53 protein-coding genes (1 of these 53 only partly in view) are annotated in these 46,142 nt (G+C 63.5%); 29 read left to right on the top strand and 24 right to left on the bottom strand.

The annotated features are described in order from the left end of the window. Window positions 1-1,607 (bottom strand): calcium-binding protein (locus tag K3152_RS14330; protein WP_282098383.1); only part of this gene is annotated, 1,607 nt, incomplete at its 3' end. 336 nt (window positions 1,608-1,943) lie between these two features. On the opposite strand from K3152_RS14330, the gene K3152_RS13800 reads away from it, so the two are divergent. Beyond that, window positions 1,944-2,723, top strand: a complete 780-nt coding sequence (locus K3152_RS13800) for a helix-turn-helix transcriptional regulator (protein ID WP_221574708.1) — start codon at window positions 1,944-1,946, stop codon at window positions 2,721-2,723. Window positions 2,724-2,748: 25 nt separating this feature from the next. Here K3152_RS13800 and K3152_RS13795 read toward each other — a convergent pair whose 3' ends face one another. Beyond that, entirely contained in the window at window positions 2,749-3,654 is a 906-nt protein-coding gene (locus tag K3152_RS13795) for an ABC transporter permease (RefSeq protein ID WP_247713451.1), read from the bottom strand. A gap of 75 nt (window positions 3,655-3,729) precedes the next feature. On the opposite strand from K3152_RS13795, the gene K3152_RS13790 reads away from it, so the two are divergent. Continuing rightward, window positions 3,730-4,413 carry a GcrA family cell cycle regulator gene (locus K3152_RS13790; RefSeq protein ID WP_221574707.1) on the top strand — a complete coding sequence of 228 codons (684 nt, stop codon included), beginning with the start codon at window positions 3,730-3,732 and terminating at the stop codon, window positions 4,411-4,413. Window positions 4,414-4,674: 261 nt separating this feature from the next. Then, the gene (locus tag K3152_RS13785) at window positions 4,675-5,862 is read left to right on the top strand and encodes a GGDEF domain-containing protein (RefSeq protein ID WP_221574706.1); all 1,188 of its coding nucleotides are present in this window, start codon (window positions 4,675-4,677) and stop codon (window positions 5,860-5,862) included. Between the two features lie 3 nt (window positions 5,863-5,865). Here the strand turns inward: K3152_RS13785 and K3152_RS13780 are convergent, their stop codons facing one another. The 8 genes from K3152_RS13780 to K3152_RS13745 all read right to left on the bottom strand — a co-directional run bounded on the left by K3152_RS13780 (window position 5,866) and on the right by K3152_RS13745 (window position 15,080). Continuing rightward, window positions 5,866-6,546 carry a polyamine aminopropyltransferase gene (locus K3152_RS13780; RefSeq protein ID WP_221574705.1) on the bottom strand — a complete coding sequence of 227 codons (681 nt, stop codon included), beginning with the start codon at window positions 6,544-6,546 and terminating at the stop codon, window positions 5,866-5,868. Window positions 6,547-6,594: 48 nt separating this feature from the next. Further along, a complete protein-coding gene (locus K3152_RS13775) occupies window positions 6,595-7,305 on the bottom strand; it encodes a DUF3142 domain-containing protein (protein WP_247713450.1) in 711 nt (236 codons plus the stop codon). A 4-nt stretch (window positions 7,306-7,309) separates the two neighbouring features. Next, entirely contained in the window at window positions 7,310-9,427 is a 2,118-nt protein-coding gene (locus K3152_RS13770) for a PA5441 family protein (RefSeq protein WP_221574704.1), read from the bottom strand. A gap of 78 nt (window positions 9,428-9,505) precedes the next feature. Next, entirely contained in the window at window positions 9,506-10,567 is a 1,062-nt protein-coding gene (locus tag K3152_RS13765) for a class I SAM-dependent methyltransferase (protein WP_221574703.1), read from the bottom strand. A 179-nt stretch (window positions 10,568-10,746) separates the two neighbouring features. After that, window positions 10,747-13,023, bottom strand: coding sequence for a polyribonucleotide nucleotidyltransferase (pnp, locus tag K3152_RS13760; protein ID WP_221574702.1), 2,277 nt, complete (start codon window positions 13,021-13,023; stop codon window positions 10,747-10,749). A gap of 175 nt (window positions 13,024-13,198) precedes the next feature. Next, window positions 13,199-13,468: a 30S ribosomal protein S15 gene (gene rpsO / locus K3152_RS13755; RefSeq protein WP_221431800.1), complete on the bottom strand. Its 270-nt coding sequence runs from the start codon at window positions 13,466-13,468 to the stop codon at window positions 13,199-13,201. 5 nt (window positions 13,469-13,473) lie between these two features. Further along, window positions 13,474-14,394, bottom strand: a complete 921-nt coding sequence (gene truB / locus K3152_RS13750) for a tRNA pseudouridine(55) synthase TruB (RefSeq protein ID WP_221574701.1) — start codon at window positions 14,392-14,394, stop codon at window positions 13,474-13,476. Then, window positions 14,391-15,080, bottom strand: a complete 690-nt coding sequence (locus K3152_RS13745; RefSeq protein ID WP_221574700.1) for a site-2 protease family protein — start codon at window positions 15,078-15,080, stop codon at window positions 14,391-14,393. Before K3152_RS13745 ends, truB begins: the two co-directional genes overlap by 4 nt. A 138-nt stretch (window positions 15,081-15,218) precedes the next feature. Between K3152_RS13745 and K3152_RS13740 the strand changes: the two genes are divergently transcribed. Then, window positions 15,219-17,042, top strand: a complete 1,824-nt coding sequence (locus K3152_RS13740; protein WP_221574699.1) for a DUF1963 domain-containing protein — start codon at window positions 15,219-15,221, stop codon at window positions 17,040-17,042. 4 nt (window positions 17,043-17,046) lie between these two features. On the opposite strand, the gene K3152_RS13735 is transcribed toward K3152_RS13740, so the two are convergent. Beyond that, window positions 17,047-17,625, bottom strand: coding sequence for a thymidine kinase (locus K3152_RS13735; RefSeq protein WP_221574698.1), 579 nt, complete (start codon window positions 17,623-17,625; stop codon window positions 17,047-17,049). 94 nt (window positions 17,626-17,719) lie between these two features. Here K3152_RS13735 and K3152_RS13730 point away from each other — a divergent pair, with 94 nt between their 5' ends. Then, window positions 17,720-19,372, top strand: a complete 1,653-nt coding sequence (locus K3152_RS13730; RefSeq protein WP_221574697.1) for an AbgT family transporter — start codon at window positions 17,720-17,722, stop codon at window positions 19,370-19,372. A 3-nt stretch (window positions 19,373-19,375) separates the two neighbouring features. Here K3152_RS13730 and rbfA read toward each other — a convergent pair whose 3' ends face one another. From rbfA to pspF, 9 genes are all read right to left on the bottom strand, one after another. Further along, window positions 19,376-19,777 carry a 30S ribosome-binding factor RbfA gene (gene rbfA, locus K3152_RS13725; protein WP_040965536.1) on the bottom strand — a complete coding sequence of 134 codons (402 nt, stop codon included), beginning with the start codon at window positions 19,775-19,777 and terminating at the stop codon, window positions 19,376-19,378. A gap of 56 nt (window positions 19,778-19,833) precedes the next feature. Then, a complete protein-coding gene (locus K3152_RS13720) occupies window positions 19,834-20,052 on the bottom strand; it encodes a hypothetical protein (protein ID WP_221574696.1) in 219 nt (72 codons plus the stop codon). A 91-nt stretch (window positions 20,053-20,143) separates the two neighbouring features. Further along, the gene (locus tag K3152_RS13715) at window positions 20,144-20,689 is read right to left on the bottom strand and encodes a DUF1697 domain-containing protein (RefSeq protein ID WP_221574695.1); all 546 of its coding nucleotides are present in this window, start codon (window positions 20,687-20,689) and stop codon (window positions 20,144-20,146) included. Further along, a complete protein-coding gene (locus K3152_RS13710; protein ID WP_345719819.1) occupies window positions 20,686-21,105 on the bottom strand; it encodes a PaaI family thioesterase in 420 nt (139 codons plus the stop codon). The genes K3152_RS13715 and K3152_RS13710 overlap by 4 nt, the downstream gene beginning before the upstream one ends. Continuing rightward, complete coding sequence (gene infB, locus K3152_RS13705; RefSeq protein ID WP_221574694.1) at window positions 21,102-23,621, bottom strand: translation initiation factor IF-2; 2,520 nt, start codon at window positions 23,619-23,621, stop codon at window positions 21,102-21,104. Before infB ends, K3152_RS13710 begins: the two co-directional genes overlap by 4 nt. A gap of 21 nt (window positions 23,622-23,642) precedes the next feature. Beyond that, the gene (locus K3152_RS13700; protein ID WP_221574693.1) at window positions 23,643-24,371 is read right to left on the bottom strand and encodes a DUF448 domain-containing protein; all 729 of its coding nucleotides are present in this window, start codon (window positions 24,369-24,371) and stop codon (window positions 23,643-23,645) included. Continuing rightward, window positions 24,352-26,013, bottom strand: coding sequence for a transcription termination factor NusA (gene nusA, locus K3152_RS13695; protein WP_221574692.1), 1,662 nt, complete (start codon window positions 26,011-26,013; stop codon window positions 24,352-24,354). Before nusA ends, K3152_RS13700 begins: the two co-directional genes overlap by 20 nt. Continuing rightward, window positions 26,013-26,570, bottom strand: coding sequence for a ribosome maturation protein RimP (gene rimP / locus K3152_RS13690; protein WP_221574691.1), 558 nt, complete (start codon window positions 26,568-26,570; stop codon window positions 26,013-26,015). Before rimP ends, nusA begins: the two co-directional genes overlap by 1 nt. A gap of 136 nt (window positions 26,571-26,706) precedes the next feature. Then, window positions 26,707-27,732, bottom strand: a complete 1,026-nt coding sequence (pspF, locus tag K3152_RS13685) for a phage shock protein operon transcriptional activator (protein WP_221574690.1) — start codon at window positions 27,730-27,732, stop codon at window positions 26,707-26,709. A gap of 157 nt (window positions 27,733-27,889) precedes the next feature. On the opposite strand from pspF, the gene K3152_RS13680 reads away from it, so the two are divergent. The 13 genes from K3152_RS13680 (at window position 27,890) to K3152_RS13620 (ending at window position 32,326) form a co-directional block, all read left to right on the top strand. Further along, window positions 27,890-28,042, top strand: a complete 153-nt coding sequence (locus K3152_RS13680) for a hypothetical protein (RefSeq protein ID WP_221574689.1) — start codon at window positions 27,890-27,892, stop codon at window positions 28,040-28,042. Between the two features lie 68 nt (window positions 28,043-28,110). Continuing rightward, window positions 28,111-28,941, top strand: coding sequence for a phage shock protein PspA (pspA, locus tag K3152_RS13675; RefSeq protein ID WP_221574688.1), 831 nt, complete (start codon window positions 28,111-28,113; stop codon window positions 28,939-28,941). Window positions 28,942-28,944: 3 nt separating this feature from the next. After that, a complete protein-coding gene (gene pspB, locus K3152_RS13670) occupies window positions 28,945-29,241 on the top strand; it encodes an envelope stress response membrane protein PspB (RefSeq protein WP_221574687.1) in 297 nt (98 codons plus the stop codon). Then, window positions 29,238-29,612 (top strand): envelope stress response membrane protein PspC, encoded by a 375-nt coding sequence (gene pspC / locus K3152_RS13665; RefSeq protein WP_221574686.1) that lies wholly within the window; start codon window positions 29,238-29,240, stop codon window positions 29,610-29,612. The genes pspB and pspC overlap by 4 nt, the downstream gene beginning before the upstream one ends. A gap of 28 nt (window positions 29,613-29,640) precedes the next feature. Beyond that, window positions 29,641-29,949: a hypothetical protein gene (locus K3152_RS13660; protein ID WP_345719818.1), complete on the top strand. Its 309-nt coding sequence runs from the start codon at window positions 29,641-29,643 to the stop codon at window positions 29,947-29,949. A gap of 47 nt (window positions 29,950-29,996) precedes the next feature. After that, window positions 29,997-30,260, top strand: a complete 264-nt coding sequence (locus tag K3152_RS13655) for a hypothetical protein (RefSeq protein WP_425594683.1) — start codon at window positions 29,997-29,999, stop codon at window positions 30,258-30,260. Then, window positions 30,260-30,571 carry a hypothetical protein gene (locus K3152_RS13650; RefSeq protein WP_221574684.1) on the top strand — a complete coding sequence of 104 codons (312 nt, stop codon included), beginning with the start codon at window positions 30,260-30,262 and terminating at the stop codon, window positions 30,569-30,571. The genes K3152_RS13655 and K3152_RS13650 overlap by 1 nt, the downstream gene beginning before the upstream one ends. Continuing rightward, window positions 30,568-30,849 (top strand): hypothetical protein, encoded by a 282-nt coding sequence (locus K3152_RS13645; protein WP_345719817.1) that lies wholly within the window; start codon window positions 30,568-30,570, stop codon window positions 30,847-30,849. Before K3152_RS13650 ends, K3152_RS13645 begins: the two co-directional genes overlap by 4 nt. Window positions 30,850-30,889: 40 nt before the next feature. Continuing rightward, window positions 30,890-31,126 (top strand): hypothetical protein, encoded by a 237-nt coding sequence (locus K3152_RS13640; protein ID WP_221574683.1) that lies wholly within the window; start codon window positions 30,890-30,892, stop codon window positions 31,124-31,126. After that, window positions 31,123-31,296, top strand: coding sequence for a hypothetical protein (locus tag K3152_RS13635; protein WP_221574682.1), 174 nt, complete (start codon window positions 31,123-31,125; stop codon window positions 31,294-31,296). Before K3152_RS13640 ends, K3152_RS13635 begins: the two co-directional genes overlap by 4 nt. Before the next feature lie 41 nt (window positions 31,297-31,337). Continuing rightward, window positions 31,338-31,745, top strand: a complete 408-nt coding sequence (locus tag K3152_RS13630; protein WP_221574681.1) for a SufE family protein — start codon at window positions 31,338-31,340, stop codon at window positions 31,743-31,745. Window position 31,746: 1 nt separating this feature from the next. Continuing rightward, window positions 31,747-32,094, top strand: a complete 348-nt coding sequence (locus K3152_RS13625) for a YbaN family protein (RefSeq protein WP_221574680.1) — start codon at window positions 31,747-31,749, stop codon at window positions 32,092-32,094. Window positions 32,095-32,167: 73 nt separating this feature from the next. Further along, a complete protein-coding gene (locus K3152_RS13620) occupies window positions 32,168-32,326 on the top strand; it encodes a YqaE/Pmp3 family membrane protein (protein WP_006833396.1) in 159 nt (52 codons plus the stop codon). A gap of 422 nt (window positions 32,327-32,748) precedes the next feature. Here K3152_RS13620 and K3152_RS13615 read toward each other — a convergent pair whose 3' ends face one another. Then, the gene (locus tag K3152_RS13615; protein WP_221574679.1) at window positions 32,749-33,267 is read right to left on the bottom strand and encodes a sterol desaturase family protein; all 519 of its coding nucleotides are present in this window, start codon (window positions 33,265-33,267) and stop codon (window positions 32,749-32,751) included. A gap of 38 nt (window positions 33,268-33,305) precedes the next feature. After that, window positions 33,306-33,725 (bottom strand): acyl-CoA thioesterase, encoded by a 420-nt coding sequence (locus tag K3152_RS13610; RefSeq protein WP_221574678.1) that lies wholly within the window; start codon window positions 33,723-33,725, stop codon window positions 33,306-33,308. A gap of 122 nt (window positions 33,726-33,847) precedes the next feature. Between K3152_RS13610 and leuC the strand changes: the two genes are divergently transcribed. The 8 genes from leuC to K3152_RS13570 all read left to right on the top strand — a co-directional run bounded on the left by leuC (window position 33,848) and on the right by K3152_RS13570 (window position 39,257). Further along, window positions 33,848-35,284 (top strand): 3-isopropylmalate dehydratase large subunit, encoded by a 1,437-nt coding sequence (leuC, locus tag K3152_RS13605; RefSeq protein ID WP_221574677.1) that lies wholly within the window; start codon window positions 33,848-33,850, stop codon window positions 35,282-35,284. 39 nt (window positions 35,285-35,323) lie between these two features. Beyond that, entirely contained in the window at window positions 35,324-35,482 is a 159-nt protein-coding gene (locus tag K3152_RS13600) for an isopropylmalate isomerase (protein ID WP_221574676.1), read from the top strand. Next, on the top strand, window positions 35,482-36,093 hold the full coding sequence (gene leuD, locus K3152_RS13595; RefSeq protein ID WP_221574675.1) for a 3-isopropylmalate dehydratase small subunit: 612 nt from the start codon (window positions 35,482-35,484) through the stop codon (window positions 36,091-36,093). The genes K3152_RS13600 and leuD overlap by 1 nt, the downstream gene beginning before the upstream one ends. Then, entirely contained in the window at window positions 36,090-37,088 is a 999-nt protein-coding gene (locus K3152_RS13590) for an NADPH:quinone oxidoreductase family protein (RefSeq protein WP_221574674.1), read from the top strand. The genes leuD and K3152_RS13590 overlap by 4 nt, the downstream gene beginning before the upstream one ends. A gap of 72 nt (window positions 37,089-37,160) precedes the next feature. After that, the gene (locus K3152_RS13585; RefSeq protein ID WP_221574673.1) at window positions 37,161-37,487 is read left to right on the top strand and encodes a DUF1476 domain-containing protein; all 327 of its coding nucleotides are present in this window, start codon (window positions 37,161-37,163) and stop codon (window positions 37,485-37,487) included. Window positions 37,488-37,492: 5 nt separating this feature from the next. Next, window positions 37,493-37,726 (top strand): BolA/IbaG family iron-sulfur metabolism protein, encoded by a 234-nt coding sequence (locus tag K3152_RS13580; RefSeq protein ID WP_221574672.1) that lies wholly within the window; start codon window positions 37,493-37,495, stop codon window positions 37,724-37,726. A 37-nt stretch (window positions 37,727-37,763) separates the two neighbouring features. Continuing rightward, window positions 37,764-38,096 carry a Grx4 family monothiol glutaredoxin gene (gene grxD / locus K3152_RS13575; protein ID WP_040965497.1) on the top strand — a complete coding sequence of 111 codons (333 nt, stop codon included), beginning with the start codon at window positions 37,764-37,766 and terminating at the stop codon, window positions 38,094-38,096. 378 nt (window positions 38,097-38,474) lie between these two features. Continuing rightward, window positions 38,475-39,257 carry an NUDIX hydrolase gene (locus K3152_RS13570; protein WP_221574671.1) on the top strand — a complete coding sequence of 261 codons (783 nt, stop codon included), beginning with the start codon at window positions 38,475-38,477 and terminating at the stop codon, window positions 39,255-39,257. A 67-nt stretch (window positions 39,258-39,324) separates the two neighbouring features. Here the strand turns inward: K3152_RS13570 and K3152_RS13565 are convergent, their stop codons facing one another. Next, complete coding sequence (locus K3152_RS13565; RefSeq protein WP_221574670.1) at window positions 39,325-41,082, bottom strand: SulP family inorganic anion transporter; 1,758 nt, start codon at window positions 41,080-41,082, stop codon at window positions 39,325-39,327. 164 nt (window positions 41,083-41,246) lie between these two features. Here K3152_RS13565 and K3152_RS13560 point away from each other — a divergent pair, with 164 nt between their 5' ends. The 3 genes from K3152_RS13560 to K3152_RS13550 are packed head-to-tail and all read left to right on the top strand — an operon-like array spanning window position 41,247 to window position 45,549. Continuing rightward, entirely contained in the window at window positions 41,247-42,032 is a 786-nt protein-coding gene (locus K3152_RS13560; protein ID WP_345719816.1) for an ABC transporter ATP-binding protein, read from the top strand. Further along, entirely contained in the window at window positions 42,029-44,392 is a 2,364-nt protein-coding gene (locus tag K3152_RS13555; RefSeq protein WP_221574669.1) for an ABC transporter permease, read from the top strand. Before K3152_RS13560 ends, K3152_RS13555 begins: the two co-directional genes overlap by 4 nt. Next, window positions 44,389-45,549: an efflux RND transporter periplasmic adaptor subunit gene (locus tag K3152_RS13550; protein ID WP_221574668.1), complete on the top strand. Its 1,161-nt coding sequence runs from the start codon at window positions 44,389-44,391 to the stop codon at window positions 45,547-45,549. Before K3152_RS13555 ends, K3152_RS13550 begins: the two co-directional genes overlap by 4 nt. A 10-nt stretch (window positions 45,550-45,559) precedes the next feature. On the opposite strand, the gene K3152_RS13545 is transcribed toward K3152_RS13550, so the two are convergent. Then, on the bottom strand, window positions 45,560-46,142 hold the final stretch of the coding sequence (locus K3152_RS13545) for a L,D-transpeptidase family protein (RefSeq protein ID WP_221574667.1). 626 nt of this gene lie beyond the right edge of the window; the window shows 583 of its 1,209 coding nt (coding positions 627-1,209); its start codon lies beyond the right edge, outside the window; it ends in the stop codon at window positions 45,560-45,562.

Raw genomic sequence — 46,142 nt, 5'->3', positions numbered from 1 at the left:
CGTGTGCTGGTGATGATATCGCTACCCGCACCGCCGCTGATAGACTGCGTGGTAGCAACGGTCGCATCGTCGTAATTATAAACGGTAATCCGGTCGTCGCCGTCACCGCCGTCGAACGTGTTGTTGCCGTAATAGTCGGTAAATGTGTCGTTGCCGCCTTCGCCGTAAAGGAAGTCGTCGCCAGCATCGCCATTGATGTTGTCCGACCCGGTGCCGCCATAGATGGTGTCGTTATCGTCACCGCCGCTCAGCGTGTCGTTGTTCGCCCCGCCATGCAGTTCGTCATCGCCCGCATCGCCCCAGAGCTGGTCGTTATCACCACCACCATAGATCGTGTCGTTGCCTTCGCCGCCATACAGCCGGTCGGTGCCGAGCCCGCCGTCCATCGTGTCGTTGCCGCCGATGCCATAGCCAGTGTTGTTGAGGTCGTTGCCGGTCCAGTTGTCTGCCCCGCCCGTGCCGCGCCAGACGACGAAATTGTCGACCAGATCGTCGACCGAGAAGCTGGTCACGCCGGTGAGGTAGATCAGCATGTCCTCTTCGGAGAACTGGCCGTCGTCATCGGCATCGACCCACAGTTCGACGCGGTTTTCGGCCGCGTTGTAGTTCCACGAGACGTCGACGAAGCCGTCGCCGACATATTCGGCCGGAAGCTGGACGCCCGAGTTTCCGCCTAGGCCCTGGAAGTCGAAATCCACCTCGTCCGCATTGAAGGCGAGCGGCAAGTTGCCGCTGATGTTGTTGAAGCTGGGCAGGTCGATGAGATCGCCGCCCGCGACCCCGGCACCTTCGAAATCGGTGATGGTGTCGATTGTGGAGGGCGAGCTTTCGGAACGCGGGATACCGAAACCGAAGACATAGGTGTCGTTGCCCGTGCCGCCCGTCATCGTGTCGCCGCCAAGGCCGCCTTCGAGCACGTCGTCGCCCGCGCCGCCGTTCAGCGTGTCGTCGCCCTCGCCAGCCGAAATCGTATCGTTGTCGTCGCCGCCCGAGAGGTTGTCGACACCGGTGCCGCCGATGATGGTGTCGTCGCCTGTCCCGCCGTCGATGGTGTTGTTGCCATTGCCGCCGTGGAGGTAATCGAGCCCGGCGCCGCCAGTGATCGTGTCGTCGCCTTCCTCGCCCCAGACGCGGTCGTTGCCCGTGCTGCCCGTGACCTGGTCGGCACCGTCGCCTGCGTAAAGGTCGATGCCGTAAGTGCTCATCTGGACGATGTCGTCATAGATGCCGAGTTCGATGACACCGGTTTCGATGCCGGTGATCGTCGTGCCGCTGCCGAAATCGACCGTGCCGCCCCCGTTCAGCACCGAGAGGTCTACATTGGCGGCCTGAACCAGCGCGCGCAGGTCGAGCAGGACCTCATCATACCCGGTGCCGCCGTCGATGGTGTCGCCAATGCCGCCATGGATGGTATCGTCGTCGGCGCCGCCGTCGAGCGAATCCGACCCTGTGCCGCCGTAGATCGTGTCGTCGCCGTCGCCGCCAGTGATGGTGTCGTCACCGCCCTCGCCGCGCAGCGTATCGTTGCCGCCGAGGCCCTCGATCGTCTCCGCATCTTCGGTTCCGGTGAAATTGTCGTTGCCTGCACCACCAGTGAAATCGGCCATTTTAGCGCCCCCGCTTGATATCTAAATCCGGCCAGATTGACCGATTTGTACAAGGCGAGCGAAAGCGCTGCGCAGATCGCGCATAAGTATACGTGTGCTACGAGTGGCCCACGCCCCCTGTGATTGCCCCTGAATAAAGTCTCGAAGAGCCTTTGGAATGTATGTTTCCGACACCCGGCAGACTTTTTCCACACTCTATCAGGACGCAGGCCCCATTTACTTCCACAGAAGCTGCCCCGGCCCAACCTTTACTAAATGCAGGAAATGACATCGAACCGCAACCTATAAGAAGTTAGGGCATGTCCACAGCGCTACAGCGCCTAGCGGGGTGGTGCGATGAGCACGGAACTTGCTGATTTCCTGACGCAGCTTCACGCCTCTCCCGAGGTCGGCCAACCCATGCCCGAAGGTGCCGACGAGCCCATCGCCCAGTTTTATCGCTACATTCATGCGCTGGGGGTGGAGCATTGCAATTTCGGCGGCTTCGAACTGGCACACGGACAGGGACAGGTGAACGAGTTCAACGGCTCGCTCCTTCCCGAACCGTTCCTCGAGGAGTTTACCGAGGAACTCGCACCCGACGATTACACGCTGCTCAAGGCCGGCGATCTCTCACCTGAAAATCCGACGACCGTGTTCAACATCGGCCTGCCTTTCCTGGACGAGATCGAAGCGTTCAATCCCGCGTCGCGCAGGGTACAGACCGAATGCGCCAGGCACGGCATCGAAGATGGCATCGCCATTATCGGACATGCGCCGATGGCGCCCGGATCGCAGCAGAGCCGCTTTTTTTGCTTCGTCTTCGCAGGCGACACGGGAGGGGCTGCGGTGGCGCGCGAAAAATTCGGCGAGTTGCAGGTCGCCGCTTTCGCATTGATGGGACGCATCCGGCCGTTGATGGACGCGACAGTCGAGGGCTTTTCCTACAACCTCACCGCGCGCGAGAAGGATGTCCTGGGCTGTCTTGCCGCCGGGCTGCAGCGACAGGAAATCGCCTTCCGCTACGGGATCGCGGTTCCGACTGTCGACATGCACCTTTCGGGGCTGCGCAAGAAGTTGCAGGCGCAAACGCTCGCGGAAGCGGTCGCCAAGGGATATCGCTACGGAATTCTCTGACGCAGTTTGCCGGCAAAACTTGCCGTCAGCTGCGGATTTTCCAGCCCGAGGCGAGGATACGGTAGACGACGAAGGCGAAGACGAGGTTGACCACGCCGAGCCCCACGGCGCTCTGGATAACTGCCGCATTGGTGTCGCCGATGTCGCTCTGCCCGAGGAAGCCGAAGCGAAAACCGCTGATCACGTAGAAGAACGGATTGAACCGGCTGATCATCTGGAACAGCGGGGCAAGGTTGTCGATGACGTAGAATGTGCCCGACAGCAGGCTGAGCGGGGCAATCACGAAATTGGTGACGGCCGCGTTGTGGTCGAACTTTTCCGCCCAGATGGAGGCGAGCAGCCCCATCAGCGCCAGCATCACCGCGCCCATCAGGCCGAACCACGCCACCGCCCACGGATGCGCGAGCGAGAGGTCCACGCCGGGATAGAACATCATTGCGAGCGCGACTGCACAGCCGACGGCGAGTGCGCGGGTCACGGCAGCCGCCACGATGCCGGTCATCAGTTCGCCGGTCGACAGCGGCGGCATCAGCAAGTCGATAATCGTGCCCTGTATCTTGCCCGAGAGCAGCGAGAAGCTCGAATTGGCAAAGGCGTTCTGCATCATGCCCATCACGATGAGCCCCGGCGCAACGAAAGTGGCGAAGTTCACCCCCAGCACCTCGCGCCCCTCGCGGCCCAGTGCGACGGTGAAAATCACGAGAAACAGCAGCGTGGTGACGGCAGGGGCCCAGATTGTCTGCGTCTGGACCTTGAGAAACCGCCGGACCTCCTTAATATAGAGGCTCCATAATCCCACGCGGTTGATGCCGGTAATCACAGGCTCTCCGCGTTTCGGGAAACTGCCCCTCCCCTTACCCGTATTATCGGTGAAAGAGGCATCATCGCTGCCGGTAGCAGGCGCGGGAGCGGGTTGGACTTGATCGGCCATGGGCGTGCGCCTAGGGCCAAGCACTTCCGCTGGCAAGACAGCCAATGGCGGAGACACGAAGGATATTTGATTCGCATGAGCTGGACCGACGAACGGATCGCGACGCTGAAGAAGATGTGGGAAGGCGGCTCGACCGCCAGCCAGATTGCCGAGGAACTGGGCGGCGTCAGCCGTAACGCGGTCATCGGCAAGGCCCACCGCCTTGGCCTCAAGTCGCGCCCCTCGCCCGTGAAGGCGGCGGAGAAGAAGAAAGCGGCTCCCAAGCCCAAGCCTGCCGCGCCGAAACCGGCTCCGAAGAAGGTCGCACCGCGCGCGGCCGCACCGGCTCCGGCACCTGCGCCCGCGCAACCGGCTGCCAAGCCTGCGATGAAGCCCGATGCGGCCATCCCGTCGCAGCCGCTTCCGGACAAGCGCCCCGACCTGCCGAAAATCGTCTCGGTCGGCCCCGGCGGCTTTCTGCGGCAGGGTCCCGGCGACCAGCAGCCGCCGATCCCGCCCGCGCCTCCGCGCCGTCTCGTGCCGGCCAAGCCCGACCCGTCGATTGCCGACAAGACCAGCCTGCTCGATTTGTCGGACAAGGTCTGCCGCTGGCCGATGGGGCACCCGGGCGAACCCGATTTCCATTTCTGCGGCGAAGCGGTGAACCCCGGCTTCCCCTATTGCGTCGAACATTGCGGACGGGCTTATCAGGCACAGCTGCCGCGCGGTGCGCGCCGCCCCCCTCCGCCCCTGCCGTTCGGCGGTCCGCGCGTGCGCTGAGGCGCCCGGCTAGCCATTCCGGATATTCAGGAAAGCCCGTCCGCTTCTCCCAAGGGAGCGGGCGGGCTTTCTGGTTCAGGGCATGAATATTTACTGTTCGGTCGCCATTCCTTAACGCGGCCAAGCTTTGGGAATCATGGGGCTTCCCAATATTTCTTATATCGCTGGTTACCAAATCGGTTGACCAGCTTGTCATGCCTTAATGCCAAACAGGGGGCACCAGGGACCGGCACGTTTTTTGCCATGGCAATGGGGCGAAAGATGGATTGGACAAGCGCCACGCTTGGCGCCTTCTTTGCGAGCGCGTTTATCTTCGGCGGCACCGCTGCGGCGCTGTTCCCGATCATACGCCAGCAATTCCTCCTCTGGATTGTCGTCCGCGTCTGCGCGCTGGCGGTAATGGTCTGGGCGCTTTCACCGCTGCTGCCCAACCTGTTGGGATTGGGCGATGCCGAGCGTCTGCTGGCCGGTGCGATAGCCACTGACATCAGCCTTGCCGTCTGCGGCCCCCTGCTCGCCACCTATATCGAGCGCCGTGTCGTCGTGCGTCAGGCACGCCGCCTCTTGCGCATGATGCTGCCGGTGAGCCTTATTCCGATCGCATTGCTTCCCGCCGTCGTCTTCGCGGGCAAGCTCGATTGGTTGCACGATATGGTCCTGCTGGGCTTTGCCTGCATGCTGGCCTGGGGACTTGCCGAAGCCATCAGGAAAGGCAGCCGTGCGGCGCTTTTCCAGGCAATTGCATGGGCGCCCGCACTCGGGGTGGGTTTCGCGGCTCTGCTGCACGAGCTTATCGTCGGCGGGATGCTGCCCTATTACCTCACCGCCATGGTTGCTGCCGTCATGCTGGAATTCGTGGTGACTGCTATGGGTGTGTCCGACGGCTTCATGCGCATTCGCGACGAGCGCGACCGTGCGCTGGCAGACATGCGCGCGGCCAAGCTGGCTACTGCGCTCGACCCGCTCACCAACATCGCCAACCGCCGCGGGCTGGAACAGCATTTCAACAGCAGCGTGAACAGGCGCCCGGATGGCATCGCCATCGTCGATTGCGACCATTTCAAGCAAATCAACGACCGCTTCGGCCACGATGTCGGCGACAAGGTTCTCGTGGCAGCTGCCAAGGGCTTGCAGGGCGACGACTTGTTCGTCGCGCGCCTCGGCGGGGAGGAATTCGTGCTGCTGGTTTATGCCGACAACTGGCAAAACGTGGCAGAGACCGCACGGCGTCGCCTGACGATCGCCATCCGCGACGCTGTTTCCGACCTGCCCTATCCGGTGACCGCCAGCGCAGGGCTTTCGGCCATGCAACCCGAAGACACGCTCCAAGCGGCCATGAAGCGGGCCGACCGCGCGCTTTATGCGGCCAAGGAAAGCGGACGGAACCGCAGCCTCACGCTGAGCGAATTCCGGCCTTCCGCGTCTCTCAGCGAAGTCGCGGCCAGCTGACCGTCAGCCCTTGCGGGCAAACCAGATGGTGTGCTGCGGGCCCTTGTTGTTGGGGCGGGCACGAACCCTGCGCTCTTCGACCTCGAAACCGGCATCCTTAAGCCTCTGGCGAAACTTGTGGTCGGGTGCGGCGGACCATACCGCCAGCACGCCGCCGGGATTGAGCGCATCGCGCGCCTTGCCGAGGCCGGTGCGCGAATAGAGCCGCTCGTTGCCGTCGCGCACGATGCCGTCGGGTCCGTTGTCGACATCGAGCAGGATGGCATCCCACTTGGCGCAGGTGCCGTCATTGGCATCGTCGATCAGCGCCGCCACATCGCACAGCACCACCTCGCCGCGCGGGTCTTTGAGCGTATCACCGGTCAGGTGCGACAGCGGCCCCTCGGCCCATTCGAGGATTTCGGGCACGACTTCGGCGACCACCACCTCGCCCTTGGCCCCGCATTTCTCCAGCGCCTTGCGAAAGGTGAAGCCCATTCCGTAGCCGCCGATGAGAACGCGCGGCGAGCTGGTGCGCAATTCTGCCAGGGTCAGTTCGGCAAGCTGTTCCTCGCTGAACTGCATGCGGGTGCCCATCAGCTCGTTGCGGCCGAGCATGATGATGAAATCCCGCCCGTGGCTGACCAGCGTCAGCGTGTCGCCTCCGGGTATCTGGGCTGTGGCTATTTCTTCGCGCGGTAACATGCGCCGCTCCCTAGGCGCTGCGGCAGCAATGGGAAAGCGCTTTGCGTGTCACTCGGGCAGCAGGAATACGACATAGCCGAGAAACTCGGGGTCGTCGGAGAGCGATGCCGGTGCCTGCCATTCGCCGCCTTCGACGAGGCCCACGCGGTAGGGCAGCGGCAGGCGTTCGAGCGAGGGCAGATAGGCTTCGTAGCCGGGAACGGTGATCCGCCCCTGATAGGTCTGCACTACGATTTCGTCGAGCACGCCGGAGAGGGCGGCAAGGTCGGCATCGGCTGCGCCATTGGTCCAGTCCATCAGGCCGGTCGCCGAGAGCTTGAGGTCGTCGGGCATCCGGCGGCGAAGGTCTTTCAGAAAACTGGCATAGGTCCCGAGCTTCAGCGTGGCGGAATCGAAATCGACCTGGATGCCGACAACGGGATTGCCCGCCGCCTGCCACCGCGTGACCTGCGCGAACAACTGCGTGTAGGCCGCTTCGCCCCAATCCAGCCGGTCTGCGCGAACCACCAGCCAGAGGTCCGGCCCCGGATTTTGCGGCACGGCGCGACGGAGCGGGAGAATATTCTCGGGGTCGTTGCGCCTTACCTCGCCCCAGTGGAGATAGACGCTCTTGGCCTCGGAGAGATAATCGGGCGGCTTCACGCCGCTCCACAGGAAAAAATCGGCATAGTCCTGCGGGTCGACCGGTCGCGGCTCGGGCGCGGGCGAGGAGCAGGCTGCCACCAGCAAGGCGAGCGCCATCGAGAGCCGCGCCTTCATCCGCCTACCAGTAATACTTGGCCTCCTTCGCCCAGCGGGTGTCACCGAACTCGCCCTTCAGGCGCCGGAACCATGCTCCCCGCTTGGCCTCGGGCACCTGCTCCCCACCGCAAGTCGAATATTTGGACGGCGCGTAGCAATGGATGGCGCGGTACAGCGCGTAGGCCTTGGCATCGCGCGGAACGCCGGGTTCGGCGATGATTGCGTCATAGATGGCGCTGCGCGGAACAGGCTTGCCCGGATAGTCGGCGTAGCTGCCGAGTGTGCCTTCGGCCTGCTCGTAGTCGAGGTAGTGGTCGTCGAAGCCGTTGAGCCGGTAGAACTCCGCGAGGCACAGGCGACCCTGCACGTCTCTGGCGCTGCGCGAAAGCCGCCCCAATGTCTCGCGCAAGGCGGGGCAGGCGTAGGCTTGCGAGAACTTGCCGGAGGTGAACAGGCCGACCGGGGTCAGGGGCTCATATGTCTTTTCGTCATAGTGATTTGTGGGCGCCCCCTTTCTCACCAGGCCCAGATCGCGCAAGGCCGATGCGTATTGGCCATGCGACAGTTCGCGGTAGAGCAGGACATAGGCCGCAAGGTCGCGCTCTTCCCCGCTCTGTGCGGTCTTGCTCGCCACCTGCCGAAGCAGTTGCGGCCCGGCGGAATACTCCAGCAGCCGCTCCCTGATCCGCGCATCGCGGATGGGGGAATTGGCGGCGAAGGCTTTCTCGACCTGCCCCGCGCGCTCCCACGCAAGCGCCAGCCCCAGTTCTGCAGTCGGGCGCTGGTATGCCGTGCCGGCCCCGACGAGCAGTTCCTGCCAGAAGCCTGCTTCGTTGCGGTCACCCAGTTTCGCCAGCGCCATCCCGCGCAGCGCCTGCCGGCTGAATTGCAGCGGCGTGTAGGACTTGCGCCGGGCATCGTCGGGCACAAGCTGGAGCACGCGCCGATAATCCTTCGCCACGTAATAGGCGTGGTTCGCCTTCAGGAAGCTGTAGAGGTCCGGCCGCTCCGCAAATGCGCTCGCCTGTGCCTCAAGGTCTTTCGCGCTCAGCAGCTTGCCACCATAGCGCGAATAGGCGCCCAAAGCATCGCCGCCGTCTTCGCTCCTACGCATCCGCAGCAGGTCGTGCGCAGCGAGCAGGAGGGGGCCGTGCATGGCCTTGGCGACATCGCTGCGCAGGAGGAACTTGTTGTCGATCTCCTCGAGCAGTTCGCGTGCTGGAACGCTGTGAGGGTCGACGCTTGCGAGCAGGCGGGCGTAGTGCTCACCCTGACGCGAGGCCTCGCCGCCTAGCCAGGTCGCGCGGCGTAGGAGGCCCCGGGCCGAATTCGCAAAACGGCCCGAAGGATAGGCCTTGAGGTAATCGGCCAGCGCCGAGCGAGCCAGCGACGCGGCTTGCAGGTCGGTCTTGTCGGCATCGAAATAGCCCCATTCGTTGACCGCGCTGTCATTCGCCATTGCCAGCGCGGTGCGGGCGACCATGTAATACGCCGCTTCGCGCACCCACGCGTCCTTTGCTTTCTTCAGCGCGGAGAACTTCGCTGCGGCCGTGCGCCAGTCCGAGGCATAGAAGGCGGAAGCGCCGATTATATAGGTCCCGAACTCCCCGGCTGCGGGGGAGATATAATTGCGCTGCACGGTCAGCCTGTCGAGTTCGCGCGTGGAGAGGTCGCCCTCACATTGCGAGACCAGCGCCACGCGTCCTTCGGCCAGCTTGAGCCGGTCCATCGGCCCTACCCGCCCGTTGCGCGTCACCGCCGCCATGAACACCTCGCCGCCCCCTTTCACACTCTGGCAGCGGGTGCCGTAGAATTGCGGGTATCCCGGCCTCGGGCTTGCGGGAAAGAGCGCATCGGCGAGCATTTGCCACTCGAAGAACGTGTTCCCGTATTCCTGGAACTCCCAGCCCCTTTGCAGCGGCGGCGCATCCGGTCTGGGCGAAGCGCTTTCGCGCATCAGAAGCAGCAGATTGACCCGCGTGTCGTTGCCGGGAGAAATGACCACGGTGCTCGCACAGTCCGTGTCAGGCGATTCCAGCGACCAGCTCGCGCCGCAGCTGTATCCGCCGCTGGCCTGCGCGGTGGCAGGCCAGAGCACCGCAGCGAACAGCACCATCGCCAAAGCCCTCAAACCGCGCATCGCCTTGCTCCCCTGCAGTGCCTTTGAGGAAAACAATTTCACGCCGTGCCTGAATATTCAATGGCCGTGCAGCCGATTTCAGGCGGTGACTTCGAGCACCATGTTGGTCGGCGTTTCCGAGGCGCGGCGGACGTTCGAAAAGCCCGCCTCGTTCAGCACTTCGGTGAGCCGCTTCTGGCCTGCCTGCGCGCCGAGCCCGAGGCCGACCTCCTGCGCAAGGCTGGCAGGCGTGCACATGAGGGTGGAGCCGGCATAGAAGATCTGGCCAAGCGCATGCATGTTTTCCGCCATGCTGTCGCCCGCCATCGGTTCGACCAGCATCAGCGTGCCGTCCTCCTTCAGCGTCTCCCGGATATGTCTGGCCGCGCCGACCGGATCGCCCATATCGTGCAAGGCATCGAAGATGCAGGCGAAGTCGAAATCACTGCCCTTGTAATCCTGTGCACGGGCGACATCGAACTTCACATTCTCGACGCCTGCATCCTTTGCCTGCTGGCGGGCTGCCTCGATCGAGGCTTCGTGGAAGTCGATGCCGTAGACAGTACAATTGGGATAGGCCTTGGCCATGAGGATGCTCGACGAGCCATGGCCGCAGCCGATGTCGACGATGCTCGCACCGTCCTTCAGCTTCTGCTCGACACCATCAAGAGAAGGGATCCATTCGTCGACCAGGTTCGCGACGTACCCTGGGCGGAAGAAGCGGTCGATGCCGCTGAAACAGCATGGCAGGTGCTGATCCCAGCCGCGTCCCTCCCCCGTCTTGAAAGTCTCGACGGCCTTCTCGTGCGCAGCGTATTGCGCGACCAGCAGTTCGATGAAGCCCTGCATGCAGGCGGGCTGCCCCTCGCGCCCCATGATGAGCGCCTGCTCGGGCGTGACTTCGAAAGTCTCGTCCTCTTCGTGGAAGGTGATGTATCCCGCGGCGCAGACAGAGCCGAGCCATTGATGGAGATATTTCGGATTGAGACCGGTCAGCGCCGCCGCCTTGTCCAGCGAGACGCGCCCCTGCCCATCGAGTTTGTCGAAGACTCCGGCCTGGTCGCCCATATAGGCCATGAACAGGCTCATTGCGCCTGCCACGTCGCCGATCACCTTGCCGGCGAGTTCTTCAACCCTGTTCATGTCAATCTGCTGGACCATTTCGCTCTCCCTCGTGCTGGACAAGCGACCCGGGCGACCGGTTTATGGTGTGCTCCGCGACTCGGCCCTTCGAAGGCTCTCCTGCGGTGGAGCAAGGCTCTAGCACAGTTTCACTCGCGCACGAAAAAGGGGCCGCAGGCGAACCCGCGGCCCCTCTTCATGTCTCGGGTCCGAAAGACTTAGTCCTTCAGGAAGTCAGGCACGTGGGCTTCACCGCCCCCGTCGTTGTTGCCGCCGCGGTCACGGCCGCCACCACGCGGACCACGACCACCGCCGCGACGGTCGCCGCCACGGCCACCGCCGCCACGCGGGCCACGGTCACCACGCGGTTCGCGCGGCGGACGGGTATCTTCCAGCTCTTCGCCGGTTTCCTGGTCGACCACGCGCATCGACAGGCGGACCTTGCCGCGCTGGTCGATTTCGAGGACCTTGACCTTCACTTCCTGGCCTTCCGACACGACGTCGGTCGGCTTTTCGACGCGCTCGTTCTTCATTTCGCTGACGTGGACGAGACCGTCCTTGCCGCCCATGAAGTTCACGAATGCGCCGAAGTCGACGATGTTGACGACTTTGCCGGTGTAGATCTTGCCGACTTCCGCCTCTTCGACAATGCCTTCGATCCACTTCTTCGCGGCTTCAATCTCGTCGGCATTGCTCGACGAAATCTTGATCACGCCTTCATCGTCGATGTCGACCTTGGCACCGGTTTCGGCGACGATCTCGCGGATCACCTTGCCGCCCGTACCGATGACGTCACGGATCTTCGACTTGTCGATCTGCATGGTCTCAATGCGCGGAGCGTGCTTCGAAACGCCGGTACGTGCCGAGCCGAGAGCCTTGGCCATCTCGCCGAGGATGTGCTGGCGACCGGCTTTCGCCTGTTCCAGCGCCTTGGCCATGATTTCCTGCGTGATGCCGGCAACCTTGATGTCCATCTGCATGGTGGTGATGCCGTTTTCCGAACCGGCAACCTTGAAGTCCATGTCGCCAAGGTGATCTTCGTCACCCAGGATGTCCGACAGGACGGCAAATTCGTCGCCTTCGAGGATCAGGCCCATGGCGATGCCGGAAACCGGACGTTCGATCGGAACGCCAGCATCCATCATCGACAGACAGCCACCGCAAACGGTCGCCATCGAGCTCGAGCCGTTGGACTCGGTGATGTCCGACAGGACGCGGATCGTGTAGGGGAAGTCCTCGTGGTCGGGCAGCACCGGGTGCAGGGCGCGCCATGCGAGCTTGCCGTGACCCGTTTCGCGGCGACCCGTGAAACCGAAGCGGCCGACTTCACCGACCGAGTACGGCGGGAAGTTATAGTGCAGCATGAAGTGGTTGTAAGAGAGACCCTCCAGACCATCGATCATCTGCTCGGCATCCTTGGTGCCCAGCGTGGTGGTGCAAATCGCCTGCGTTTCACCGCGGGTGAACAGCGCCGAACCGTGCGTACGCGGAAGCAGGCCGACCATGGCTTCGATCGGGCGAACCTGGTCGAGCTTGCGGCCGTCGATACGGGTGCCGTCCTTGATGATGGCGCCGCGAACGATTTCCGCTTCGAGCTTCTTCACCGCTTTGTTAGCGACGAGCTGAGTCTGAGCTTCTTCTTCCGCGAATGCTTCCTTGGCCTTGGCACGTGCTTCGTTGAGCGCGTCCGAGCGGGCCGACTTGTCGGTTAGCTTGTAGGCAGCGGCGATATCGTCACCGATGATGCCGCGAAGCTTTTCCTTGATCGCCGAGGTATCGTCCGAAGTGTCGATTTCCCACGGATCCTTGGCAGCCTGTTCGGCCAGATCGATGATCGCACCGATGACCTTGCGGCTTTCGTCATGCGCGAACATGACGGCGCCGAGCATTTCCTCTTCGGTCAGTTCCTTGGCTTCGGATTCGACCATCATCACCGCGTCCTGCGTTGCGGCGACGACGAGGTCGAGGCGACCTTCTTCGTCGAGCGCGGTCGCAAGGCTCGGGTTGAGTTCGTATTCGCCATTGCGGAAACCGACGCGTGCAGCGCCGATCGGGCCCATGAAGGGCACGCCCGAGATGGTCAGCGCAGCCGAAGCGGCAATCATCGCGACGATATCGGGTTCGGTCTCGCCATCAAACGAGAGAACCTGGCAGATGACGTTGATTTCGTTGTAGAAGCCTTCGGGGAAGAGCGGACGCACGGGGCGGTCGATCAGGCGCGAAGTCAGCGTTTCCTTCTCCGTGGCGCGGCCTTCGCGCTTGAAGAAGCCACCCGGGATACGGCCCGCGGCGGAGAATTTTTCCTGGTAGTGAACGGTCAGCGGGAAGAAGTCCTGGCCTTCCTTGACGCTCTTGGCGGCGGTCACGGCGCACAGCACCACGGTTTCGCCATAGGTGGCCAGCACGGCGCCGTCAGCCTGACGGGCGATCTGACCGGTTTCGAGAGTGAGGGTTTTTCCGCCCCATTCAATCGATACGGTTTTCTTGTCGAACATGTATTTTCCTTGATGACCCGCACGGCCTCATTGCGGTGCGGGGCCTACAGTGCCGGGTGTACCGTCCCGGTCCGGTTCGGGGCATTCCATCAGCCCCATTGATACTCCCGCACCGAATTGCGCAGGAGGCCAAATAGAAAGAAGGGCGACCTCTTGGCCGCCCCTCCGAGAATTCTTACTTACGAAGACCCAGCTTCGCGATCAGGGCGTTGTAACGCTCGACATCTTTCTTCTTGAGATAGGCGAGCAGGTTACGGCGCTTGTTGACCATCATGAGGAGACCACGACGCGAGTGGTTGTCCTTGTGATTGGCCTTGAAGTGATCGGTGAGGTTGCGAATACGCTCGGTCAGGATCGCGACCTGGACTTCCGGCGAACCGGTGTCGCCCTTGCCCTGTGCGTGGTCCTTCATGATTTCAGCTTTACGCTCGGTGGTAACCGACATTCATTCTACTCCGCGACATCCGGTAGGTTGAAACCCCGCACGACCTTGGCCGAGCCAGCTTCGAGTTCCATCAATGCCACCGGGGTTTTTCCCAGCTTCGCAAGGTGGAGCCCGTCGCTATGGGACAGGTCCGACAATACCCGGCCCTGGCGGACCGCCTGCGCGCTGTCGGGTTCGAGGCTGAGGACCGGGATGTCGTCCAGTCCGGCCTCTAGCGGCAGGAGAAGGTTTTCGATTGGCGCGCCCTTAGCGATTTCCTCTGCCGAGTCCAGCGAAATCGCCTGTTCCTCGGTGAAAGGGCCAGCCTTGATGCGCCTCAAGTAGGTGACGTGGCCCACGCTTCCAAGGGCCAGCGCGATGTCCCGTGCAAGCGAACGGATGTATGTGCCCTTCGTGACATGGGCGCGCAGGGTGACGGCCGCAGGTTCGCTGTCGAGGATTTCGAGCGAGTGGATGGTCGTCGCGCGCAGCTTCATCACCACCTCTTCGCCCGCCCGCGCACGGTCATAGGCCCGCTTGCCGTCGATCTTGATGGCGGAATAGGCGGGAGGGGCCTGCTCGATGGCTCCGGTGAACTGCGGCAGGATGGCCGCGATATCCTCACCGGTGGGCACGTGGTCGGAAGTGGCGACCACCTCGCCCTCGGTATCGAGCGTATCGGTCTGCGTCCCGAAGGATACGGTGAAGTCGTAGATCTTGCTCGCATCGAGCATCCGCCCGGCCAGCTTGGTCGCCTCGCCCAACGCGATGGGCAGCACGCCTTCCGCCAGCGGGTCGAGCGTGCCGCCATGCCCGACCTTGGTCTTCTTGTAGCCGCCCTGCCTCAGCACGCGCTTCACCAGCCCGACCGCCTGCGTCGAGCCAAGCTCGCGCGGCTTGTCGAGCAGCAGCCAGCCGTGCGGTGCGGGTTTGGTCCGCTCGGTCATGCGATCAGCCGCGAAACGACTTGGGATACGCCGTAGATTTGCTCGACGAGCCAGACCACCGGGCCGAAGAAAATCCGTTCGATCCAACGGGCATCGGGAAACGCCCAAGTTGCTGCGATCAGTACGAATATGAGCAACATCCCCATGGCCTGCAGCTTCTGCCAACCCTTTGCCCAGCTGCGCGGGAGCAATCCTCCCACGATATGCGAGCCGTCGAAAGGCGGGATCGGCAGCATGTTGAACAGCGCCAGAAACACATTGATGAGGATGAAATAGGCAAAGGCGTTGGACATCAATTCCGGGATCGTCCCGCCCCAATTCATGGTGAAGCCGGAAATGATGCCGAACACCACCGCCCCGATGAGCGCGAGCAGGATATTCGTCCCCGGCCCCGCGGCAGCGACCGCCATCATGCCATAGCGCGGGTTGTCGAGCCTGCGCGCATTGACCGGCACCGGCTTGGCCCAGCCGAAAATCGGCCCGCCGAACAGCGCCAGAGCGCCCGGAACGAGCAGGGTCCCGACCGGGTCGACATGCTTGATTGGGTTAAGCGTCAACCGACCCATGTCGCGCGCCGTGGTGTCGCCGAGCGCCAGCGCGGTCCAGCCATGCGCGACCTCATGGAAGACGATGGCGATGATGAGGCAGGGCACGAGTATCAGTGCCAGCGTGAGAGTCTCGAACATTACCAGACCACATGGGCATCGCACGCGCCTAGGTAAAGACGCGAGCGACAAGTCCCTGCTTAAATTGGCTTTAACCCGAATATACTATGGCGAGGTGAGCTAGTCCGGAGCCGAATGTTGATCTCACAAATCGGAAAAATGAAAGCAGGCTCTGCCGTGGCCCTGTTCTGCATCTGCCTCGCCGTGATGGTGTGGCATGTGCCTATCGAGGGAGAGGCCGCCACGGGCAAAGGCGAAATGGCGCGCGCTCTGGTCAATGCGATTTTCGTCCCGGTCGTCGATGCATTCGGACGCGAGCCGGTTGTTATCGTGCTCGGCATCATCGCATTCTTCGGCGTGCTCGTGAGGCTCGGCATAGGACTGCCGCAGTTCTCGATGCCGAGCATTCCCAAACCCAGCTTCACCTCTCCCGATCCTGTCCCCGAAGCCATTTCGCGCAAACGCGCGCTGTCGGGCGTGGCGAACCTCGAAACGGGTTCACCTCCTCCTCCTCCTCCTCCGCCTCCGCCGCCACTTCAGGACCAGCCCGACACCGGACACAGCGGCCTCCTCCTGCCACTCGAAGTCCGGCTGGGAGAGCGCCGTCCGACACAGGAAGAATTGAAACGCGCCTTCCCGGCCTTCGAGGGCGACATTCCCGACGAGCTGGTCGACCGGGCTTTCGCGATGGCAGAAGAACGCATTCGCAAGGCGACGCCTCACGGCAAGCGGGTCGATCCGATCGCCATTGTCCGAAAGGCGCGCGAGAAGGACCGAGACTGGTCGGGAGACCGCTCGCATTTCGGAGGCCTCCCGCGTCTCGGCCATGCTGAATGGCCACGCAGCGCCAAGGGCGTCCCGCTGCCATTCGTGGCGCAGATCGATCTCGCCGAAGTCGCTGCCGCCAATCCCGATACCCCGCTTCCACAATCGGGTTCCCTCGCCTTTTTCATCAACGATGGCGCGGTGATCCATGTGCCCGAAGGCGATTTCCCAATTACCCCGGCCCCGCATGATCTGCCGCCAGCCTATGCCGAGGACGATTGTCCGCTGCCGGAACATGCCTCGCATATCTCGCACCAGGCCTTTCCCTTCTGGCCGGTCGATTTGATGCGCCTCGCCCTGCCTCAGGACCTGCCCGATCCCTGCGACGATTACGAGATCATCGAAGAGATCGAGACAGCCCAGTTTGCCGCGCTCGACCGGCTGGTGCCGGGCCGCGGCTATGCCTTCACCGCAGGCAGTTACGACCAGGAAAGAACCGCAGGCCTCGACACCATGTGGTGGTATGGCGCGGACCTGTTACTGCGGCAGCTGCGCACCTCGCTCGCAGGAGTGCCCCGACGCATCCAGAGCCAGTATGACAGCATTGCCGCCAGCCGAGACTACCAGCGCCGTCTTGCCGCCGAACCGCAGCCCAGCGCCGCAAAGATCGCTTCCGCCGAGGCGACCGAGGAAAACTATCGCAGCGCAATCCCGAAAATCGAGGAAAAGGGCCGCGAATTGGCGGACTTCATCGGCCATTTCGAACAATTCGTCGAAGGTCGCGATCCCTGGAGCGAGATGAGGCCCGAGGAGACGCAAATCCTTGGAGAAGCGATGCGCGAGGTGCAGGACAACTTCAGTGAAATTTGCGGCTTCCACGTAGCTTACCGGATGGAGGACCTGCGGTCCGCAAGCATCCGACGGATGATGACTGGCAATCACGCGGCAGTCTCAGCGCTTCCGGACGAAGTGCTTGCCTACCTTAACGGTGGCTATCGCCGTCCGTCACAAGCGATGCACCAGATGTTCGGGGTGGGCGCCAGCCCGCAGGACGGCATCTACGCGCACATGAGCGATCACCTGCTACTCCAGATCACCTACGACGACCTGCCAGAATTCCGGTTTGGCGACATGGGCGTCTATCACTTCTGGATTTCGCCGGACGACCTCGCGGCCGGCAATTGGCACAAGGCGGAGCTGACCTTCGAGTGTTCCTGAGGCCTCAGCCCTCCAGCGCCTCGCTGAAATGCCTGCGGCACATGGCGACATAGCGGTCGTTGCCGCCGATTTCGGTCTGCGCACCTTCGCTTACCGCCTTGCCGTTTGCATCGACGCGCAGGTTCATCGTCGCCTTGCGCCCGCAATCGCACACGGCCTTCATCTCGACCAGCGCATCTGCGATGCCGAGCAATGCTGCCGAGCCGGGAAAGAGTTCGCCCTGGAAATCGGTGCGCAGGCCGTAGCAAAGCACGGGAATGCCCGCCTCGTCGGCCAGCCGCGCTAGCTGCCAGACTTGTTCCTTGGTCAGGAACTGCGCCTCGTCCACCAGCACGCAAGCAAGCTCGGTTTCCTTGTGCTCTTCCAGCACGCGCGCCTCGATATCGGTGTCCGCCTCGTAGCGATGCGCATCGCTGGCGAGGCCGATGCGGCTCGAAATCGCGCCGAAACCGGGCCGGTCATCCAGCGCGGCGGTCCATAGCGAGACCTTCATCCCGCGCTCGCCATAGTTGAAGGCGGTCTGGAGCAGCGTCGAGCTCTTTCCCGCATTCATGCTGGCATAATAGAAATAGAGCTTGGCCATACCGCAGGACTAGCCTCAAGCGGCAGGGCTGTTAAGCAGGGCGACAGACAGGATTGGGGAAGACGCCCCAACGGACGCATTACAGGGACGAAAGATGGCAGAAGCGCAAACCGCAGCAAGCACGCAGACCGGCATCCTCGGCTGGGTGGAAAGGACGGGCAACAAGCTGCCCGACCCGGTCTTCATCTTCTTCTACCTGATTATCGCGCTGGTGGTGATTTCGGTCATCGCATCGCTGTCGGGCGTTTCGGCGGTCCACCCCACCGCGCTTGACGAGAGCACGGGCGGCGCTCTGATTATCGAGGCGGTCAGCCTGCTGTCGCCCGAGAATATCCAGCGCCTGTGGGTCGAAATGCCCGCGACATTCACCCACTTCCACCCGCTGGGTTATGTGCTGGTGGTGATGCTGGGTGCTGGTGTTGCCGAGCGTTCGGGCTTCTTCGCTGCCGGCATGTCGAAGGCGGTCAAGGCTGCCCCGAAATCGCTCCTCACCCCGGTGGTCGCGCTGGTCGCCATGCTGGGCAACCATGCGGCGGACGCGGGTTACGTGGTCCTCATCCCGCTCGCAGGTATCTTGTTTGCAGCTGCCGGACGCCATCCGCTCGCGGGCATTGCAGCCGCATTTGCAGGCGTATCGGGCGGCTTCTCGGCCAATATCTCGCCCGGCCAGCTCGACGCGTTGCTGTTCGGGATTACCGAGGAGGCCGTGGGAGCTTCCGCGCTCGACCCGGCATGGACCGCGAACATCGCGGGCAACTGGTACTTCATTAGCGCGATGACCTTCCTGTTCCTCCCCATCATCTGGTACGTCACCGACAAGGTCATCGAGCCGCGCCTCGGCCCGTGGAAGGGCGGCGCGACCGCCGGTGTCGACGCTTCGGACACCAGCCCCGACCCGACCGATATCGACGATGCCGCAGCCTCCAAGGGCCTTCGCGCAGCAGGGCTCGCCGCGCTGGGCGTGGTCGCCCTGTGGCTGGTCATGGTCTTCGCCCCCGGCACCCCGCTGGTCGATGAGGCCGCCTGCCTTGCAGAGGACGGCTCGGCGATTGTCGATTGCTCCATCCACACCGAGCTTGCCCCGCTCTACCGCAGCCTCGTCGCCGGCTTCTTCCTGCTCTTCCTCCTGACCGGCTGGGCCTATGGCCGTGCGGCGGGCACGATCAAGGACCACCGCGACCTGGTGGACATGATGGCAGAAAGCATGAAGGACATGGGCTATTACCTCGTCCTCGCCTTCGCTGCGGCACACTTCGTCGCGATGTTCGGCTGGTCGAACCTCGGCCTCATCACCGCCGTCCATGGCGCAGCGGGCATCGAGAGCACCGGACTGCCGCTGCCACTTGTGCTCGGGCTGATGGTCCTGTTTGCGGCGCTGCTCAACCTGTTCGTCGGCTCGGCGAGCGCGAAATGGGCGCTGCTTGCCCCCATCCTCGTGCCGATGCTCATGCTGCTCGGCATCAGCCCGGAAGGCGCAACCGCGGCCTACCGCGTGGGCGACAGCGCGACCAACATCATCACGCCGCTGATGGTCTACTTCCCGCTCATCCTCGTCTTCGCGCAGCGCTGGCAGAAGGATTTCGGGCTCGGCAGCCTGACCGCGATGATGCTGCCCTATTCGGTGTGGCTGCTCATTTCGGGCACGGCACTGATCGTGCTGTGGTTCTATCTCGGCATTCCGCTGGGGCCGGACGCACCGGTAGGCTATGCGCTGCCCGAAATGGCCGCGCCCGCGATTGCGGAATAAGGCCTAGTCTTCGTCCTCGAGGTCGCGCGCGACCTTGGGGTCGGAGAGCAGCTGCTCGATACGGTCCGCCTCGTCGAAGCTTTCGTCGGGCTGGAAGGCAAGCTTGGGCGCGAATTTCAGCCCCAGCCGCTTGGCGACTTCCTTCTGGAAGAATGCCGTATTGGTGCGCAGCGCCTTGAGCACGGCCGCCTCGTCCTGTCCCAAGAGCGGCTTCACATAGGCCTTGGCGTTGCGCAGGTCGGGCGTCATCCGCACCTCGGTGACAGAGATGTTCGAGGCACGCAGCGTGTCGTCATGCGCCTCTCCCCGCGCGAGCAGTTCGGACAGGATATGCCGCACCCGCTCGCCCACCTTGAGGACGCGGACCGATTGCTGTTCGGGAGTCGATTGCTGGTGCTTTGCCATCGCGCGCCCATAGGCGGCAAGCGGTCACCTGCGCAAGCGTGGTAGCGCCTACAGGTTTAGAACAGGATGACGCAAAACGCCATGAACAGGAAAAGACCGAGGAAATAATAGCGGGTCGCCTTGAGCGAACCGAACCACGGGATGCCCACCTCCAGAAGCTGGTGATCGACCTCCTCCTGAATGAAATTACGCTTTGCATTCGGCCACTCTTCACGCGCGTTTGTGCTGAGCCGCCTCCAGATGGCCTTGCCGACAGTCGGGTCATCATCCTGCACTGTAAATTCCTCCGCTTCTTCGGAGGGGTCCTAAGGCTGAACCTGTTAGCTTTCAGTTACCTGCTCGACTTTTACGCAGGACAAGTCATCACTAACCGGCGAATTCTTCCATCTTTGCCAGAATGCGTTTGAGCGAGGTCATGTTCCGCGCGGTGCCCCGGCAGCCGAGGCGCTTTTCGATGAACCGTCCGGTGAGGTCCGATACGCCGACGCCGTGGACATAGTCCAGATAGAGCACGCGGTCATCCAGTGCGAGGCGTTCGGCACCGCGATCGCGGTGCGCCTGCAACAGCGCCTCGAAGCCGCCCTCGACGGGGGCATGGGGCAGGAAGATGGAGTGCACCATCTTGTCCGAGCCTTCGCCGTGAAAGGGATTGTCCTCGATGGCCGAGCGCACCTCGTCCTTCGTCCGCACCACGGCAAAGCCGGCGATGCCGAATTCCTCTTCGATGAGAGTAGCAATGCGAGCGGCCAGTTCATCCTCGGCTTCGTCGCTCGCGAAAACGACATTGCCGCTGGCCGCGACTGTTTCGACCTTCCCGAAACCGCGCTTCGCCAGCCGTTCGCGCAAATCGGCCATCTTGATGCGGTTGCCGCCGATATTGATGCTGCCCAGAAGGGCGAGCCGCGTGGTCATTTCTCGCTGCCCGGACGCGGTGTCGGGATGGCAGTGCTGGTCGAGCGCGCGAGGAGGTTTCCGCTCTCGTCGAACAGTTCGCCTTCGAGGAAAATCACGCGCCGACCGCGCCGGATGACGCGTCCCTTGCCGACCAGCGGCCCGGCCATGACCGGACGCAGCAGCGTCATGTTGATGTCGAGATTGAGCGGCGCTTCCTCGTGTTTGGTGGCCCAGACATGCGCCCAGCCCATCACCTCGTCGAGGAAGCCCGCCACAAGACCACCCTGAACGCTCCCGCGTGGGGTAATGAAGCTCATAGGAGCATTGAAGCGGAGCGTGATTTCCTCACGCTCCGCATCGAAATGGTCGAACTCGACGCCCATCAGTTCCGCATGCGCGGCGCCCAATGCGTGCTTCGTCGGGTCGGCGCTCACAGCGTGCGTTCACGCTCCTCGACCTCGAACACCTCGAGCTGGTCGCCCGGCTGGATGTCGTTGGTGTCGGCAAGGACCACACCGCATTCGAGACCTGCGCGGACCTCGTCCACGTCGTCCTTGAAGCGGCGCAGCGAGGCGATGGTCGTGGCCGAGACGATGACGTCTTCGCGCGTGAGGCGTGCGTGCAGCCCCTTGCGGATGACGCCTTCCTCGACCAGCAGGCCGGCGGCCTTGTCCTTCTTGCCCGAACGGAACACTTCCTTGACTGCGGCACGGCCGACGACGTTCTCGATCCGCTCCGGACCCAGTTCGCCCGCCATCTCCTTCGCGATTTCCTCGGTCAGGTGGTAGATGACGTCGTAATACTTCATCTCCACCCCGTCGCGCTTCACCAGCTCGCGTGCCTTTGCATTGGGACGCACATTGAAGCCGATGATGGGCGCGTTCGAGGCCGAAGCCAGCGTGACGTCGCTTTCGGTGATGGCGCCAACGCCTGCGTGCAGCACGCGGACCTTGATTTCATCGTTCGAAAGATTGTGCAGCGCCGAGGTAATCGCCTCGACCGAACCCTGCACGTCGGCCTTCACCAGCACGGGGAATTCGATGACATTCGATGCGAGGTTGTTGAACATCGTATCGAAGCTGGTCGGAGCCAGAGCGGTGCGCTTCTCGGTCGCCTTTTCCTGGCGATAGGCAGCAACTTCGCGGGCGCGCTGTTCGTTCTCGACAACGGTCAGGACGTCACCTGCGCTCGGAACGCCGCCGAGGCCGAGGACCTCGACCGGCATCGAAGGACCGGCCTTCTTAATCTGCTTGCCCTGGTCGTTGACGATGGCGCGGACACGGCCGCTTTCGGTGCCGACGACGAAGGTGTTGCCACGTTCCAGCGTACCGCGCGTGATGAGCACGGTGGCAACGGGGCCGCGGCCCTTGTCGAGCTGCGCCTCGATGACGGTCGCCTCGGCCATGCGGTCGGGGTTCGCCTTCAGTTCGAGCAGTTCGGCCTGGAGCGCGATCTTCTCGAGCAGTTCGTCGAGGCCGGTCTTGGCCTTCGCGGAGATTTCGACGTCCTGCACATCGCCCGACATCGATTCCACGATGACTTCGTGCTCGAGCAGGCGGGTGCGGACATTGTCCGGGTTCGCCTCGGGCTTGTCCATCTTGTTGATGGCGACGATCATCGGGACGCCGGCGGCCTTGGTGTGATTGATGGCCTCGATGGTCTGCGGCATAATGCCGTCATCGGCTGCGACAACCAGCACCACGATATCGGTGATGTTGGCACCGCGCTGGCGCATCTGGGTGAAGGCAGCGTGGCCCGGCGTGTCGAGGAAGGTGATCGTGTCGCCGCCCTTGGTCTTCACCTGGTAGCTGCCGATATGCTGCGTGATGCCGCCGGCTTCGCCCTTGGTGACGTTTGCACCGCGCAGTGCGTCGAGCAGGCTGGTCTTGCCGTGGTCGACATGGCCCATGATGGTAACGACCGGCGGACGCGGTTTCAGCGTTTCTTCGGGATCGACATCCTCTTCGACCGCGATATCGACATCGGCTTCGGACACCTTCTGGATATTGTGACCGAACTGTTCGACGAGCAGTTCCGCCGTATCCTGGTCGATGGTCTGGTTGACGGTGACCATCATGTCGAGGTTGAAGAGTTCCTTCACGAGGTCGGCACCCTTTTCGCCCATGCGCTTGGCGAGTTCGCCAACCGTGATGGCTTCGGGCACGACCACGTCGCGGACCTGCTTTTCGCGCGGCTTGTTCGAGCCGCCACCCTGGAGGCGACGTTCCTTTTCGCGCGCACGCTTGAGGGCTGCGAGCGAACGGGCGCGACGGCCTTCGTCCTCGTTGAGAGCTTTCTTGACCGAAAGCTTGCCCGAACGGCGCTTGTCGGGCTTTTCTTCCGCGCGCGCAGGCTTCTCTTCTTTCTTCTTGCGCTCCGGCTTCTTGATTTCGGGGCGCTTTACCGGCGTGAACTTGCGCGCGACAGGCGTCGGAGTGGCCGCTTCGGCCGGCTTGGCCTTGGCCTCTTCTTCGGCAGCGGGCGCAGGCTCATCCTTGGCCTTCTTGGCGTCTTCCTTGGCTTTTTTCGCAGCCTCGGCCTCGGCCTTCTTGTTGTCGGCGACGCGCTTCTTTTCTTCCTCGGCAGCCTTCTTGGCGTTTTCCTCGTCACGCTTGCGCGCTTCTTCGGCGAGGCGCAGGCGCTCTTCCTCGGCCTCGCGCTGGAGACGCGCGACGCGTTCCTGCGGCGTTTCGGCAGGCGCGGCGGCCTTCTTGGGCGCGGGTTTCTTGGCCGCAGGTGCGGGCGCAGGAGCCGGGGTTGCCTCCGGTTCGGGCGCGGGTGCAGGTGCCGGGGCGGGTGTCTCGCCGGGCTTGGTGAGCTTGCGGCGGCGCTTCACCTCGACCGCCACCTTGTTGGTGCGGCCATGGCTGAAGGTCTGCTTGACCTCACCCGGCTGCGCACCCTTCAGGGTCAGCGGTTTACGGGCCGGTTTCTTGTCGTCGTCGCTCATTCTTGCTCGTTTCTCTTAGGTCTAATCGTTCGTATCGTCAGGACCGCGCGAAGCCGCGCCGCCGAATTCGTCAGGGATTTCGTGCCCCAGATAATGCATCAGCCGCTTCAAGGGTTTCATCACCCGAGCGGCTGCCGCATCGTTGGCGAGGCCCAGATGGACCACGTTGTCGCGGCCCAATGCCACAGACAGAGCGTCGCGGTCCAGTGGCAGCGTCCAGCCGCGTTCCCCGCTTCCTTCCGCCTCGCGGCCTACGCGCCATGCCTGGTCGAGCTTCTTGCGCCCGTCCTCGCTTGCGTCGCTGGCATGGAAAAGCGCCGACACGCCGCCCATGCGGGCCGTCTCGGCAATGCGCTGCGTTCCCAAGATAAGGGCTCCGACGCGCATTTCGAGACCCAGCCGGTCGAGAAATACGCGTTTGAGCGCATCTTCGATTTTTTGGGGCAGTTCCGCGGGTATCTCGAGGTCGCCGGTCTTGAAGGCGCGCGACAGGCCCGCCTTCAGTTTGCCGTTGCCCTGCGCTTCTTCGATTGCGGCGCGCGATGAGCACACCCACGCACCCCTTCCCGGAGCCTTTTCCTGCGCATCGGGCAGGACCAGGCCGGAGGGGGACGCGGCGAGGCGGACCAGCGCATCGCGCGAGTCCGTCTCTCCGGTCAGGATGCAGCGCCGTTCGGGCTCGGAAGCTTTCCGTGCCTTGGGGGCTTCAGCGATGTCGGACGTCAGGCGCTCATTGTGTGGAGTCCGCATCGGCGGCCTCCTGAGTGTCTGCCGAAGCAGCCGGAGCTGCCTCGTCTTCGTCTTCGAACCAGTGCGCGCGGGCAGCCATGATGATTTCGTTGCCCTGCTCTTCGCTCAAGCCGTATTCGCCGAGCACACCGCCCTTGTCCTGCTCGCGCTGCGGACGATCGCGGCGCATCGGCGGGCCATCGGCATTGTTGCGGCGACGCGGTGCTTCGCGCTTCTTGGCGATAAGTTCGTCGGTGGCGAGGTCGGCCACGTCGTCGAGCGTCTTGAGACCTGCCTTACCAAGCGTGACGAGCATCGCTTCGGTCATGTGCGGCAGTTCGGCCAGCGCGTCTTCGACGCCGAGTTCCTTACGCACTTCGCGATGTGCAGCTTCCTGGCGGTCGAGCGCTTCCTGAGCACGGCTCTGGAGTTCCTCGGCCAGTTCCTCGTCGAAGCCTTCGATGCTCGCGAGTTCTTCCAGCTCTACATAGGCGACTTCCTCGAGTTCGGCGAAGCCTTCGGCGACGAGCAGCTGCGAGAGCGTTTCGTCGACGTCGAGTTCCTCTTCGAACATCTTCGAGCGCTCGGCGAATTCCTTCTGGCGCTTCTCCGAGGCTTCTTCCTCGGTCATGATGTCGATCTGGTTGCCGGTCAGCTGGCTGGCGAGACGCACGTTCTGGCCGCGGCGACCGATGGCGAGCGACAGCTGGTCGTCAGGAACGACCACTTCGATGCGACCATCTTCCTCATCGAGGACAACGCGGCTGACGGTGGCGGGCTGGAGCGCGTTGACGATGAAGGTTGCGCCATCTTCCGACCAGGGGATGATGTCGATCTTCTCGCCCTGCAGTTCCTGCACGACGGCCTGGACGCGACTACCCTTCATGCCGACGCAGGCACCGACGGGGTCGATGCTGCTGTCATGGCTGATGACGCCGATCTTGGCGCGGCTGCCCGGGTCGCGGGCGGCGGCCTTGATTTCGATGATGCCATCGTAGATTTCGGGCACTTCCTGCGCGAACAGCTTCTTCATGAAGTCGGGATGCGCGCGGGAAAGGAAGATCTGCGGACCGCGGTTGTTACGCTCGACCTTGGTGATGAGCGCGCGGACACGCTCGCCAACGCGGGCGGCTTCGCGCGGGATCTGCTGGTCGCGGCGGATGACGCCCTCGGCGCGGCCGAGGTTGACGATCACGTGGCCGAATTCGACCGACTTGATGACGCCGGTGATGACTTCGCCCGCGCGGTCCTGAAATTCGTTGAACTGGCGCTCACGCTCGGCATCGCGGACCTTCTGGAAAATCACCTGTTTGGCCGACTGCGCATCGATGCGACCGAGATCGACCGGTGGCAGCGGGTCGACGATGAAGTCGCCAATCTTTGCGTCAGCTTCGAGCTTCTGCGCGGCCTTCAGGTCGACCTGCTTGAAATAGTCCTCGACCTCTTCGACGACCTCGACGACACGCCACAGGCGAAGATCGCCGGTCTGCGGGTCGAGCTTTGCACGGATGTCGTTCTCCGCGCCGTAGCGGTTGCGGGCGGACTTCTGGATCGCTTCTTCCATCGCTTCGATCACGATGGATTTGTCGATCATCTTTTCCGATGCCACCGCGTTCGCGATTGCAAGGAGTTCAGCCTTGTTGGCGGAAATGGCACTGGCCATCAGTCGTCTGCCTTTTCTTCTTCGATGTCGTCGGCACCGCTTGTATCGAGCGGCTGGGTGGCGGCAATCAGTTCGTCGGTCAAGACGAGCTTCGCCGAATGAATGAGATTGCGGGGGAAGGAAACCTCGCCCGCCTTGTGGTCTTCGATGGTGACCATGTCGCCATCTAGACCCTTGAGTTCGCCCTTGAGGTTCCGGTTACCGTGGACCTTCTCGGTCAGCGAAACCTTCGCTTCGTAACCAGCCCAGTTCTCGAAATCCTTCGCGCGGGTCAGCGGGCGGTCGATGCCGGGGCTGGAAACCTCGAGGTGATAGGCGCCGGGCACCAGCACCTCGCCCTGCTCTTCCAGCTCGTCGAGCTTGTCCGAAACGCGGCGCGAGAGCGCGGCGCACTGTTCGATGACCAGCTGGCCCGTCGCCGGGTCCTCGGCCATGATTTGCAGCGCCTGCCCGCCGTCACCGGCTTCCGACGGCATCATCTTGACGCGCACGAGCTCGAAACCCAGCGCCTCGGCTTCGGGTTCGATAACTTCGTTCAAGCGGTCAATATCTGCCATTCATACTCCGGTTTCGCTTGTCATCACAGCAACGGGGTTTGGTGCCGGCCCCTTGCGGCGCCAGCCCCTTCACAGTCGCGACGATGTCGGGATTGATGCGCAGATAGGCGCGAGTCCTGCGAAAAGCAAGAGGCCATCAATCGTCGTCAGTGAGGCCGTGCTTCTTGATGGCGTGGCGCAGCTGGTCGTAGCTCAGGCCCAGCGCCTTGGCGGTCTGGCGCTGGTTCCAGCGGTGCTTGCCGAGTGCATGCTCGAGAATAGCGCGTTCGTGCGCATCGACGGCCGAGCGCAGGTCGTCGATGTTTTCGAGGTCGGGACCGGATGGCGCGACCTCGGCCGCGACCTTCTGTTCCGATTTCGGTTTGGCAACCGCTTGCGACAGGGGCTTCCACGGGCTGTCGAACGGGTCGAACTGCACGTGACCGATCGGCACCTCCCAATTGTCCCAGCGATAGACCGCGCGCTCGACCACATTGCGCAGCTCGCGCACATTGCCGGGCCAGGGATGGTTTTCCAGTTCTGTAGCCACATGCTCGGCAAAGCCGGGCCAGGCTTCCCAACCCAGCTCCGCGCCCATCCGGCGACCGAAGTAATCGGCCAGCACTTCGATATCGCCTTCGCGCACGCGCAGGGGCGGGAGTGTGATGACTTCGAAACTCAGCCGGTCGAGCAGGTCGGCGCGGAACTCGCCGCGCTCGGCCTTGGCGGGCAGGTCCTCGTTCGTCGCCGCCACGATACGGACATCGACGCGGATCGGGCGCGAGGAGCCGATGCGGGTCACCTCGCCATATTCGACAGCGCGCAGCAGGCGTTCTTGTGCGCCCATCGACAAAGTGCCCAGTTCGTCGAGGAATAGCGTGCCCTTGTCGGCTTCCTCGAACCTTCCCGCGCGTTGTTTGGTAGCACCGGTGAACGCCCCGGCCTCGTGGCCGAACAGTTCCGCCTCGATGAGTGTTTCGGGCAGTGCGGCGCAGTTCATGGTGACGAGCGGCTCGTCCCAACGGGTCGAAAGGCGGTGGAGGCGCTCGGCAATCAACTCCTTGCCGGTACCGCGCTCGCCGATGACCAGCACGGGCCTGCGCATGGGGGCCGCACGGCTGGTCCGCTCGACCGCATCGAGGAAGGCGCCAGACTGGCCAATGAACTGATTTTCCCGCTCCATGACCAATATATAGGAATTTTCACCAAGGCTTGGCAATCCCCGCCACGATGTTGTTTGTCGATATGTTGCGAACCCAAGGATTCTTCCCGTTTTCCGAGTTTGGCACGCTGCTTGCTGAACAGGGGACAACAACGAACACCGTCCAGGGAGGACACACATGTACGACCGCAAATTCTTCGGCACCCAGCTTGGACAAGCCGCCCTCGTCAGCATCGCTGCGATGGTCGCCCTGGTCTCGCTGAGTTCGCAGATCGCGGTGACGACGCCGATGCCGGCGCTCGCATCTTACGAACAAGTGGAAATCGCGTGACCGATCACAACAACCCCCTTGGGCCGGAGCGTCGCAGTCCCGACAGTCCCCCTAGCGCTCCTGGCGCAATGGACGCTCCGGCCCGCCCTTCCCGTCCCGCCTTGTCGCGGCTCGACAGTGAGGTAGAACGGCTCCGCCGCTCACCCACTCCGACCCGTGGCTGGCAGGCCAAGGGACAGGACTTTTTCTCCAGTGGAGCACCTTTGATGGGAATCTTCAGCCGTACCCGCGACATCATCGCGGCCAATTTCAACGATATGCTAGACAAGGCGGACGACCCGCAGAAGATGATCCGCATGATCATCCTCGAGATGGAGGAAACCCTCGTCGAAGTCCGCGCCAGTGCTGCCCGCACCATCGCCGACCAGAAGGAAATGCACCGCCACACGGTCAAGCTGGACAAACTCCAGGCCGACTGGGGCGAAAAGGCGCAGCTCGCGCTGTCGAAGGACCGCGAGGACCTCGCCCGTGCCGCGCTGGTCGAAAAGAAGAAGGCGGCCGATATGGCCGACCAGCTCAAGCAGGAAATCGCCGTGCTCGACGATGCACTGCGCGCTTACGAGCAGGACATCCACAAGCTGCAGAACCGCCTGCGCGAAGCCCGCAGTCGCCAGACCGCCATCGCGGCGCGTCTCGAAAGCGCGGAGAACCGCGTCAAGCTGCGCAGCCTGATGACCGAGGACCGCGTCGACGATGCACTCTCGCGCTTCGACCAGCTCGAACGCCGCGTCGACTATGCCGAAGGCCGCGCCGACGCGCTGGCCATCGAAGGCAATTCGGGCAAGCCCAGCCTGTCCGATGAAATCGCCGCTCTCGAAGGCGCCGACGCCATCGACGACGAACTTGCAGAAATGAAAAAGGCGCTCGGCAAGACCGATGACGCCAAGAAAGAGGACTGATCCGTGGAAGAAGTACTAGCCATCGTCGCCATTTTCATCGCGCTGCCGTGGATCGTCCTCCACTACATCACGAAATGGAAGACCTCCGCTACCATCACCACCGATGACGAGGCACTGCTCGAAGAGCTCTACAACCTCGCCAAGCGGCTGGACGAACGCATGGACACGGTCGAGCGCCTGGTCGCTTCCGACAATCCCGATTTCCGTCCCGCCCGCCTCGTGCATGACAGCGAGGAAGACAACCAGCAGCTGCGCGAACTCGAACAGCTGATTGCCGAGAAGAAAGGAATGGCAAAGTGAACAGCCCCCGCACCACCCTCTATCGCGACAAGACCAATGCGAAGCTGCTGGGCGTGTGCTCGGGCATCGCGGACTATACCGGCGTCGACGCCTTCTGGATCCGCCTCGGCTTCATCGCCCTGACCATCATGATGGGTTGGCCGATTATCGCCTACTTCGCTGCCGGACTGCTGCTCAACAAGAAGCCGGCGCATCTTTATTCCGAGCCTGCCGAGCAGAAATACTGGCAGGGCGTGCGCCAGAACCCGAAGCGCACCGCTCGCGAAATCCGCGCGAAGATGAAGGACGTGGACCGCCGCCTGGCCGACGTGGAAACCTACTACGTCAGCAGCAATCCGCGCCTCACCGCCGAAATCGAGCGGCTTCGCTAAGAACTGAATCTCAAGGGGGAATTTGAACGTGTTCGATTGGGCTTACCTCATCCCGCTGGCGCCTTTCCTGATGGTCGCCTTCATCGTCTGGTCGAAGAACCAGCGCGCTTTGGAGGAGAAACGCATCGAGGCCACCGCCGCGCAAACTGCCGAGCAGACCGCGCAGCACGTGAGCCGCGTCTCCGAACTGGAGCAGCGGGTCCGCGTCCTCGAACGCATCGTGACCGACAAGGGCTACGACGTGGCAACTCAGATCGAGGCCCTGCGCGACGAACGCCGGGTCGAAGAAACCGGCAGCGGTGTCTCGCTGGATGCCCTCAACAAGGAGCGCGTGTGATGGACTTACCGATTGGCGAGATCACGCTCATCGTCGCAGTCATCATCATGACGGCGGGCTATCTCGTCTCGAACTGGATGAAGATGAAGAACGGCTACCCGCTCGAGAACAGCTGGGGCAAGGCGGTGTATCCGAAGAACGACCAGGCGGTCGAACGGGTTAAACTGCTCACGCAGGAAAATGCCGAACTGCGCGCCGAACTGGGATCGATCAAGGACCGCATGGCCAATGTCGAGCGCATCGTGACCGACAGTGGCTACCAGCTGACCAGCGAGATCGAGCAGTTGCGCGACAAGCGGGAGGCAAACTGATGGACGCCGACCTGTTCCTGATCTTCGCTTTCATCCTGATTGCCGGCAGCATCATCTTCGCATTTGCCAGCCTCACGCATCGGCGCGCCAATGCGCACGAGGAACGGATGGCCGAATTGCGGGCGCGCAAGGCAGAAGCCGAGAATGGCAGCTCGCTAGTCGCCGCAGACCATCGCAAGCTCGAAGAGCGCGTCCGCGTGCTCGAACGCATCGCGACCGACAGCAACCATGCGCTCGCCTCGCAGATCGAGGAACTGCGCGCGCTGGACGCCATCGAACACACGACTGAAGAAAGGGAGCGCATCCAGTGAACTGGCCAATCGCAGTCGTACTCATCGTGATGGTGATTGCCACGGCAAAGGTCATGGCCGCCCGCTACCGCGCACAGAACGGCATCATCGAAGACAAGCAGGGCAACCAGCATTGGGTCGGCAAGGACGACCCCGAGGCCCAGCGCGAAATCGAGGATTTGCGCGAACGCATCAAGGTGCTCGAGCGCATCGCCACCGACGGCAATTCGCTCGATGCCCAGGAAACCAAGAGGATAGCCGCCGAAATCGAAGCACTGCGCGAAAAGCAGGCCGACTGAGGCGCAAGAGGAAACAACGGTTCAAGGAGGACATGGGGAAATGTTCGACCCGACAATCATCATTGCAGCAGCAGCGCTGACCGGCCTGCTCATCGTGGCCGCCGCCATGCTGCGCGGCTGGCACGATTGGCTTGAGCTCAAGCGCAGCGAGCTTGAGGGCCATTCCGGCCCGCGTGCCGAGGAAGGCTCTTCCATGGGTGCCGCGCGCATCGAAATCGCGGACCTGAAAGAACGCATCAAGAAGCTCGAAGCCATCGCCAGCGGGGTCGACCTGTGAGCGGTGGCGGCGATGCGGCCAAGGCCGGCATCGGTCTCGGCAGCGCCATTGCGGTCGCGATTTCATGGAGCCAGAATCAATCCATCCTGTGGGCCATCTTCCACGGCTTCATCAGCTGGATTTACGTCATCTACCATGCCTTTACCCGCCCCGGCGGCCTCGGCGTATAGCGCGATGGACGCATGCCATTTTGGCCGCTAGTGGCCCAACCATGCGACCTCTCGACGACATCCGCGAAGAATACGAGTTCCTCGAAGGCGACGAACGCTATCGCCTGCTGATCGAATTGGGGCGCGAACTGGATGACATGCCCGACGCGCTGAAGACCGATGCGACATTGGTCCGCGGCTGTTCGGCACAGGTCTGGGTCTATCCCACGGGCGAGGCTGACAAGCTCCACTTCCTCGCCGACAGCAATGCCGCGATTACCAAGGGCATCGTCGCGCTGGTGATTTCGGCCGTGCAGGACAAGCCGGCAGAGGAAGTTGCCGCGATGGACATCCACGAGGCCCTCGCCCCGTTCGACCTCAAGAACCAGCTGTCAAGCAACCGCACGCAGGGCGTGCCCAACATGATCGCGCTGGTGAAGGAACACGCCGCCCGGATTGCGGCGGCCTGACATGCGCCTGCTCTACCGCGTCCTCGGCTATATCGCGGTAGCACTCGGCGCGATCGGCGCATTCCTGCCGATCATGCCGACGGTCCCCTTCCTGCTGCTGGCGGTCTATTTCTTCGCCCGCTCCAGCCCAGAGCTGGAGCAGAAAATCCTCGACCACCCGCACTGGGGTCCGCAGGTGAAAGACTGGCGCGAGCGCCGCGCCATCAGCCGCAGTTCGAAGACCATGGCCATCGGTGCCATGACCGTGGGCGCAGTGGTGACATGGTACACGCTGGGCGATCCCTGGTATTATTTTTCAATCGCCATCCTCGTTATCGCAGGCGGCTGGATCGCAACGCGCAACGAATAGCCTGCAGGAACCGGATCTCTTCCAAGCCGTTGATTTGTCATACGACGGGAGGGTGAACGAAAGGACACTCTCAATGGCAATTCTCATCCTGATCGCGACCATCCTGCTGCCCCCGCTCGGCGTTGCGGCCAAGCACGGCCTCGGCAAGACCACGCTGATCAATCTCGTGCTGACCCTGCTCGGCTTCATCCCGGGCCTGATCCACGGACTCTATGTGAATTACGCCAGGTAAATGGCGCTCATCAGCGAACGGCAGGGGCCGGGACCGTTTCGGCGGTCTCGGCCTCTTTCATTTCTTCCATCCTCATCTCGCGATGCATTTCGAACCGACCGTTCATGTGCAGCAGACTCCACGTACCGGTGACAGTCATGCCGTCGGGTGAGAGCTGGCCGACATAATCTACCGGATTTTCGTAGCCGTGCGGCGCATCGACATAGGTCTTGGTGAAATCGACTGAACGCGCATCGCGAACGCCGAAACATCGGGCCTCTATTGTCGTGGCCGGGTTGTAGACATCAGGTTCGATGATAGAGCCCGAAAAGCCGCCCTGTGTCTCCGCGAGCCTCGCGCGAAACGGCGTCGGATGCTGACCGCCCGGATAGGTAAAGGTGCCGTCCCAGTCGCCCGTAAGGTCCAGGCGGTCAGGGATGACTTCAGGCCCCGGCGCTTTCGCGCACCACCGCCTCGCCCGCTTCGCGCTGGCGCTTGAGCTCGGCCTTCAGCTTGGCCGGGTCCTGCGCGAAAACGAAACCGAAGCTGACCCCGCCTTCCTTGCCAATGGTCGCATGGTGCAGCTTGTGCGCCTGAACCAGCCGCTTGGCATAGCCCTTCTTCGGAACCCATTTGAAATAGCGCTGGTGGACGAGACCGTCGTGCACCAGCGTGTAGATGATGCCGTAGAAAAGGATACCGAGCCCGATGTAGGTCGCCGGCCACCATGCTGCATCACCCAGCACCCATTCGCTGCCCAGCGCGAACATCGAAATGCTCATCGCTGCGCCGACGATGGCGTAGAGGTCGTTCTTTTCGAGCAGGTTGTCATGCGGTTCGTGATGGTCGCGGTGCCAGGCCCAGCCGAAGCCATGCATGATGTATTTGTGGCTCGCCCAAGCCACCCACTCCATGGCGAGGACGGTCGCAATGACGATCAGGATGGCGACGAAGATTTGCATGGCGGCAATATAGGCGCTGCAAAGCGCCAGCGCAAAGCCTACTCGGCGGCAGGGGTCTTGCGCGAGATACCGAAATACCGCTCTGCCACCTCGGCGCTGATGCGCGCGGGCCGGTGCGTGTCGCTGTCGAGGCAGCACCACATGCTCTTCACCTCGGCGAGCACATCCTCGCCGCGGCGAATCACCGTGTTGTAGAAGCTGCGCGCGCCCTTGATCTTTTCGAGCACCGTCTCGGCAATCACGTCATCGTCGAGAAACGCGGGCTTGCGATAGGTGATCTCGTGCTTCAGCGCGACCCACGCCTTGCTTGCCACCTCCTCTGCAGGGGCAAGTTTCTGCCAATGTGCCAGCACCGTATCCTGCACCCAGTTCAGGTAGCGCGCGTTGTTCACGTGCCCCATGAAATCGATATCGGCGGGGAGGACTTTGATCGGAAAGGAGAAGGGCTTTGCTGACATGAATGTAAGTTAGCAGGCAAAACCTTTCATTTCCATGATTCTCTTGCAGGAAAAGGCATTCTTGGGTCGCCCTTGGTTTTGCCATTTTGCGTGTGGTCCGAAGTGGGGGCACACCATGCGGCATGGCCAGCAAACCGCGCACACTTTACGAGAAGATCTGGGACGCCCATGTCGTCGAGCGGCAGGACGACGGCACCTGCCTCGTCTATATAGACCGGCACCTCGTCCACGAAGTCACCAGCCCGCAGGCGTTCGAGGCGCTGCGCCTCGCTGGCCGCAAGGTTCGCCGCCCGGACCTGACGCTCGCGGTCCCCGACCACAATTTGCCGACCACGCCGCGCACTGCGCCCGATGGCTCTCGCCTGCCGATTGCCGACAAGCAAAGCGCGGCGCAACTGGCGGCGCTCGAAGCCAACGCGCCCGCCTTCGGCATCGACTATATCGACGCCTTCGCGCCAGAGCAGGGCATCGTCCACGTGGTCGGGCCCGAACAGGGCTTCTCGCTCCCCGGTACGACTATCGTCTGCGGCGACAGCCATACCGCCGCGCATGGCGGGATCGGCGCACTGGCCTTCGGTATCGGCACGAGCGAGGTCGAGCATGTCCTCGCCACGCAGACGCTGCTGCTGAGGCCGAGCAAGACCATGGAAGTCCGCGTCGAGGGCGAGCTTAGCCCCGGCGTGACACCCAAGGACCTCATCCTCCACATCATCGGTGTCATCGGCACCGCTGGTGGTACCGGCTACGTCATCGAATATCGCGGCGAAGTTTTCGAGAAGATGAGCGTCGAAGGGCGCCTCACCGTCTGCAACATGAGCATCGAAGGCGGCGCTCGCGCGGGCCTCATCGCGCCCGACCAGACCGTGTTCGATTACCTGAAAGGCCGCCCCTATGCGCCGCAAGGCGAGGCGTGGGACAAGGCGGTCGACTGGTGGCGCTCGCTCGTCACGGACGATGGCGCGCAGTTCGACAAGTCCGTGGTCATCGACGCCGCCGATATCGAGCCGACGGTGAGCTGGGGCACCAGCCCCGAAGACGTGGTCGCCATCGGCGGCACCGTACCCTCGCCCGCTGTGTTCGAGGATGCCGCCAAGCGCGAGGCGGTTGCCAAGAGCCTCGACTACATGGGCCTCGCGCCCGGCACGCCGATGGAGCAGGTCAAGGTCGAGAATATCTTCATCGGCTCATGCACCAACAGCCGCATCGAGGATTTGCGCGCCGCCGCCGAGGTCCTGAAGGGCCGCAAGAAGGCCGCGAGCGTGCGCTGGGCAATCGCCGTCCCCGGCTCCGGCCTCGTCAAACGGCAGGCAGAGGAAGAGGGACTCGACCGCATTTTCACCGATGCCGGATTCGAATGGCGCGAACCGGGCTGTTCCGCCTGCTTGGCGATGAATCCCGACAAAGTCCCGCCGGGGGAACGCTGCGCCTCGACCAGCAACCGCAACTTTGTCGGCCGCCAAGGCCCGGGCGCGCGCACGCATCTTCTCAGCCCTGCTATGGCCGCCGCCGCCGCAGTCACGGGTCACCTGACCGACGTACGCAAACTGATGGGCGAGTGACCCCTTGCCCTTCCCCGCGCGCCATCCCATGAGGGAAGCATGACCAAACTTCCCAAAGGCAAGGCCGCCATCGCCGGAGCCATCGGCTCCGCCGCCATCGCCGCAGCGCTGCTCTATGCGAACAAGCGCCGCGAAAAGAAGAACAAGCCCGACCAGCCGGGGCCGATCCCCTCGGGCGAGAAACCGGAGACCGATTGATGGAACAGGTGTCGAGTATTTCGGGCCGCGCAATCCCGCTGGGCCTCAAGAATGTCGACACCGACGTCATCATCCCCGCGCACTGGCTCAAGACCGTCAGCCGCGAGGGGCTCGGCAAGGGTGCGTTCGAGACCATCCGTCAGGCGCCCGGCAATCCCTTCGATGTCGAGGATTTCGCCGGCGCGCCCATCCTGATCGCAGGCGACAATTTCGGCTGCGGGTCCAGCCGTGAACACGCCGCATGGGCCATGCTCGACATGGGGCTGACCGCGGTCATCGCGCCCAGCTTTTCGGACATCTTCTCGGGCAACGCCTTCAAGAATGGCATCCTTGCGGTCGAACTGCCGCAGGAGCAGGTCGACCGGCTGCTCGAGGTGGCGAAGGACCACCCCATCACCATCGACCTCGAAAACCAGGTCGTCACCACCCCCTTCCAGGACCGCTTCGCCTTCGAGGTGGATCCGTTTCGCAAGCATTGCCTGCTCAATGGCCTCGACGAAATCGGCCTGACGCTGGAGCGCGATGCGGCCATCGAAACTCATGAGAGAGCGCGCGCGGACAGCCTGCCATGGCTCGACGCGCCGACACGAAACCGGAGAGAACACGCATGAAAGCAGTCCTGTCGAAAGAGACCGGCGGCCCCGAAACCCTCGTAGTAGAGGACATCGAAACCCCCACCCCCGGCAAGGGCGAGGTGCTCATCGATGTGGCGGCCTGCGCCATCAATTTCCCGGACACGCTCATCATCCGTGACATGTACCAGTTCAAGCCGCCACGCCCCTTCGCGCCGGGTGGAGAGATTTCCGGCACTATCGAGGTTTTGGGTGAAGGCGTCGAAGGCTTTGCCGTCGGCGACCGCGTCATCTGCGGCGTCGGAAATGGCGGCCTGCAGGAGAAGGTCGCTGTATCTGCTGCGCGCCTGTTCAAGGTGCCCGACGGCATCGACCTCGTGCAGGCCTCGGCGCTGCTGATGACCTACGGCACGACCATCCACGGCCTGAAGGACCGCGGCGACATCAAGGAGGGCGAAACCGTCCTCGTGCTTGGCGCAGCGGGAGGCGTGGGTCTCTCGGCAGTCGAACTCGCCAAGGCCTATGGCTGCCGCGTGGTGGCCGCCGTCTCGACCGAGGAAAAAGGCGAAGTGGCGAAGAAGGCCGGTGCCGATGAAGTCGTCATCTATCCGCGCGCGCCCTTCGACAAGGACACCTCCAAGCAGCTCGCCAATGATTTCAAGGCTGCGGTCGGCCCCAATGGCGCGGACATCGTCTACGACATCGTCGGCGGCGACTATTCCGAGCCCGCGCTGCGCTCGATTGCGTGGGAGGGCCGCTTCCTCGTCATCGGCTTCCCCGCCGGTATCGCCAAGATGCCGCTCAACCTGACCCTGCTCAAAAGCTGCGACATCCGCGGGGTTTTCTGGGGCGCCTTCACCGCACGCGAACCGCAGAAGAACAACGACAATATCGCCGAACTCTTCGACCTGTGGAAGGCCGGCAAGATCAATCCGCTGGTCTCCGAGACCTATCCACTCGAGCGCGCGCACGAAGCCATCGCCAAGCTCGAGAACCGCGGCGCGATCGGCAAGCTCGTTGTGACGATGGATTAAAGCGCCCGCGCCCCCTTGCCGCGTGCGTGCGCCATGCCTATTCGAGAGGCGACATCTTCCAAGGGGAATACCATGACCGACTTCAAGGATCGCGAACGCGGCGAAGAAACCAAATACGCTTTCGACCAGGAAACCGAGTTCAAGATTGCCGCGCGCCGCAACCGCCTGCTGGGCGAATGGGCCGCCGGCCTCATGGGCCTGACCGAGGAAGAGACCGACGCGTATAAGAAGGCGGTCGTGCAGGCCGATTTCGAGGAAGCGGGCGATGAAGACGTCATCCGCAAGCTGCTCGGCGACCTGACCGCTGCCGAATGCGACGTCAGCGAAGCCGATATCCGCGCCAAGCTCGACGAATGCGCCATCGAAGCACGCCGCCAGTTCATGAGCGACCAGAAGTAACGCCCATGCCGATGCCAGCCGAAGACATCGTCGCCCTGATCGAGGCCGCGCTTCCGGGCGCGGTCGTCGAAATGCGCGACCTTGCGGGCGACAACGATCATTGGGCAGCCAAGGTCATTGCGCCGCAGTTTGCGGGGAAGACCCGCGTCGCGCAGCACAAAATGGTCTATGAAGCGCTGGGTGAGCGGATGGGCGGCGAACTCCACGCCTTGCAACTCACCACCCAAGCCCCCAACTGAACCCCACCAGATTCAGCAATTCAAAGGCAGGGCAACCATGTCCGATGTAAACACGCGCATCTCCGACATCGTCAAAGCGAACGACGTCGTCCTTTTCATGAAGGGCACCCCGCTCTTCCCGCAGTGCGGCTTTTCCAGCCGCGCGGTAGCCATCCTCGACCATTGCGGCGTCGCCTATGACAGCGTCGACGTGCTGCAGGACATGGAAATCCGCCAGGGTATCAAGGCCTATTCCGACTGGCCGACTATCCCACAGCTCTATGTGAAGGGCGAATTCCTCGGCGGCAGCGACATCATGATGGAAATGTACGAGGCCGGCGAACTCCAGCAGCTTATGGACGAGAAGCAGGTCGCCAAGGCCGAGAGCTGATTACCAAACGCGAGCCGCAGGCGAGTGCAAGCGCGACTGCGCGCCGCCGCTTATGCGGCGAGCCAAGGAGCGCGGATGCGCTCCGCCCGGCGCTTGAGGGCGCAAGCAATAAAAAGCAAAACCCGCCCGGTGGGACGACCGGGCGGGTTTCTTGTTTTCGGGGAGGCGGACACGAGACCAGGAGTGGTCCGCCTGCTTTTACCGATAGGGACGCCAGTATACATGCATGGCGCGTGCCAAAATCGATTTCGCTACGGAACCCGCGCCAGGCAGTGGTTAACACCGATTTTCACAGCTCCTCGCTTGTAAAAAATCCCGACGCATCGCGTTAACCCTTGCGGCTTGGCAGGCGCCTCGCTTGCGGTCACAAGGAGGCCCATGAGCATCAACCACGAAGACGCGCCCGCCGGTATCCCCGCAGCTACCGTCATTATCTTTCGCAATGCCCGCGACGGCGGTCCGCCCGAAATCCTGATGACCATTCGCAGCCGCGAAATGGTTTTCGCTGGCGGCATGGCAGTCTTTCCCGGCGGACGCGTGGACCCGGCCGATTTCGAGCTCGGCGCCATGATGGGCGGTCCGCTCGATCCCGAAGAAGCCGCGCACCAGATTGCCGTCGTGCGCGAGACGCTGGAGGAGACCGGCCTTGCGATCGGCCTCTCCGGCGATATCGACGCGGAAAAGGCCCGCGCCGCGCGGCGCTACCTGATGCAGACCGGCGATCTTGCGAGCGTCCTCGACCATTTCGGCTGGGAGCTGGACCTCGCCCAGCTGACGCCGTTTGCGCGCTGGTATCCCAAGAACGAGCGTATCCCGCGCGTCTACGATACCCGCTTCTACATCGCCGACCTCGGCACGGGCGCGGTGGAAATCGAGGCCGACCTGTCGGAGAACACCCACCTGTTCTGGACTACCGCGCAGGGCGCGCTCGATGCGGCGGAACGGGGCGACATCAAGGTCATCTTCCCCACCCGCCGCAATCTCGAACGGCTAGCATTGTTCGAAGATTTTGCAGCGGCGAAGGAGCAGGCGGAGCGTATCCCGGTGCGAACGATCACGCCGCACATGGGCGAGCGCGAGGGCAAGACCTGGCTCGAGATCGGTGAAGACCTTGGCTATCCCGTGACGGGCGAGCCGCTGGATACGGTCGCGCGCGGATAGCCTGTCCGGTGCGGCCCTTGGCGGGCAATGCCTGGCCACAACGCACCCTTCGCGGCGAAGCAGCCCGTCAAATCATCCCGCGCGCGTGATAATGGTCGTGGGGGACCGCGGGCTCACCATTGTCGCGGGAGAGTTCGCCAAAAGCGCGCTCCTGCGAGAGGAAAATCTTGCCGTTGAGTTCTTCGAGGAAATGGGTGCGCTTGAGGCGGTCCATCACCGGACCTTTTACTTCGGACAGGTGCATGCCGATCCCGCCGTCGCCGAGCCGGTGATTGATGGCTTCAAGGCTTTCCAGCCCCGAGGCGTCGATCTCGTTGACCGCGCTGCACATCAGGATGACGTGGCGAAGTTCCGGGCGCTCGGCCACGCGCTCGAGGACATATTCCTCCAGCCAGCGCGCGTTGAGGTAGGTCAGGGATTCGTCGATCCGGATCGAAAGGACGTGCGGAACGGTGAACACCTCGTGCCGCTCCACATTGCGGAAATGCTCGGTTCCGGGAACGCGCCCCACGATCGCGGCGTGCGGGCGGCTGGCGCGATAGAGATAGAGCAGCAGGCCGACAGCCACACCGGTTATCACCCCGAGCTCGACCCCGGCCAGGAGTGTGATCGCGATCGTCGCGACATGCGCGGCGAAATCGGCCTTCGAATAGCGCCACAGCTGGCCCGGTGTCTTGAGGTCGACGAGGCTGAGGACGGCGACGATGATGGTCGCCGCCAAGGTGGCGATCGGCAGGCTGAACAGCAGCGGGGTGAGGAATAGCGTCGCCAGCGCGATACCTACTGCGGTGAACGCACCCGCGGCCGGTGTTTCCGCACCGGCATCGAAGTTGACTGCCGAGCGCGCGAAGCCTCCCGTTACCGGATAGCCGCCCGAAAAGGCGCTAGCGATGTTGGCCGCCCCCAGCCCGACCAGTTCCTGGTCGGGCGAAATGCGCTGCCGTCGCTTGGCCGCCAGCGTCTGTGCGACCGAGACGCTCTCGACGAAACCGATGATCGAGATAAGCAGCGCGGGGACCCACAGTTGCTCGATCAGCGAAAGGTCGGTCGAGGGCACCGCAAATGGCGGCAGGCCCTGCGGGATCGCGCCGACGATCTTCACCCCCCGCTCGCCCAGATCGAGCGCCCGCACCGCGAGGATCGTCAGCACGACCGCGGCAACCGGTCCGGCCTTGGCGGTCATATCGGCCACGCGGGGGCCGAGCCCCATCGCCACCAGGGCCGGTTTGCCACCCTTGCGCACCCAGAACAGGAACAAGGTCGCCGGAATGCCGATCGCCAGTGTCCAGGGATTGGTCTCGCCGATGGACGCGGCGATCGAGCCCAGCATCTCGGGCCAGTTGTCGCCGCCTGCCGTAATGCCGAGAATATGCTTGAGCTGGCTGGTCGCGATCAGGATGCCGCTGGCGGTAATGAACCCGCTGATGACCGGGTGGGAAAGAAGGTTCGCCAGGAAGCCAGCGCGCAGGAAACCCAGTATGGCCAGCATGATGCCCGAAAGCATCGCCAGCGTGATCGCCGCCTCGAGATATTCCGCCGTACCTTGCGCCGCGACCGCCCCGGCGGCGCTTGCCGTCATCAGCGAGATAACCGCCACCGGCCCGACTGCCAGCGTGCGGCTGGTCCCGAAGATCGCATAAAGCACCAGCGGAAGGATCGAGGCGTAGAGACCGACGACCGGCGGCAATCCTGCCAGCAGGGCATAGGCGAGGCTTTGCGGGATCAGCATGATGGTGACGATCACCGCCGCCACCAGGTCGCTGGTCAGGATCGACCGATTGTATGTCCGTCCCCATTCGAGGATCGGCAGATAACGCGAGAGCATGAACCGCGGCCTTTCGTTATTGCGCAAGGAGCCTACCGGGCGAGGCAAGCCATTCGCGCTTCCTGACCATGGCGTTCCGGTAAAGTCACGGCAAGACTTACGCGATCGATGTCCAGCCCTGGCGCTCGGCACTCGTGCCAAGGAGCAGGGCCGCTGCGACAGATGTGTTTACCCCGCAGCGCGGTTCGGGCAAGCTGGCGCGCAAAGCCATGCCGCCGGACGCAACCGCCTCCCCTGCGCAAGCCGAGCGCACCGCCTTTACCGGGCGCGATTTGCGCAAGATCTATGTCACCGGGGAAACCGAGGTGCATGCGCTGCGCGGCGTCGATTTCGATATCCGCAAGGGCGAGATACTGGTCCTGCTCGGGCCCTCCGGAAGCGGCAAGTCGACCCTGCTCAACATCGTCGGAGGGCTTGATCGCGCGACATCGGGCAGCCTCCATTACGAGGACACCGAACTCTCCGCGCTGGACGATGCCGATCTCACCCGCTTCCGCCGCGCCCAGATCGGTTTCATCTTCCAGTTCTACAACCTCATCCCCTCGCTCACCGCCGAAGAGAACGTCCGTCTCGTGACCGATATCGCGGATGATCCGATGGATCCGGGAGAGGCCCTCGCGCTTGTCGGCCTTGCCGAGCGTCGCCACCACTACCCGGCGCAGCTTTCGGGCGGTGAGCAGCAGCGTGTCGCCGTGGCGCGCGCCATCGCCAAGCAGCCCGGTGTGCTGTTGTGCGACGAACCCACCGGCGCGCTCGACAGCCAGACGGGCGTGCGCGTGCTGGAAACGCTGGAGGCCGCCAACCGCGAGCTCGACACCACCCTGCTGATCATCACGCACAATGCCGGGATCGCGGCCATGGCGGACCGCGTGTTCCATTTCCTCGACGGCACGATTGCCAGGATCGAGACCAATGAGCGGCGGATCAGCCCGGCGGAGATCAGCTGGTGAAGGCACTCGACCTGAAGCTCGTGCGTGATTTGTGGCGCATGCGGGGACAGGCCCTTGCCATCGCCATCGTGCTGGCCGCGGCATCGGCGACCTTCATCCTGTCCATGGGTGTCCATCGTTCGCTCTACGAAACACGCGAGGCCTATTACGCGCAGAACAATTTCGGCGACGTTTTCTCCTCCATGACCCGCGCCCCGCGCAGCGTGGTCGATGAGGTGGCGCAGATCGAAGGCGTGCAGCAGGCACAGGGGTCGATCCTGCAATATGCGATCCTCGATTTTCCCGACCGCAGCGAGGCCGTGCGCGCCCTCCTCCAGTCGGTCGACGAGCGCGGACGCGACAGGCTCGACCGAGTCACGCTGAAAGCCGGCCGCATGCCGATGCCCGGGCAGCCGGGCGAAGTCGTGGCCGACGAAGCCTTTGCACTGGCCAATGAGGTTGGACCGGGGGACGAGTTCGACGCCATCATCTACGGCCGGATGCAGCGCCTCAGGGTCGTCGGCATTGGTCTTGCGCCCAACTACGTCAATGCGCTGGCACCTGGAGACATCGTGCCCGATGACACGCGCTTCGGTGTCTTCTGGATGGGGGAGGAGGCGCTCGAAGCCGCAACCGACCGGACCGAGGCGATCAACGCCCTCTCGGTCAAGCTGCAACGCGGCGCATCTGAGGCCGATGTCATTCGCGCGATCGACCGCATCCTGGCGCCCTATGGCGGCGCAGGTGCCTACACCCGCGAGGATCATCCCAGCCACGCCTTCCTCGAGAGCGAACTCGACCAGCTGGAAGCAATGGTGCAGGTGATCCCGCCGATCTTCCTGATTGTTTCGACCTTCCTCGTCTATGTCGTGCTGGGCCGGATGATCCGCACCCAGCGCTCGCTCATCGGGCTGCTCAAGGCATTCGGCTATTCGGGCCTCGCAATCGCCTGGCATTACCTCAAGTTTGCCCTCGCCATCGCCCTGCTGGCCACTGCCCTGGGCGCAGCAGCAGGCATCTGGATGGGGCGCGCCATGACCGAGCTCTATGGCGAATACTACCACTTCCCCTTCCTGCGGTTTCATTTTGCTCCCGGCGTCTTCCTGAGCGCAGGGGCGCTGGCGATGGGTTCGGCCGCGCTGGGCGCCGTCAGCGGCGTCTGGTCGGCAGCGCGCCTGACACCAGCCGTGGCCATGTCGCCGCCCCCGCCGCCGGTCTATCGCGCCGGCTTCGTCGAGCGGGTCGGGGAAAAGGCCGGCTTCACCGCCATCGGGCACATGATCGTGCGGCACATCGCGCGCTGGCCGACCCGTTCGGCGATGACCGTGGGCGGGGTCGGCCTGTCGATCGCGCTGCTGTTTGCCACGCTGAGCTTCATCGATTCGAGCAACTACATGCTCTCATCCTATTTCTTCCGTTCGCAGCAGCAGGACCTGTCCGTGACCTTCACCGAGGCGCGGAACGAGGACGTCCTGTTCGAGCTGGCGCAGATGCCCGGCGTGCTGCGCGTCGAGCCGGTCCGCGCGCTGCCGGTGGAGATGAGCCACGCCAACCGGGTGGAGCGCACCGCGCTCGAGGCGATCGCGCCCGATGCCATGCTCTCTGCGCGTATCGACCAGGACGGGAACCTGATCGCCATGCCGCCGGGCGGTCTCATGCTCAGCCGCCAGCTTGCCAGCCAGCTGGGGGTCCGTCCGGGCGACAACGTCCGCGTCAAGATGCTGGGCGGACGCCGCACCGAAGCCATGCTTCCGGTTGGCGCGATGGTCGATGAATTCATCGGCGCGCGGGCCTATGCAAGCCAGGACACTCTCGATACGCTGGCCCGCGATAGTGCTCCGGTCGGAGCAGCCCTGCTGTTGATCGATCCGGCGCACCGAGATGATATCCTCGCGGCGCTCAAGGCGATGCCGGTGGTGCTGAGCATTGGCGATCGCGATCTGGAGATGGCACGGTTCCAGGAGATGATAGACGGGAATATCAACACGATGATCATCTTCTACATCGCCTTTGCCTCGGCCATTGCTGTCGGCGTGGTCTACAACGGCGCGCGCATCCTTTTCTCGGAGCGCGCGCATGAACTCGCGACCTTGCGGGTCCTCGGGTACCACCGGCGCGAGGTCGCGGTCGTGCTCATTGGCGAGATCGCGCTCCTGGTGGCCATATCGGTCCCGGTCGGCCTGCTGATGGGATACGCCCTCGCCCAGTTCATGCTGCACATGTTCGGATCGGACCTGTTCCGCCTGCCCTTCGCGCCCGCCGACGCAACCTATGCCAAGGCTGCCCTCGTGGTGCTGGCCGCAGCCATGCTGACGGCGGTGACGGTGGCACGACGCGTGATGCGGCTCGATATGGTCCGCGTCTTGAAGGCACGCGAATGATGATGGAGCGCCTCAAACGATGGCGCTGGGCGCTGCTCGCCACGGCGATCATGCTGGCAGGCCTGCTCTACGCGATGTGGCCGGAAGCCGTTGCGGTCGACACGGCCAAGGTTTCGCGCGGCGCGATGACGGTGGGGATTACCGATGACGGGGTAACCCGGGCAGAGGAATTCTACATCGTTTCCGCTCCCGTTACCGGCTACCTGTCCCGCATCGAACTCGAGCCCGGCGACAAGGTCGCGCCCGGCACGCTGATCACGCGCATGACGGGGCGTCCCTCCAGCCCGCTCGACCAGCGCACGCGTGCCGAAATGCGCGGCGCGCTGGCTGCGGCGCAGGCGGCCGAGGGCGGTGCCAGCGCGGCGCTTGCCCAGTCGCGCCGCGACCTCGCGCGCGCCGAAGCCATTTTCGAACGCGGTTTCCTGCCGCGCGCGCAGCTGGAGGCGGCGCGCACGCGGGTGGCCGCCGATCGTTCGGCCCAGGCGCAGGCCCGGGCGGAGATTGCCCGCCTGAATGCCATGCTGGCCGATCCCAGCGGCCTTGGCAGCGGCGCGGCGGTCGGCGTGCGTGCGCCCTCGGGCGGCGAGGTGCTGGCGGTTCTCAACGAAAGCGAAGGGGTCATCACCGAGGGGACGCCGCTGGTGACGCTCGGCAACCCCGACAGTATCGAGGTCGTCGTCGACCTGCTCTCGCGCGAGGCGGTGCGCGTCGAGCCGGGGATGCGGGTGGAAATCTCGCAATGGGGCGGCCCGGATCCGCTGATCGGCAAGGTCGAGCGTATCGAGCCTTTCGGGCGGCAGCGCATTTCCGCACTCGGCATCGAGGAGCAGCGGGTCAATGTCATCATCGGCTTCGAGGAGGGCTCGGCTGCACAGGGCGTGCGGCTGGGCCACGGCTACCAGATCGACGCCACCATCGCGCTCTGGCAGGCCGAGGACGCGCTGCGTCTGCCCATCGGGGCGCTGTTTCGCGGACCCGATGGCGGTTGGCAGGTATTCGCGGTCGAGAATGGACGCGCGAGGGCCACGACCGTGACCCTAGGCCGGATGAACGATGAATACGCGCAGGTGCTGGGAGGGATTGCCGCTGATGCCGAGATAATCCTCAATCCTGGCAATACCATAGAGGACGGCACGCGCGTCGCCCCCCGCGAATAGCGCTGCGACCTCAGCTCTTGCAGCTCTTCGATCCGGTTGCGGCATCGCCGAGCAGCACAGGCGGATGGTCCGCCCGGGCAAGGGCAACGCGCTCTTCGGGAGCGAGGCTGACCGGATCGCGCCGATATGTGTCCTCCCGGAAGCGCACCCCGCCCCCGTTTTCGACCTGCGCCGTGAAATAGGTCACATAGAGCGGGATCGGCTGCGACAGGATGATCGTGTGCGTTTCGTCCTTGGCCACCTCGGCCTGGACTTCCGCCGGATCCCAGCCGTCGCCGACAAGCAGCGTTTCCACAAAGGAAAGCGCCCGATCGACGCGCACGCAGCCATGGCTGAAGAAGCGGTCTTCCTCGGCGAAAAGCTTGCGGTTCGACGTGTCGTGCAGGAACACGCTGTAGGGATTGGGCATGACCAGCTTCATGCGCCCGAGTGCGTTGTTGTCGCCCGGCATCTGGCGATAGCGGCCGTTCTGGTAAACATAGCCGCGTGCCCGGGCCGCCGCCGGATTGCGCTGCACGAGCGAGGCAATGCCTTCTGCAGCGATGCTCGAAGGGATTTCCCACCAGGGATTGAGCACCACGCCGCTGACCTGC

This window comes from Qipengyuania polymorpha (genome assembly GCF_019711435.1).
Lineage (GTDB): Bacteria > Pseudomonadota > Alphaproteobacteria > Sphingomonadales > Sphingomonadaceae > Qipengyuania > Qipengyuania polymorpha.
The sequence above is the reverse complement of the archived record's forward strand: the minus strand, read 5'-3'. Positions and strand labels throughout refer to the sequence as shown.

Bases quoted from the DNA above. Each gene is read 5' to 3' on its own strand.
- K3152_RS13735 (WP_221574698.1), bottom strand. From the start codon at position 17,625: ATGGCCAAGCTCTATTTCTATTATGCCAGCATGAATGCGGGAAAGAGC.
- K3152_RS13580 (WP_221574672.1), top strand. From the start codon at position 37,493: ATGCCGATGCCAGCCGAAGACATCGTCGCCCTGATCGAGGCCGCGCTT.
- K3152_RS13640 (WP_221574683.1), top strand. From the start codon at position 30,890: ATGTTCGACCCGACAATCATCATTGCAGCAGCAGCGCTGACCGGCCTG.
- K3152_RS13800 (WP_221574708.1), top strand. From the start codon at position 1,944: ATGAGCACGGAACTTGCTGATTTCCTGACGCAGCTTCACGCCTCTCCC.
- truB (WP_221574701.1), bottom strand. From the start codon at position 14,394: ATGACCGAGCGGACCAAACCCGCACCGCACGGCTGGCTGCTGCTCGAC.
- K3152_RS13730 (WP_221574697.1), top strand. From the start codon at position 17,720: ATGGCAGAAGCGCAAACCGCAGCAAGCACGCAGACCGGCATCCTCGGC.
- grxD (WP_040965497.1), top strand. From the start codon at position 37,764: ATGTCCGATGTAAACACGCGCATCTCCGACATCGTCAAAGCGAACGAC.
- K3152_RS13650 (WP_221574684.1), top strand. From the start codon at position 30,260: ATGGACGCCGACCTGTTCCTGATCTTCGCTTTCATCCTGATTGCCGGC.
- K3152_RS13790 (WP_221574707.1), top strand. From the start codon at position 3,730: ATGAGCTGGACCGACGAACGGATCGCGACGCTGAAGAAGATGTGGGAA.
- K3152_RS13620 (WP_006833396.1), top strand. From the start codon at position 32,168: ATGGCAATTCTCATCCTGATCGCGACCATCCTGCTGCCCCCGCTCGGC.
- K3152_RS13715 (WP_221574695.1), bottom strand. From the start codon at position 20,689: ATGACCACGCGGCTCGCCCTTCTGGGCAGCATCAATATCGGCGGCAAC.
- K3152_RS13590 (WP_221574674.1), top strand. From the start codon at position 36,090: ATGAAAGCAGTCCTGTCGAAAGAGACCGGCGGCCCCGAAACCCTCGTA.
- infB (WP_221574694.1), bottom strand. From the start codon at position 23,621: ATGAGCGACGACGACAAGAAACCGGCCCGTAAACCGCTGACCCTGAAG.
- K3152_RS13565 (WP_221574670.1), bottom strand. From the start codon at position 41,082: ATGCTCTCGCGTTATCTGCCGATCCTCGAATGGGGACGGACATACAAT.
- K3152_RS13745 (WP_221574700.1), bottom strand. From the start codon at position 15,080: ATGTTCGAGACTCTCACGCTGGCACTGATACTCGTGCCCTGCCTCATC.
- leuC (WP_221574677.1), top strand. From the start codon at position 33,848: ATGGCCAGCAAACCGCGCACACTTTACGAGAAGATCTGGGACGCCCAT.
- K3152_RS13615 (WP_221574679.1), bottom strand. From the start codon at position 33,267: ATGCAAATCTTCGTCGCCATCCTGATCGTCATTGCGACCGTCCTCGCC.
- K3152_RS13655 (WP_425594683.1), top strand. From the start codon at position 29,997: ATGACGGCGGGCTATCTCGTCTCGAACTGGATGAAGATGAAGAACGGC.
- K3152_RS13785 (WP_221574706.1), top strand. From the start codon at position 4,675: ATGGATTGGACAAGCGCCACGCTTGGCGCCTTCTTTGCGAGCGCGTTT.
- K3152_RS13775 (WP_247713450.1), bottom strand. From the start codon at position 7,305: ATGAAGGCGCGGCTCTCGATGGCGCTCGCCTTGCTGGTGGCAGCCTGC.
- rimP (WP_221574691.1), bottom strand. From the start codon at position 26,570: ATGGCAGATATTGACCGCTTGAACGAAGTTATCGAACCCGAAGCCGAG.
- rbfA (WP_040965536.1), bottom strand. From the start codon at position 19,777: ATGGCAAAGCACCAGCAATCGACTCCCGAACAGCAATCGGTCCGCGTC.
- K3152_RS13700 (WP_221574693.1), bottom strand. From the start codon at position 24,371: ATGCGGACTCCACACAATGAGCGCCTGACGTCCGACATCGCTGAAGCC.
- K3152_RS13610 (WP_221574678.1), bottom strand. From the start codon at position 33,725: ATGTCAGCAAAGCCCTTCTCCTTTCCGATCAAAGTCCTCCCCGCCGAT.
- K3152_RS13770 (WP_221574704.1), bottom strand. From the start codon at position 9,427: ATGCGCGGTTTGAGGGCTTTGGCGATGGTGCTGTTCGCTGCGGTGCTC.
- K3152_RS13600 (WP_221574676.1), top strand. From the start codon at position 35,324: ATGACCAAACTTCCCAAAGGCAAGGCCGCCATCGCCGGAGCCATCGGC.
- K3152_RS13550 (WP_221574668.1), top strand. From the start codon at position 44,389: ATGATGATGGAGCGCCTCAAACGATGGCGCTGGGCGCTGCTCGCCACG.
- pspF (WP_221574690.1), bottom strand. From the start codon at position 27,732: ATGGAGCGGGAAAATCAGTTCATTGGCCAGTCTGGCGCCTTCCTCGAT.
- K3152_RS13625 (WP_221574680.1), top strand. From the start codon at position 31,747: ATGCGCCTGCTCTACCGCGTCCTCGGCTATATCGCGGTAGCACTCGGC.
- K3152_RS13680 (WP_221574689.1), top strand. From the start codon at position 27,890: ATGTACGACCGCAAATTCTTCGGCACCCAGCTTGGACAAGCCGCCCTC.
- rpsO (WP_221431800.1), bottom strand. From the start codon at position 13,468: ATGTCGGTTACCACCGAGCGTAAAGCTGAAATCATGAAGGACCACGCA.
- K3152_RS13585 (WP_221574673.1), top strand. From the start codon at position 37,161: ATGACCGACTTCAAGGATCGCGAACGCGGCGAAGAAACCAAATACGCT.
- nusA (WP_221574692.1), bottom strand. From the start codon at position 26,013: ATGGCCAGTGCCATTTCCGCCAACAAGGCTGAACTCCTTGCAATCGCG.
- K3152_RS13630 (WP_221574681.1), top strand. From the start codon at position 31,338: ATGCGACCTCTCGACGACATCCGCGAAGAATACGAGTTCCTCGAAGGC.
- K3152_RS13780 (WP_221574705.1), bottom strand. From the start codon at position 6,546: ATGTTACCGCGCGAAGAAATAGCCACAGCCCAGATACCCGGAGGCGAC.
- leuD (WP_221574675.1), top strand. From the start codon at position 35,482: ATGGAACAGGTGTCGAGTATTTCGGGCCGCGCAATCCCGCTGGGCCTC.
- K3152_RS13570 (WP_221574671.1), top strand. From the start codon at position 38,475: ATGAGCATCAACCACGAAGACGCGCCCGCCGGTATCCCCGCAGCTACC.
- K3152_RS13740 (WP_221574699.1), top strand. From the start codon at position 15,219: ATGAAAGCAGGCTCTGCCGTGGCCCTGTTCTGCATCTGCCTCGCCGTG.
- pspA (WP_221574688.1), top strand. From the start codon at position 28,111: ATGGACGCTCCGGCCCGCCCTTCCCGTCCCGCCTTGTCGCGGCTCGAC.
- K3152_RS13795 (WP_247713451.1), bottom strand. From the start codon at position 3,654: ATGGCCGATCAAGTCCAACCCGCTCCCGCGCCTGCTACCGGCAGCGAT.
- pnp (WP_221574702.1), bottom strand. From the start codon at position 13,023: ATGTTCGACAAGAAAACCGTATCGATTGAATGGGGCGGAAAAACCCTC.
- K3152_RS13765 (WP_221574703.1), bottom strand. From the start codon at position 10,567: ATGGTCCAGCAGATTGACATGAACAGGGTTGAAGAACTCGCCGGCAAG.